The organism is Nonomuraea sp. NPDC003804, from assembly GCF_040610675.1.
Classification (GTDB): Bacteria; Actinomycetota; Actinomycetes; order Streptosporangiales; family Streptosporangiaceae; genus Nonomuraea.
Window position 1 is genome coordinate 56,468 of sequence record NZ_JBEXMT010000036.1, and the last position, 43,480, is coordinate 99,947.

Genomic DNA, 43,480 nt, shown 5'->3' on the forward strand with positions numbered 1-43,480 from the left:
GCGTCGATCTGGCCGTTCTTCAGCGCGTTGACCGCGTCGATCTGGTCGTTGTAGACCTTCGGCTGCTTGGCCGGCTTGATGATGTCCTGGACGGCGCTGAACGCGGTCGTGCCGACCTGCACGCCGATCGCGGCGTCCTTGAGCGCCGCCAGCGACGTGGCGCCCGCGACCTTCGACCCCTTCACCGCGACGACGGCCTGCTTGGCGGTGTAGTAGCCGTTGCTGAAGTCGACCGCCTTGGCCCGCGCGGGCGTGATCGAGACCTGGTTGATGTCGAAGTCGAACTTCTTCGCGCCGGGGGCGAAGGCGGTGTCGAACTTGACCGTCGACCACTGCACCTCGTCGCGGTCGAAGCCCATCTCACCGGCGACCGCGTAGGCGATCGCGCTCTCGAAGCCCTGGCCGTTGCTCGGGTCGTCGTCCTTGAACCACGGCTCGTAGGCCGGCTTGTCGGTGCCGATCGTCAGCTTGCCCGCGTTGACGAGCTTGAGCTGCTCCTTCGTGCAGGCGGTGGAGGCGGCGCCGCTCGGGGCGGCCGTACTGGCGGTGTTGTCGGCTGGGGCGCACGCCACAGTCGCCGTCGCCAGCGCACCGAGAGCGAACAGCATAGAAGGGCGAACCATGGGCGTCTCCACGTCTACTGAATGAACGTGCAAATTGTACGTGGGGCCTAATGGCGGTTCCGTCCGGGCCTATATGTACGTGTTCTTCCGCTGCCGGACACCGGAAACTGTCAGGGCCCCCGGCGATACTCGGTACCACGGAGCCGACCGGGCGCCACGGGAAAGGGAGAGACATGGCCGAGGTGTTGCTGTTCCATCACGCGCACGGGTTGACATCCGGTGTCCGCGTGTTCGCCGAGGAGCTCAGGCGAGCCGGCCACACCGTCCACGTGCCCGACCTGTTCGAGGGGCAGGTCTTCGCCGGCCTCGAGGAGGGCGTCGCCTACGCCCAGAAGACAGGGTTCGACGCGATCGCCGAGCGGGGGCGGGCCGCCGCCGAAGGGCTGCCCGGCGAGCTCGTCTACGCCGGGTTCTCGCTCGGGGTGATGCCGGCACAGTTGCTGGCCCAGACCCGAGCCGGAGCGAAGGGCGCGGTGCTGGTCCACGCCTGCGTCCCGACCGCCGAGTTCGGCGGCGGCTGGCCCGACGGCGTGCCGGTCCAGGTGCACGGCATGGACGCCGACCCGTTCTTCGTCGACGAGGGCGACCTCGCGGCGGCCCGCGCGCTCGCCGAGACGGCCGCGGACGCCGAACTGTTCCTCTACCCCGGCGACAAGCACCTGTTCGCCGACCCCAGCCTGCCCGCCTACGACGAGCCGGCCGCCACGCTGCTCACCGAACGGGTGCTGGGCTTTCTCGACCGGGTCGCGTAGCCGCCCGCACGGCAGGCGCTCGCCGGCTCTCGCACGGTCCCCGGACAGCACTGCGAGAGCGACCGCCTGAGCGCCGGGCGGAGCGGGCAGCAAGCGCGCCCGCCCCGCACGATCCCCCGGACGAGATCGTGGGAAGGAGCGTGCCTCGGTCCAGGTCGGGCTGAGAGGCCGTGGAATGACGAAAACCCCCGCGGGAATCCCCGCGGGGGTTTTCGCTGGTGCGGAAACCGCTAGCCGGCGACGACTTCGACGTCGAGGGAAGCGGAGACCTCGGGGTGCAGCTTGACGCTGACCTTGTGGGAGCCGACGCTCTTGATCGCGTTGACGATCTCGATGCGGCGACGGTCGAGGGCCGGGCCACCGGCCTTCTGGACCGCCTCGGCGATGTCACCGGTGGTGACGGAGCCGAACAGGCGGCCGGACTCGCCGGCGCGGGTCGCCAGCTTGACCTTGAGGGCGCGGAGCTGGCCGGCGACCTCCTTGGCGGTGCCCAGGTCGCGGATCTCGCGGGCGTCGCGCGCCTTCTTGATCGAAGCGATCTGCTTCTCGCCACCACGCGTCCACTGGATCGCGTAGCCGCGGGGCACGAGGTAGTTGCGGCCGTAGCCGTCCTTGACCTCGACGATGTCGCCGGGGGCGCCGAGGCCGGAGACCTCGGTGGTGAGGATGAGCTTCATGTCGCAAGTCCTCCCTTAGCGCGCGGTGCTCGTGTAGGGCAGCAGAGCCACCTCACGGGCGTTCTTGATCGCGGTCGCCACGTCGCGCTGGTGCTGGGTGCAGTTGCCCGTCACCCGGCGCGCACGGATCTTGCCGCGGTCGGAGATGAACTTCCGAAGCAGCGCCGTGTCCTTGTAGTCGACGTAGGAGATCTTGTCGTGGCAGAACAGGCAAACCTTCTTCTTGGGCTTGCGCAGTGCCGGCTTAGCCATCGTGGTGCTCCTTTCAGAGCCCCGCCGTGAAGCGGGAATGGACTCGGGCTTGTTGACAGGTGGTCAGGCCTGGCGGCCCGACCGGGAAGGGCCCGCGAACGGGCCCTTCGGGTTAGAAGGGAGGCTCGTCGCTGAAGTCGCCGCCGCCGAAGCCGCCGCCACCCTGCTGGCCGCCGAAGCCGCCACCCTGGTTGCCGCCGCCGTAGCCGCCGCCACCACCGCCACCGCCGAAGCCGCCGCCCTGGGGCGGGGCGGGCGTGGCCGAGGCCCACGGGTCGTCGGCGGGGGCGCCGCCGAAGCCGCCGCCACCACCCTGACGGGAGGTGCGGTTGACCTTGGCGGTGGCGTTACGCAGGGACGGGCCGATCTCGTCGACCTCGACCTCGTAGACCGTGCGCTTCTCGCCTTCCTTGGTCTCGTAAGACCGCTGCTTGAGCCGCCCCTGAACGATGACCCGCATGCCGCGCTGCAGCGACTCGGCGACGTTCTCGGCCGCCTGCCGCCACACGTTGCAGGTCAGGAAGAGGCTTTCGCCGTCCTTCCACTCGTTGGTCTGGCGGTCCATGAACCGCGGAGTGGACGCGACGCGGAACTGGGCCACGGCTTGCCCCGTAGGGGTGAAGCGCAGCTCAGGATCGTTGACAAGATTGCCGACGATGGTGATGACGGTGTCGCCTGCTGCCATGGCTGGAGCCCTTCCTCAACTCTTGGGTTACGGCTCAGACTACGGCCCGCCCCCGACAGAAAATCGGGAGAACGAGCTGCTTAGTGCACGTCCGGGCGGAGAACCTTGGTCCGCATGATGCCCTCGTCGAGGTTCATCTGGCGGTCGAGCTCCTTGACCGTGGCCGGCTCGGCGGACAGGTCGATGACGGCGTAGATGCCTTCCGACTTCTTGTCGATGTCGTAGGCAAGGCGACGGCGGCCCCACACGTCGACCTTCTCCACGGTGCCACCGTCGTTGCGGACGACGGCGAGGAACTGGTCGAGGGACGGCGCCACAGTGCGCTCATCGAGCGAAGGGTCCAGGATCACCATTACTTCGTAACGACGCATGATGGACTCCAACCTCCTCTGGACTCTTGCGGTCACGACACTCTGTCGTGACAGGAGGACGCTGACGTTTTTCCCGGGATCGCCCCTTTCGGCGACCCGGTGGCGGTTGACCCAGCACAACGCAGCCTGCTCAGGTTACCAGCCGCGCACGGATGGGAACTCCTTTACAGATGAGGGGGTGGTAGCCATGCCACACGTGCTTCGTCCCGGCGAGAACGAGAGGTCCAGGCTGACGCTCAACAGCGACGGCCGTCCGCACCCGATCGAGAACCTGCTGTCGATCGCCACGCTGGTGTGCGGCCTGGTCGCGTTCGGGTCGACCTTCTTCCCCGACGCCCACGTCGTCTCGTCGTGGGTGGGGGCGCTCGGCTTCGGCCTCGGGCTCTACTCGCAGTACATCTCGGCGACCACGCCGGAACGGGCGCTGAACATCGTGGGGATCGTGGCGTCGTTCGTGGGCGTGGCACTGGGCATCGCGCGCGGCGGGTTCCTGCCATAACACCCCGATGCGGGCGGCACCCCTGGCGGTGCCGTCCTTCCGTGTGCCCGTTGAAGACGTGCCCGTGAAGGCGTGCCCGTGAAGGCGTGCCCGTGAAGGCGTGCCCGTGAAGGTGGGCCGTGAAGACGCACCCGTGAAGGTGGGCCCGTGGAACGGGCTCCTCCGCCCCTGGGCGGGCGCGGCGGAGGAGCGCCGGGCGGTCTCACCCCAGGTGGAGGTCGCCGCCGAGGAGGAGGACGAACCACAGGAACGTGGCCAGCAGCGCCTCGGCCACGTCCTTCAGCAAAGCCGGGGTGATGTAGTCGTGGATCCAGGCCACGTAGAGGCCGACCAGGACGTAGATCAGAAAGAGGAAACCACCTAAGCGATAGCGGGTCATCTGGCGCTCCTAGCGTCGGGGGGCTGCGCCTCGACTGCCCTGATCCGTGCCGCCGAAACGGATAGCCTGGGAGGCATGGTGCGCATCGGAGCTCATGTCGACCAGGACGATCCCGCGGCCCACGCGGCCGAACGCGACGCGGAGATCGTGCAGTTCTTCCTCGGCGACCCGCAGGGCTACAAGGCGCCCGTACTGCCCGACAAGCCGGTCGAGGGCGTCGACATCTACATCCACGCGCCCTACCTGATCAACGTGGCGACGACCAACAACCGGATCAGGATTCCCAGCCGCAAGCTGCTGGAGCAGCATCTCAAGGCGGCCGCGGGCCTCGGCGCCAAGGGCCTGGTCGTCCACGGCGGCCATCTCAACAAGGACGAGGACCCGCAGATCGGGTTCGACAACTGGCGCAAGGTGTTCGAGCGGATGGAGTGCCCCATCCCCGTGCTGATCGAGAACACCGCGGGCGGCGGCAACGCCATCGCGCGCAGGCTCGACCGCATCGCCCGGCTGTGGGAGGCGCTCGACGGGTTCGACGTGGGCTTCTGCCTCGACACCTGCCACGCCCACGCGGGCGGCGAGGAGCTGGTCGACGTGGTCGACCGGGTCAAGGCCATCACCGGCCGCATCGACCTGGTCCACTGCAACGACTCGCGTGACGCCTTCGACTCGGGCGCCGACCGCCACGCCAACCTCGGTCAGGGGCAGATCGAGTCCGAGCTGATTCTGGAAGTGTGCCGCAGGGCGGGGGCGCCGATCATCGTGGAGACGCCGTTCGCAGGTCAGGCCGAGGACATCGCCTTCCTCCGCAAGAACCTGTGAGGGAAACACACAGCCTGTGGATAACTTCCATGGATTACTTTCCACCGGAAGCGGGTACGGATGTCAGCCGGCCCACGCGCCGGTGAGGAACCTCAGGGTGTTCAGCACCATCAGCGGGCCGAGGAGCAGGCCGTACCCGATGATCCACCGGGTCGACAGCCGGGAGATCAGCACCCACAGCGGGAACCACAGGATCAGGGCGCGCGGCACCGACAGGTAGTAGGCCGACAGCAGCAGCGCGCCCGCCTGCAGGCCGCAGTAGACGAACTCGCTCCACCGGCGCCGCACGAGCAGCCAGACCAGCACCGCGACGGCCACCACGGCGCCGACGATCTCCATGCGGAAGGCGACGGCGAAGTCGTCGGTGCCCATCGCCGAGTTCCAGGTGGTCCGCCACGCCTCCCACGGCCACACCATCTCCCGGCCCCAGCCGGCCTCCTGCGCGTGCTTCCAGGCCAGCCAGTCACCGGTACGGTCATGCAGGTACCACGAGTAGGCGAGCAACGGGACGAAGGGGATGGTCAGCCACGGCAGTTCCCGCCAGCGCGGCTTGCTGAGCACGAACTCCACGATCAGCGCGACCGCCAGGAACATCCCCGTGATCCGGACGGCGGACGCCCCTGCGGCCAGCAGCGCGGCGGCGGCCCACTGCCTCCTGCGCGCCGCCAGCCAGGCGGGGATCGCGAGCGCGAGGAACAACGCCTCGCTGTAGCCGGCGGTCAGGAAGACCGCCGTGGGGAACAGCACCATGGCCAGCACCGCCGTGGAGCCCGAGCCGCCCTCGAACTCCGCGAGCCGCGCCAGCGCCATCGCCGCCACGCCACCCGCGACCAGCGAGATCAGCAGCCCGCACAGCGCCCAGTCGGGGACGACCAGGTGGACGAGCCTGAGCATGGCGGGCATGCCGGGGAAGAACGCGGGCAGGCCGGGGTCACGCGGGGCGCCGGGGACGCCGCCGTAGCCGTGCTGGGCGATCGTGACGAAGAGGCTGGCGTCCCACTGCTTCCACCTGTCGAGGTAGCCGCCCGCGCCGGCCAGCCATGACGCGCCCATCAGGGTGGCGAGCAGGAGCCCGAGACGGGAGGTGACCCAGATCCCGAGCGCCCTCATCAGGTGAGCGCGAACCTGTCAGGGGCGCGGTCGAAGACGCCGCCCGTCTGGTCGTCGACGCCTGCCTGCCGTACCACGTCCTTGTCGGGACGGAGGATGTCGCGCACCACGAACGCCATCATGATGAGGATCGTGATGACGCGGCCCCAGACGGCGGTGAAGTAGACGTCGTCGCCGATGCCCAGGTGCCTGCTCGCCTCGTCCTGGTAGAGCAGGTAGAGCCAGATCGCGAAGAAGTACCACACCTCGGCGACCTGCCACAGCGCCAGCGGCTTCCAGTTGGGCCTGGCCAGCACGGCGAACGGCACCAGCCACAGCACGAACTGCGGCGACCACACCTTGTTGGTCATCATGAACGCGGCCAGCGCCAGGAAGCAGATCTGCGCCAGGCGGGGCCGCTGCGGCGCCAGCACGGTCAGGACGGCGATGCCGAGACACAGCAGCGCCAGCGAGACCATGCCGAGCAGGCTCGGGTCCATGTCGCCGAGGATCGGCCAGTCCTTGCGCTCGAAGAACAGCCAGGGCGAGCCCCAGTCGACGCCGCGCTCCTGGGAGAAGACGTAGAAGCGCCGCCAGCCCTCCCACGCCAGCACCATGAACGGGACGTTGACGACGAGCCAGGCGGCCACCGCCGAGCCCAGCGAGACGAGGAAGGGCCGCCATTTTCCGGTGCGCACGGTCAGCAGGAACAGCGCGCCGAGGAACATCAGCGGGTAGAACTTGGTCGCGATCGCCAGACCGAGCAGCACGCCGGCCAGCACCTGGCGGCGGCGCGCCCACGCCAGCAGGAAGCCCATCGACAGCGCGCCCGCGATCAGGTCCCAGTTGATGTAGGCGGCGAGGATCACGCCGGGGGCGAGGGCGTACCAGGCGGCGTCCCACCTGCGGGTGGGCCCGGCCACGGCGGCCATCAGCAGCACGCCGACCACGAGGGAGATCCCCAGCAGGATCACCGTGATGTCGTAGAACCGCACCGCCTGGGTCGCCTCGTCCGGCGCCAGCCGGCGCACCAGCCAGGCGATGACCTGCATGACCTCGCCGAGCACGACGGGGTACTCCACCTGCTTGTCGAACGGCACCGCGGCGAAGTACGGGTCCTGCGTGTGCAGCTGCCGGTCGAAGAAGAGCGGGTAGATATCGGTGTAGCAGGCGTTCGCGTACGTCTGGATGGAGTTGTTCCAGCCGCCCGTCCTGCAGGGCAGCTTCCAGACGTAGGCGAGGACCGCCCCCAGGGCCGCCATGAGCCCCAGAGGCAGGTACGGCACGACCGTCCGCGCCGTCGTCCCCAGCCGTGTCATTCGCTGTCCCGCCTGGTGGATCCGGCCATGGGATCGGGCACGATCGCGCCGCCGCCCATCGGGTCGTCGCCGGAGCCGACGTCACCGAGCCTGTCGGCCTCCGTCTGGCCGTCCTCGGGCAGGCCGTCGGTGTCGTCGTCGCTGTCGCAGCCGAGCAGGCCGCAGTCGTTGCCGTTGTCGTCGCCCCACGGGTCGTCCGGCGTGCCGAACGGGTTGTCGGTGGTCGGGGTCGGCTTGGGCTCCGGCTTCTCCACGATGTTCTCGGACTGGCCGATGTTCGCCCTGGCCGGGAACTGCTCGACCGGCAGCTTCAGCGTCTCGTGGGCGCGCAGCATGAAGGCACGCCACACCTCGGTGGGCGGACCGGCGCCCTCGAAGCCCAGCGACACCTCGTAGGGCTTGGTGTAGACCTTGTTGATCCCGTCGTACTTGCTGGGCTTCTTGCCGTCGGTCCCGGGGCAGTTGGAGTGCTTCGGCGGGACGACCTTGCCGGAGGCGGTCCTGCACTCCTCGCGGTAGAAGCCGACCGCGGTGGAGATCTGCGGCGTGTAGCCGACGAACCAGGCCTCCTTCTCGTCGTTGTTGGTGCCGGTCTTGCCGGCGGCCGGACGGATGCCCAGGCCCTTGCCCGCGGCGGTGCCGCCGGCCTTGAGCACCGACTGCATCGCGGCGGTGGCGTCGGCGGCGGCCTCGGCCGAGATCACCTGTCGCGGCAGCTTCTTCTCGGGGTTCCAGCGGACGCTCTTGTCCTGATTGAGGACCTTCTGGACCACGTGGTAGTCGACGTGCTTGCCGCCGTTGGCGAAGATCGAGTAGCCGGCCGCCTGCTCGACGGGGGACACCAGCGCCGAGCCGATCGAGAAGCCGTAGGCGTGGGAGGCGACGTCGTCATCCATCCGCTTCTTGCCGAGACCCGCCTCCACGACGATCCGCTTCACGTCCTCCAGCTGGCCGGGCAGCTTGTAGGCCATGGAGACGTACGCGGTGTTGACCGAGGCGGCGGTGGCCTTGACGACATCGACGGCCTGGCCGACGTTGTGGCTGTTGCGGTAGCCGCCGATCTGCTGGCCCGGGATCTCCTTGGGCACGGTCTCGTTGCCCGGCACGTAGCTGTTGAGGCTGTAGCCGGCGTCGAGCCAGGCGGCCAGCACGTACGGCTTGAAGGCCGAGGCCGCCTGCTTGTAGGACTCGAAGGGCTCGTTCCACGGGTCGGTGATGTAGTCCCTGCCGCCGTAGAAGGCGAGCACCCTGCCGTTTCGGGGGTCGACGGCGGCCAGACCCGCGTGGAACTCCTTGTTCATGCGCGCGGTCACGCCCTCGACCGCCGCCTTGGCGTCCTTCATCAGCTGCTTGTCGAACGTCGAGACGATCCGGTAGCCGCTGCGCTCGATCTCGTCGCTGCTGATGTTGTTGCGCTTGAGCTCGTTGAGGACCTCCCTGACCATGTAGCCGGTGAGCCCGGACATCTCGCTCTTGTCGGTGGGCTTCTTGACCTTCGGCCACTTGGCGGTCGCCGGCAGGTTGCCGTACTTCTGCGGGAACTGGTCGGCCATGTACTTGATCACGGTGCTCCACCGCGACTTCAGCCGGGGGTCCTCACCGTCCCAGTTGGGCTGCTGGATGCGGGCGGCCAGGTAGGCCGCCTGCGCGGGGGTGAGCTTGGCGGCCTTGGTGTTCTTGCCGAAGTAGGCCTCGGCGGCCGCCTGGATGCCGTAGGCACGGCCGTAGTTGATCGTGTTGAGGTAGTCCATGAGGATGTCCTCTTTGGACTTCTCCTTGTTGAGCTTCACCGCGACGAAGATCTCTTTGACCTTCCGCTGGATCGACTGCTCCTGGCTGAGGCCCTCGTAGTAGTTGCGCGCCATCTGCTGGGTGATGGTGGAGGCGCCCTGGACCTGCTGGCGGGTCACGGTCATCCACACCGAGCGGGCGATGCCCGGGATGGAGATGCCGGAGTCCTCCCAGAAGGTCTTGTTCTCGATGGCGATCGTCGCGTCCTTGACCGCGTCGTTGACCTCGTTGAACTTGATGATCTTTCGCGGGATGCCCCAGCGGGCGATCTCGGTCTTGCCGTCCCGGTAGTAGATGATGCTTTCCTGCGCGACCGCGTTCTGCTGGGCGACCTCGGGCAGCGGTGTGTTCGCGTAGGCGACCCAGATCATCCCGAACAGGCCGGCGGCCAGCACGACCATGCTGGCCATGACGATCTTCCAGTTCGGGATGAACCGCTTCCAGCCGCGGCGGCCCTTCCCCGCGTCGCCGCCTTCGCCACCGCCGCCACCGCCGCCACCGCCACCGCGACCCGGGCCCTCGGGGCCGCGCGGGCCCCGGCCGCCGCGGGAGCGGCGCGGCTCGGCCCCGCCCACCATCGTCTCCTCGGCACCGCGCCGGCGCGACGGGTGTCCGTCCACGGGGTACTGCGCGGTCTGCTGTGGCGGCACCTGCTGCGGCCCCGACGGCCGTGAGGGTGCGGGCGGCTGCGCGTCCATCGCGCCCGTCTGCTCGTAGGCGGCCTCGGGACGGCGTTCCATGCCCCAGCCGGTTTGTGTCGGCTGCGAAGCGGGCACGGGACTCGAGCGACGGCGCCTCCCCTGGCGACCCGTCCCTTCAGCGCGCTCTCCGCGTCCGATCGGCTCGGGGCCATAGCTGCTGTTACTCAACACGTCCTCGCATCGTCGTCATCTGGCACGGCGGGCGCCGTCCTCGGTTCACGTGGTGCCGACGCTGTCAGGCGGCCCGGTGCCGAGGACATAAGAGACGGTCAGGTGGTTCCAGGAACAACCCTGACATACCTCGACCACATAGACCCTGAACTCCTCGTAATCATGGGCCATCTCGAGGATCTCTGATGTGGCCTTTGCGCGACCGGCATGTCGGCCCAGCGCATCGCCGTAGACATAGGTCACGTTGGTGACGTTCTCTCTCGCGCATACCGGGCAGGGACGTTCGGTCGGCTCGCCGAAGTGCCGTGCCGCGCGAAGGAGATGGGGCTGTGCGTCGCAGACATCACGAGTGGAGGCATGCCCGGAGCGAAGTGAGCGCACTGCCGCCCGCTTCGCCAGCCCGTAGTCCACCACCCCTCGCTGAGACCACATGGGCGCCAGACTACGGCTTTTTGCCGATTCCACCCAACCTCTTGGGGAATCCGTTGATTGCGGCGATATAGCGACGCGACGTATTGTGTGGATGTATCGACTCGATACATCGGCGCGAGAGGGGGCGGTTTCCTTGGCCAGCGGACAGGGCAGAGTGCTGGAACTCGCCGTGCTCGGGTCGCTGCACGAGACCCCTCTCCATGGCTACGAGCTGCGCAAACGGCTCAACGCGCTGCTGGGGATGTTCAGAGCCTTCTCCTACGGCTCGCTGTACCCGTGCCTGAAGTCGCTGCTGGAGCAGGGGCTCATCATGGAGGAGCGCCCGGCGGAGGCGGTCGTCGGAGGGCGATCGAAGATCGTCTACAAACTCACCGCCGACGGCAAGGAGCGGCTGCAGGACCTGCTCACCCAGGCAGGCCCGTCCGCGTGGGAGGACGAGAGCTTCGGCGTCCACTTCGCCTTCTTCAGGCACACGGAGGCCGAAGTACGGCTGCGCATCCTCGAAGGACGCCGCAGCCGCCTCGAGGAACGGCTCGACAGCGTCCGCACCGCGCTGGCCCGCACCAGGGAGCGCCTCGACAGCTACACGTTGGAGCTGCAGCGTCACGGTCTGGAATCGGTCGAACGCGAGGTGCGTTGGCTGAACGAGCTGATCGCCACGGAACGCAGGGCCTCACAGGAGCCCGCGGAAGATACGTCATCAGATGAGTAAGGGAGCGAGTGCGATGGGTTCGGTACGCGTAGCCGTTGTCGGTGTCGGCAACTGCGCGGCGTCGCTGATTCAGGGCGTTCACTACTACAAGGACGCCGACCCGGACACACGAGTGCCGGGTCTGATGCACGTCAAGTTCGGCGACTACCACGTCGGTGACATCGAGTTCGTCGCCGCTTTCGACGTCGACGCCAAGAAGGTCGGCCGCGACCTGTCCGAGGCGATCGTCGCCAGCGAGAACAACACGATCAAGATCACGGACGTGCCGCCGACCGGTGTCATCGTCCAGCGCGGCCACACCTTCGACGGTCTCGGCGAGTTCTACCGCGAGATCATCGAGGAGTCCGACGAGGCGCCCGTGGACGTCGTGCGGGTGCTGAAGGACGCCCGGGTGGACGTGCTGGTGTCCTACCTGCCGGTGGGCTCGGAGGAGGCCGACCGCTTCTACGCCCAGTGCGCGCTCGACGCCAAGGTGGCGTTCGTGAACGCGCTGCCGGTCTTCATCGCCTCCGACCCCGAGTGGGCGGAGAAGTTCACCGAGGCGGGCGTGCCGATCGTCGGCGACGACATCAAGTCGCAGGTCGGCGCCACCATCACGCACCGCGTGATGGCCAAGCTGTTCGAGGACCGCGGGGTCGAGCTGCTACGCACCTACCAGCTCAACTTCGGCGGCAACATGGACTTCATGAACATGCTGGAGCGCAAGCGGCTCCAGTCGAAGAAGATCTCCAAGACGCAGTCCGTCACCTCGCAGATCCCGCACGAGATGGCCAAGGCCGACGTGCACATCGGCCCGTCCGACCACGTGCCGTGGCTCGACGACCGCAAGTGGGCCTACGTCCGCCTGGAGGGCCGCTCGTTCGGCGACACCCCGCTGAACCTGGAGTACAAGCTCGAGGTGTGGGACTCGCCCAACTCGGCGGGCGTCATCATCGACGCGGTACGCGCCGCGAAGATCGCCCTCGACCGGGGGATCGCCGGGCCGATCCTGTCGGCCAGCTCCTACTTCATGAAGTCGCCGCCCGAGCAGTACTCCGACGAGGAGGCCCACGAGTACGTGGAGAAGTTCATCCGCGGCGAGGTGGAGCGGTAGTCCCCCCGTACGGCAGGCCGGCCTGAGCGCCGACGTCTCGTCGTGGCCGGGCGCTGTCCCCGTGCGCCACTCCAGCGCACGGGGTCCCCGCCCCGACGGCGAGACGTTCCGCGTTTCCGGGGTACGCCGTGACGGCGGCCGGCCACGGGCGCTCGGTGAGCGTTTCCCTGGAGGGACGCCGGCCCCGCGCCTCGGGTGGCGCCGGCGCCGGCGTGCCGTAACCGGAGATCCCCGTTTCCGCGGGCTCAGGAACGCCCGGAGAGCCGGCGGGCGGCCGGGGGCAGCTCGGCGGGCGCGGCGGGGGACCAGGCGAGCGGGTCGGCCCCGAGGGAGTCCAGCTGGGGCACCTGGTCACGGCACCACGGCGAGATCGCCAGCAGCCCCGACATCACGCCCGAGGCGAACTCCTTCCACGGCATCCACACCACCTCCCCCACCTCGTCGGGGTTCGGCCGTACCGGCGCGCTCGTCAGCACCCGGTAGACGGGGCACAGCTCGTGCTCGACGACGCCGTTGGCCATCACCGCCCGGTAGGAGAAGCGGGGCAGCAGGAGATCGACGCGGTCGACGACCATGCCGAGCTCGTAGGAGAGCCGGCGCAGCACCGCGTCCTGGAGGGGCTCGCCCGGCAGCGGGTGGCCGCAGCAGCTGTTGGTCCACACGTCCGGCCAGGTGACCTTGTGAGAGGCCCGCCTGGACAGCAGCACCCGGCCGTCCTCGTCGAAGACGTAGCTGGAGAAGGCCAGGTGCAGCGGCGTGTCAGGACCGTGTATCGACGCCTTGGGTGCGGTGCCGATCGCGTTGCCTTCGCCGTCGACCAACACCACGAGTTCGTCAGGAGTCACAGTCCGTAGCGTACGTGATCATGACGCTGGGCTGGAACACTTTTACCCACCTGTCACGTGACGTATCTCAGGGTCGACCCCGATGTCCGGACGTGGGGCGAAGGCTAGGCTTGCGTCGTGTCTTATGCCGCCGATCTCCAAACGGTCCTGAAGGGGCGCGACTTCAGGCGGTTGTTCTTCACCCGCCTGGTCTCGCAGTTCTCCGACGGGATCTTCCAGTTCGGCGTCGCGGGTTTCGCGTTCTTCAGCCCGGAGAAGCAGACCACCGCGCTCCAGGTGGCGATCGGCCTGGCCGTGCTGCTGCTGCCGTACAGCGTGCTCGGTCCGTTCGTGGGCGTCTTCATCGACCGCTGGTCGCGGCGGCAGATCCTGGTGGTCGCGCCGATCGTGCGCGGCGGGCTGCTGCTGGTCGCCGCGGCGTTCGTCGCCGCCGGCCTGCCCGACGAGTACTTCTACGCGGCGGCGCTCGGCGTGCTGGGCGTCAACCGGTTCTTCCTGGCCGCGCTGGGCGCCTCGCTGCCGCACGTGGTGCCGAGGGAGCAGCTGATGATGGCCAACGCCGTCACGCCCACCTCCGGCACTGTCGTCACCTTCGTCGGCGCGGGCTTCGGCATCGTGCTGCGCTGGGTGTTCGGGTCGGGCCCCGGCGGCACCGCGCTGCTGCTGGTCACCTCCGGCGTGGTGTTCGGGCTGAGCGCGCTCATCGCCCGCACCATGCACCGGTCCCTGCTCGGCCCCTCCTACGACCCGGACCGGCCGCAGGCGCGCGAGGCCCTGCGCAACGTGGTCAGCGGTCTCGTCGACGGCGCCAGGCACCTGATCCACCACCGCGCGGCCGCCGCCGCGATGGGCGCGATGGCCACCCACCGCTTCATGTACGGCATGGCGTCGGCGATGGGCATCATCCTCTACCGCTACTACTTCACCGACGGCGACGCCGACGCCGCCCTGTCGGGCATCAGCATCGTGCTGGTGACCTCGGGCTTCGGCTACTTCCTCGCGGTGGTCATCACGCCGTGGGCCACCGAGCGCATGCCCATCGAGCGCTGGGTGCCGACGATGCTGGTCACCGCGGGCGTGCTGAGCGCGATCCTGATCATCCCGTTCCAGCCGTGGGGCCTGTGGATCGGCGGCTTCGTGCTGGGGGTGACCGGGCAGAGCGTCAAGATCTGCGCCGACACCAGCGTCCAGCGCGACGTCGAGGACGCCTACCTGGGCCGGGCCTTCTCGATCTACGACATGCTGTTCAACGGCATGTACGTGCTGGCGGCGGCGCTGTCGGCGGCGATCCTGCCGGCGAACGGCAAGTCCTTCGCAGCCGTCGCGATCATTGCGGTCGGCTACGTGCTCGGCGCGGTGATCTACCGGATCGTCACGCCGACGCGCTCTCCCCAGACTCTGTAGATCCGCTAGAAGCCGTTCTCCCCCGCCCACTCCAGCAGCGCCTGCGTGGCGGCCTCCTTGCCGATGACGCCCTTGTCGAGGCGCAGCTCCAGCAGGAACTTGTAGGCCTTGCCCACGGCCGGGCCAGGGCCGACGCCGAGGACGCGCTGGATCTCGTTGCCGTCGAGCTCCGGCCTGATCTTCGCCAGCTCCTCTTCCTCCGCCAGCCGTTCGATGCGCTCCTCGAGCTGGTCGTAGGTGCGGGAGAGGACCTGCGCCTTGCGCTTGTTGCGCGTGGTGCAGTCGGCCCTGGTCAGCTTGTGGAGGCGCTCGAGCAGCGGGCCCGCGTCGCGCACGTAGCGGCGCACCGCGCTGTCGGTCCACTCGCCGGTGCCGTAGCCGTGGAAGCGCAGGTGCAGCTCCACCAGGCGGGAGACGTCGGCGACGACGTCCTTGGGGAACTTCAGCTCCGCCATCCGCTTCTTGGTCAGCTGCGCGCCCACCACCTCGTGGTGGTGGAAGGAGACCCGGCCGCCGGGCTCGTGACGGCGCGTCTTGGGCTTGCCCACGTCGTGCATGAGCGCCGACCAGCGCAGGATGCGGTCGGGCTTGCCGTCCTCCTCCTGGGCGATGGCCTGTTCGAGCACGATCAGCGTGTGCTCGTAGACGTCCTTGTGGCGGTGGTGCTCGTCGATCTCCAGGCGGAGCCTGGGCAGCTCGGGCAGCACGTGCGCGGCCAGCCCGGTCTCGACGAGCAGGCGCAGGCCCTCCCGGGGCATCGCGCCGCAGACCAGCTTGTCGAGCTCGTCGCGGATCCGCTCGGCCGAGACGATCTCGATGCGGTCGCTCATCGCGGCCATCGCGGCGACGGTCTCCGCCGCGACCGTGAAGCCGAGCTGGGCGGCGAAGCGGGCGGCGCGCAGCATGCGCAGCGGGTCGTCGCCGAAGGACTGCTCGGGCGTGCTGGGCGTGCGCAGCGTCCTGGCCGCCAGGTCGTCCCGCCCGCCGTAGGGGTCGACGAACTCGTGGCCCGGCAGCCGCACCGCCATCGCGTTGACGGCGAAGTCGCGGCGCTCCAGGTCGGCCTCGAGCGTCTCGCCGTACATGACCTCGGGCTTGCGCGACTTGGGGTCGTAGGACTCGCTGCGGTAGGTGGTGATCTCGAGCAGCCAGCCGCCCTTGCGCACGCCGATCGTGCCGAAGTCGATGCCGATCGTCCAGACCGAGTCGGCCCAGTCTCTGACGATCTCCAGGACCCGTTCGGGACGGGCGTCGGTCGTCAGGTCGAGGTCGTTGCCGATACGGCCCAGCAGGATGTCGCGCACGGAGCCGCCCACCAGGGCAAGCTCGTGCCCGCGAGCGGCGAAGAGCTCGCCGAGTTCGTTGGCGACGGGAGCGATTTTGCGGGAGATCTCTATTGAGTCGGACAAGCTGGGTAGGTCCTTCTATTGCGGAACATATCCCCCGAGCCACACCGGGTCCGGGTTACCGTCGGTCAGAGACCGTCGGGGGCCCATGGAACGAGGCAAGGAGCGTATATATGAAGGACGCCCTCGCGATCCACCGCTGGCTCCTCGCACACCAGGTCCATCATGAGATCGTACGCCTTCCGCGCCCCATGACGTGCGCCGAAGAGCTGCCCTCGGCGACCTCGTCCGCACCCGGGCGGTGCGTGGCGGTGACGGTGTTCGAGCGCCACTCGAGGCTGGGCCGCGAGGCGGTGGCCGTGGTCTCCACGGTCGCCGACCTGCCCACCGCCCACACGGTGGGGCTGCTGCTGGGTTCGACGAACGTCAGCCCGGCGCCGGCGTTCGCGATCAACGCGTCCACCGACTACGCGGCCGGACTGGTATGTCCGCTCCTGCTCCCTATCGAGCTGTTTGTCCTTGTGGACGAGCGGATCCCCGCCGACGGCGGCCTCGTCTTCACGCCGACGGGCGAGCGCCACACCGCACTGCGGTTGCACGCCCTCGACCTCCTGCGACTCGTCCGCGGCAAGACCGTGGACCTCGGCCTGATCCGTCCCAGGGGAACCCGTGAGGCGGTCGCGCTCCGGCACTGAGCCCGTACCATGGCGGCGTGCGTCGAACTCCTCCACGGGCAGAAGCGTGATCCGTAAGACCACGCTGCTCCCGGTCCTCATCGCGGCGTTGCTCTCCGCCTTCGTCGTGACGCCGGCCGGTACGGCTGCCGCCGCCACCGTCACGGCGCAGCAGGTCAGGGTGACGATCGAGTCGATCACGCCGGACGTGCCGCGCAAGCCCGCCGACGAGATCAAGGTCATCGGCAAGCTGACCAACACCGGCACGACACCGCTGGCCGCCCCGATGATGCGGCTGCGCCCTGCCCGGCAGCCGTTCTCGAGCAGAGCCGCCATGGAGGAGTACCTGGCGGGCGGCTTCGTCTCCGACTACGGCGCGGCCCACTCCGTGATCACCCTGCCCGCCATCGCGCCCGGCGGCACGGCCGCGTTCGAGCTGAAGACCACGCCCATGGCGCTGACCCTGTCCAGGTTCGGCGTCTACCCGCTGGGCGTCGAGCTGCTGAACGCCGGGCTGCCCGTCACGACCGTCCGCACGTTCCTGACGTACGCGCCGCCGAACGCCAAGCCGCCGAAGAACAGGATCGCCTTCGCGCTGCCGATCATCGACCAGCCGCGCCGCGGTCCCGACGACGTCTTCATCGACGACAACCTGCGCACCTCGCTGCTCGGCAGCGGCCGTCTCGCCGACCTGCTGCGCATCGCGAAGTCCCAGCCGAAGAACGTCACCTGGTTCGTCGACCCGGCCCTGCTCGACGACGTCCAGGCGATGTCGGCCGGCGAGCAGTACAAGGTGCGCCCCAAGGCGGGCGGCGAGATCAAACGGCCGCGCGACACGGCGGCGGCCCAGTGGCTCGACGAGCTGCGGGCGGCTCTCGCCACGCAGAACGTGGTGGCCACGCCGTACGCGGACCCCGACGTCACGGCGCTGGCGCACCAGGGGCTCGACGAGGAGACCGCGAAGGCCATCACGATCAGCGGCGCGAAGGCCAGGACGCTGCTCAAGCGGGACGTGCCCACCGCGACCGCGTGGCCGCCGGCGGGCAAGATCGACGATGACGCGCTCGACCTGCTGACCGTCGGCGGCGTCACCACGGTCCTGCTGGACGCCGACAACCTGACCACGAGCGCGCGGCCGAACCCGACGGCCGACGCGGCCCTGACCGTGCCCCCCGCGGTCACGCCCGACGCCGCGACGACGATCGACAGCGTCTCGGGCCCCGTCAGGGCGCTGGTCGCCGACCCGGGGCTGAGCCGCACGCTGGAGCTCCAGAAGGGCGTGCCGGGCTCGTCGACCCTGCAGAAGCAGCGGTTCGTGGCGGAGACCGCGATGATCGCCGGCGAGCAGGGCGTCACCGCGCCCCGGTCGCTCGTCGTGGCGCCCCCCCGCCGCTGGAACCCCAACCCGACCCACGTGACCAACCTGCTGAAGACGGCCGCGGGCCTGCCGTGGCTCACCGGCGTGCCGCTCACCTCGATCAAGCAGACCAAGGCGTCCGCCCCGCGCGCGGGGCTGACCTACACCGACGCCGACCGCAAGGCCGAGCTGAGCAGGAAGTACCTCGAGTCGGTGAGGCGGGTCGCGGGCAAGGCCGCGCTCACCTCCGGCATCACCTCCGGGCACGCGCCGTCCGCCTTCGACACGGCGGTGCTGCGGCTGACCTCCTCGGCCTGGCGGGTCAAGTCCGGCATCGGCGCCAGGGAGGCCAGGCAGGTCGAGGCCAAGGTGGGCGAGAGCCTCGCGAAGGTCTACATCACCGGCTCGGCGCAGGGCAGGACGCGCTCACTGGCCGGCCAGGAGGGCCAGATCCCCGTCAGCGTGAAGAACGGGCGCGACGAACCGGTCTCCCTGACCGTGCAGGTCACCTCCGACTCCACCGACCTGCTGGAGATCGTCAGCGACGGCAAGCCTCAGCGGCTCGACATCGGCCCGGGGCAGAGCGGCACGATCCAGGTGAAGATGCGGGTCAAGGTGAGCGGCGACTCGCTCGTCACCATCCAGCTGCGCACTCTGGACGGCAAGGCCTACCAGAAGCCCGCCAAGCTGACGATCAGGACGACGGGCTACACCCAGATCGCGCTGGTCATCGTCGGCGGGGCGCTGTCGGTGATGCTGGCGGCCGTGGTGATGCGAGTGCTCAGGCGCAGGTCGGAGCGGCGCGTGGCGAAGACGGCGAAATCTAGGGAGAGCGAGCGCGTATGAGCCGCATGCTGCGAGCCAGCGCCATCATGGCCGCGGGCACGCTGGTGTCCAGGGTCACCGGTTTCGTCCGCACGATCATCCTGGCCGCGGCGATCGGCACGGGCCTCATGGGCGACGCCTACCAGGCCGCCTACACGATCCCCTACAGCATCCTCGACCTGCTCATCCTCGGTGTGCTGAGCAGTGTGGTCGTGCCGATGATCGTGCGCGCCCAGCGGGAGGACCCAGACGGCGGCAGGGCCTATGAGCAGCGGCTGCTCACGCTGGCGACGCTCGCGCTCACGGTCGTCGCCGTGCTGGCCGTCCTGGCCGCCCCGCTGCTGATCGACCTGTACACCGACTGGCGGGCGGGCTCGCGGGAGTTCGCGGTCGCGGTCTCGCTGGCCAGGTACATCCTGCCGCAGCTGGCCTTCTTCGGCGTCGGGGCCGTCGCCGGCGCCATCCTGAACACCAGGGACAGGTTCGCCGCGCCGATGTGGGCGCCCGTCCTGAACAACGTGGTCGTCATCGGCGTCCTGCTGGCCTACATCGCCGTCAGCACGGCCAGGGGCGACATCTCGAAGGTCACCGAGGGCGATCTGGCGCTGCTCGGGCTCGGCACCACCGCGGGCATCGTGGCCCAGGCCCTCGTGCTGATCGTCTCGCTCAGGCGGGCCGGTTTCTCCTTCCGCCCCCGCTTCGACGTCCGCAACGCCAGGCTCGGCGAGATGGGCAGGGCGGGCGTCTGGACCATCGGCTACGTCGTGGTGACCCAGCTCGGCCTGATCCTCACGACCAACCTGGCCACCGCGGCCAGCACGGTGGTCCCCGGCCACGGCATCGCCGCCTACAACTTCGCCTTCCAGCTCTTCCAGCTGCCCTACGGCATCATCGGCGTCTCCGTCATCACCGCCATGCTGCCGAGGATGAGCAGGTCGGCGGGCGAGGGCAGACTCGACGAGCTGCGCTCCGAGTTCGCCTCCGGAGTACGGCTGGTCGGCTCGGTCATGGTGCCGATCTCGCTGCTGCTCATGGTGCTCGGCCCCGCGATGACGGTGCTGATCTTCGGCCACGGCGACACCTCCTCGGAGAGCGCCGTCTACATCGGCAACGTGTTGCAGGTCTTCGGCCTGGCGCTGGTGCCGTTCTCGATCTTCCAGCTCCTGCTGCGGGTGTTCTACAGCTTCGGCGACACGCGGACGCCGGTTTTCGTGGGCGCGGGCACCACCGCGGTCAACGCGGTGCTCATGCTCGTGGCCTCCTTCACGCTCCCCGCGGAGTACGTCGTCATGGGGCTGGCCTTCGCCTACACCGTGGCGTACACGGTCGGCGCGACGGTGGCGTGGATGATGGCCAGCCGGCGCGTGGGCGGTCTGGGCGGCTGGACCGTCGGCTCGGCGCTGACCAGGATGTACGTCGCCGCCATGCCCACGGCCGTGCTCGCGCTCGCCGCCGTCTGGGGCGTCCAGCAGGCCTTCGGCATCCTGGGTACGGTCAACGCGCTGATCATTCTGGGCGTCGGCGGCGGCCTCGGCGGTGCCCTGTATCTGGTCGTCGCGCACAAGATGCGTATCCCGGAGGTCAACTCGATCGTTGGAATGGTCGCGGGGCGGGTAGGCCGGTACTGATGAGAAACGTGGCTATCAGACTGCCGCGTTCCCATGTCGCAGCTGAGCGCCCGTATCGGCAGTCCAGCGGCCACGTTTCTCATTAGTAAGAAGCGCGGGAGGAACTGGCGCGGCACTACCATGGTGCCCGACACGCGGCAAAACGGAAGCAGGAGGGGCGTGGGCGGATCCACCCGGCATCGCGTGCCTGCGTGGAGGGGCGTCACGCAGGTGATCGAGTCATGAGCGGCGCCTCAACGGTTGAGCCAGGAACGCGCCTCGCGGAGCGCTTCCGTCTGGAGGACCGTGTCAGCGAGTCGGAGGGGGCCACCCTCTGGAAGGCCATCGACGAGATCCTCGCGCGCCCTGTCGCGGTGCACACCTTCGATCCCGACTTCCCGCGCGTCACCGAGGTGGTGACCGCCGCCCGCGCCGCGAGCAGGCTCACCGACCCCCGGCTGACCCAGGTGTTCGACGCCGCCGAGGACGGCGATCTGGCCTACGTGGTGAGCGAGTGGGTCACCGGCGACTCGCTGTCCGACCTGCTGGCCGGCGGCCCGATGGAGCCCGAGCGCGCCGCCGCCCTGGTCGCCGAGGCGGCCGAGGCGCTGGCCCACGCGCACGAGCACGACCTCCACCACCTGTGCCTGCACCCCGGCAAGCTCGTCTGGACCACCGGCAACACGGTCAAGGTGCTCGGTGTCGCCGTCGACGCGGCCCTCGCCGGGCTCACCACCGACGATCCCGCGCGCGACGACGCCGAGGGGCTCGGTCGCCTGCTCTACGCCGGCCTGACCGGGCACTGGCCGGGCGACGAGGAGGAGGGCGGGCTGCCCGCCGCCCCCATGACCGACGGCCACTTCTGCACCCCGCGGCAGGTGACCGCGGGCGTGCCCGGCTACCTCGACACCATCACGTGCCGGGCCGTGCTGCCCGAGTCGCGCAGGGGGCAGAGCGCGCTGGCCACTCCCGCGGAGATGGCCGAGGCGCTGGCCGACGTCGCCAGACCGCTGCCGATCCCCTTCACGCCGGCTCCCCCGCCACCGCCGCCGCCCGCCCCCACCGTGGCCTCCCGCTCCGAGGGGATGGAGATCCGGCAGCAGCTCTACGTGCCCGCGCCGCCGAAGCAGCCGAGCACCCTCAACCGGGCGCTGATGACGTTCCTCGTGCTGCTGGTGATCGCCGCCGTGGGCGTCGGCGCGTGGACGCTCGGCCGCAAGCTCGGCAACCCGGGACAGCAGCCGCCGGTCGCCGAGAGCTCGCCGCCGCCCTCACCGACGGCGGAGCCGCAGATCGTCAAGCCGTCCACCGCCACCGGCTTCGACCCGCTGGGCGACGACCGCGCCGAGCATCCCGAACTCGCCAAGGACGCCATCGACGGCAAGCCCGACACCTTCTGGAACACCACGAAGTACGTCAGCGCCACGCTGGGTAACCTGAAGCCGGGCGTGGGCCTCATGCTCGACATGGGGAAGCCGACGAAGATCGCTGATGTGATCGCGACGCTGTCCGACAGCCCCGGCGCCACCGTCGAGCTGAAGGTCGGCAACTCCGCCGATCTCAGCTCGCTGAAGACGGTGGCCAAGCAGAAGGACGCCTCGGGCAAGGTCACGCTGACGCCGGGGGAAGCCGCAACCGGTCAGTATGTTTTGATCTGGTTTACGCGTCTTCCCGCGGAGGACGGGGCGTTTCGTGGCACCATCTATGACGTAGTGGTGTATTCCCCCGGAACGGCATAAACCTTGTGAATTCCCCACCCGAGCCACCCTCTGACGCCGAGCTGCTCACCCGGCACCTCGACGGGGATCAGCATGCGTTCAGTGAGATCGTCAAAAGGCACCGAGACCGCATGTGGGCGGTCGCCCTGCGCACGCTCGGCGACCCCGACGAGGCGGCTGACGCCGTACAGGACGCGTTCGTCTCCGCCTACCGGAAGGCGCACAGCTTCCGCGGCGAGGCGGCCGTCACCACCTGGCTGCACCGCATCGTGGTCAACGCCTGCCTCGACAGGATGCGCCGCAAATCCGTCCGGCCCGTCGCCGACGACGAGCTGATCGAGGCGGCCGAGCGCGACACCCCGATGCCCGACCAGACCGGCGAGCGCGAGGTCTCCATGGAGGTTTCGGCCGCGCTCAAACTCCTTCCCGCCGACCAGCGGGCCGCGCTCGTCCTCGTCGACATGATGGGCTACTCCGTCGAAGACGCAGCTCAGGTGCTGTCCGTGCCGAGCGGGACGGTGAAGAGCCGATGCGCCCGCGGTCGCGCGAAACTTGCCCCAATTCTTTCGCATCTACGGAACCGAACCGACCTCACTCGCGTCTCATCCGCGAAGGGAGCAGAACTTCGTGACGGGTGATACGCACTACGATCTGGAGATCTTGGCCGAGCTGGCCGAGGGTCTCCTGGACGCTGCCACAGCCGAACAGGTACGCGAACATCTCGCGGTTTGCGACCCCTGCGGGGAGCTCCTGGCCGATCTGGCGGCGGTTCGCGAGGTGCTCGCGGCGACTCCCACCCCGGCCATGCCGATGGGCGTCGCGATGCGAATCGACCAGGCTCTTGCTCGTGAGGCTTCCGGGGGGCGTGTCGGCCTCGTGGAAAGTCCCGACTGGGATGAGCTGACCCGACAGGCACCGCCCGAGCCGGTACGGCTGGGCGTCGTCGCCGACGACGGCAGCATCGTCCCAGCGCGATCCCGACGCTCCGCACGCCGGCGCAGATGGGCCATGCCCGCTGTCGCGGCGGCCGCGGCGGCGGTCGTGGTCGGCACGGCGGCGGTCGGAACGACCATCCTGGCGGGCGGCGGCGACGCCCCTGTGGCGAAGCAGACCATGGCCCAGCCACAGCCGTCCGAGACGAGCCTCGGCTACGTCGTGACGGACACCGACTACAACTGGAGCTCGCAGGACCTGCGCCAGCCGCTGCAGGTCTTCTTCGGCCCCGCGCCCGCCTCCAAGGGCGGCGGCGTCGACGCCAGGGTGACCGCCTGCGTCACCAAGGTGTCCAACCGGAGCAGGCTCAAGCCCTTCATGGTCGACCAGAGCGAGTTCAACGGCCAAGAGGCCCTGATCGTCGCCTCCTGGAAGGACAAGGTCGCCCAGCGCGTCCGAGTCGACGTCGTCGACCCGTTCACGTGCAAGAACATCGTCAAACCCACACTGGGCAGCTGGAACTAGCGCCAAGCAGAAGGGCCCGCCACGGCGGGCCCTTCCTCTTTGTGGGCAGGCGGGAATCAGCGGCGCCTAGGATCTGTTGACGCCACTGGCAAACAGAGAAGGAAGGCGTGGAGCGTTGAGCGACGTCCGGAATGTGATCATCATCGGTTCGGGGCCCGCAGGGTATACCGCGGCCGTCTACTCCGCACGCGCCGAACTCAAGCCTCTGGTCTTCGAAGGCTCCGTGACCGCGGGCGGCGCGCTCATGAACACCACCGACGTGGAGAACTTCCCCGGGTTCCCCGACGGCATCATGGGCCCCGACCTGATGGACAACCTGCGCAAGCAGGCCGAGCGCTTCGGCGCCGAACTGGTCGCCGACGACGTGGTCGAGGTCGACCTGGAGGCCAACCCCAAGGTCGTCAAGACCCACACCGACACCTACTACGCCAAGTCGGTCATCCTGTCGATGGGCTCCGGCTACCGCGAGCTGGGCCTGCAGAACGAGAAGCGGCTGTCCGGCCACGGCGTGTCCTGGTGCGCCACCTGTGACGGGTTCTTCTTCCGCAACAAGGACATCGTGGTCGTCGGAGGCGGCGACACCGCCATGGAGGAGGCCATCTTCCTCACCCGCTTCGCGCGCATGGTGACCGTCGTCCACCGCCGCGACGAGCTGCGCGCCAGCAAGATCATGCAGGAGCGCGCCTTCGCCAACGAGAAGATCCGCTTCGTCTGGGACTCCGAGGTCACCGACGTGCTCGGCGACGACAAGGTGACCGCGGTCACGCTGCGCAACATCAAGACGGGCGAGGAATGCGAGCTGGCCACCGACGGCCTGTTCATCGCGATCGGCCACGACCCGCGCACCGACCTGGTCAAGGGGCAGATCGAGCTCGACGACGAGGGATACGTCAAGGTGGCCTCGCCGTCCACCGAGACCAACATCCCCGGCGTGTTCGCCGCCGGCGACGTGGTCGACCACACCTACCGGCAGGCCATCACGGCGGCGGGCACCGGCTGCTCGGCGTCGCTCGACTCAGAGCGCTGGCTCGCAAGCAACGAGAACTAAACGAAGGAGCCCACTGTGAAGGCAGTCACCGACGCCTCGTTCGAGGCGGACGTCCTCAAGAACGACAAGCCCGTCCTTGTCGACTTCTGGGCGGAGTGGTGCGGCCCGTGCCGCCAGGTCGCGCCGATCCTCGAGGAGATCTCGAAGGAGTACGGGGACAAGCTGGAGATCGTCAAGCTGAACATCGACGAGAACCCGAACGTGCCTCGCGACTACGGTGTGCTCCAGATCCCGACCATGAACGTCTACAAGGGCGGAGAGGTCGTCAAGCAGATCATCGGCGCCAAGCCGAAGGCCATGCTGCTGCGCGAGCTCGACGGCATCATCTAGCCGTACTCGTCACCGAGCCCCGGGAGTCGACCGACCCCCGGGGCTCGGTCGTTGTCGGGGGCGTCGTCCCACACGCCCCGCGCCCGCCCGCGCGCGGGCATTCCGTGCGTGCGGCTTTCGGGAACCCCAGCCACACCGCGATCACGGCCGCACACCACCCCGCGACCCCGGGTCTGGGAACCGTGGTGGCCGTGGCCCAAGCCGTCGGTCGCGCGCGCCCCCGCCGGTTCCGGGCGGTGAAGGGCGCGACCAAGACCATCGCCGTGCGAGCGGCCCCAGAAGCGCGTCAGACGGGACGGAGGGCGCGCTCCGGGGTCATGGAGCCCAGAAGGCGTTCCAGGGCCACCTCGACGTCCTCACGCCACGAGATGGCCGTCTTCAGTTCCAGCCTCAGCCGCGGGAACCGCAGATGCGGGCGAACCGTCTTGAACCCCACCGACAACAGGTACTCGGCGGGCACCACGCAGCTCGGCTCCTCCCACTTCAGGTCGCCGAACGCCTCGATCGCCCGCACCCCGCGCCGCGTCAGGTCCTTCGCCACTCCCTGGATGAGCATGCGCCCCAGCCCGCCGCCCGAGAACTCGGGGATGATGTGGGCGGTCATCAGCAGGACGGCGTCCGCACTGACCGGCGAGGTCGGGAACGCCACCGACCGCGGGCTGTAGAGCGGCGGGCTGTACAGGACGAACCCGGCGGGCACCCCGTCGACATAGACGATCTTTCCGCAGCTGCCCCATTCGAGGAGCGTCGCCGAGATCCAGGCCTCCTTCTCCAGGCCCGGGTCGCCCGTCTTCACCGCCCGCTCCCCGCTGACGGGGTCGAGTTCCCAGAAGACGCACTGCCGGCACCGGCGCGGCAGATCATCCAGGTTGTCCAGGGTGACATTGGCCAGCCGACGCGACAACTCTGCCCCAATCGTTGCTTGGCGGAAAAGCGCGCGATTACCGCGTCCTCAGCTGGCATCGTAGCTCAGAGGCGCATTCGCCCGAGGACTCTCCCGGTCGAGGGCGAGTCACGGCTTTGACGTACTCTGGTCTCTCGGCCCCCATTTGACACCTAGGAGGTGGACCGTGACGGAAGAAGAGACGGATCACGGTCGGACGCCCGTGACCCAAGGGTCGCGCATCGACGCCTATGTCGATCGGTACGCGGCACGAGCTACCGGGATGGTCGCCTCCGAGATTCGAGCTCTCTTCGCCGTCGCGTCGAGGCCCGAGGTGGTCTCGCTCGCCGGCGGCATGCCGTACGTCACGGCCCTTCCCCTCGACGTCGTGGGCGAGCTGGTCTCCGACCTGGTCGCGCGCCGGGGCCCCGTCGCCCTCCAGTACGGCTCCGCGCAGGGCGATCCGCACCTGCGCGAGCAGATCTGCGAGGTCATGCGGCTCGAGGGCATCGAGGCCAGCCCTGACGACGTCGTGGCCACCGTCGGCTCGCAGCAGGCGCTCGACCTGATCACCCGCATCTTCATCGACCCGGGCGACGTCGTGCTCGCCGAGGGTCCCTCGTACGTCGGCGCACTGGGAACATTTGCCGCATATCAGGCGAAAGTTGTCCATATCGCGATGGATGACCAGGGACTCATTCCCGAATCGCTCGCGCAGACGATTTATGCGTTGCGCGCCGCGGGAAGCCGCATCAAATTCCTTTACACGATCCCGACCTTCCACAACCCCGGCGGTGTCACACTCAACACCGCCCGCCGCCAGCAGGTGCTCGACATCTGCCAGCGGGCCGGGATCCTGATCGTCGAGGACAACCCGTACGGCCTGCTCGGGTTCGACGGCGACCCCATGCGCACCCTCCGCGCGGACAACCCTGACGGAGTGGTGTACCTCGGGTCGTTCTCCAAGACGCTCGCCCCCGGCTTCCGCGTCGGCTGGGCCCTCGCCCCGCACGCCATCCGCGACAAGCTCGTCCTCGCGATGGAGTCGGCGGTCCTGTCCCACTCGACGTTCACCCAGCTCGCCGTCGGGCAGTACCTCGCGACCCAGCCGTGGCGCGAGCAGATCAAGTCGTTCCGCGAGCTCTACCGGGACCGCCGCGACGCCATGCTCACGTCGCTGGAATCGCTGATGCCGCCCGGCGTCACCTGGACCCGCCCCGGAGGCGGGTTCTTCGTCTGGGCGACGCTCCCCGAAGGGCTCGACTCCAAGGCGATCCTGCCGCGGGCGGTGGCCGAACGAGTGGCGTTCGTGCCGGGCACCGGGTTCTTCTCCGACGGCAGCGGGGCCAGGCACATGCGCCTGTCGTTCTGCTACCCGAAACCGGACCGGATCAGGGAAGGGGTGCGCAGGCTCGCCGGAGTCATCGAGCAGGAGATCCAGCTCCGCGACACGTTCGGCACCGGGTCCGTTCCCGCCCCGCACGGCGTGGACACGCCCGGGCCTGATCTGGCCTGAGATCCGCTCATCCAGTGGTACGGCCGGCACCCCGTTCGGGGGGGGTGCCGGCTGTTTCATTTTCTTGCAGGAGAGCGATTCTGCAGAGCGGGGGGTCGAGAGGCTCGGCGGTCGGATTCCACCCGTGGCCCCTGGCGAGACGCGCTACCGGCCGGCCCTGCTTCCTTCCCGTTCTCCCGCGGCCATCGAGGCTCCCTGTTCTCTCTCGGACGTCGAGGCGCGGCGTCCGGCTGGGCGGCTTTTCGCTTTCCGGGTGGCCAGGTGTGGAATCCGTTTGTCGGTTCGCCGTTGCGGCGACCGGCCACGTGCGCACGAGGAGCGTCCCTTGGACGGGCGGTCAGTGGTGACTGCGGAGGCGCGTGGGGCGGCGTGCCGTACGGGATGATCCGAGGGCACAGGAGGGCGAACGGGCGGCGCTCGGGACGGGTACGGTGGAACATCGTGCGGCGCCGGCGACATGCGGAGGGGTTTTGATGAGCGACCTGAGTCACGTGCTCGTGCTTGCCGGCGGACTGTCCTACGAGCGGGAGGTCTCGCTGCGTTCGGGGCGGCGGGTGAGCGAGGTCCTGCGCGCGACCGGCATCGACGTCGAGACCAGGGACACCGACGCCTCGCTGGTCCCCGCGGTGCTCGCGGACCGGCCTGACGCCGTGTTCGTCACCCTGCACGGCGGGGCGGGCGAGGACGGCGCGATCCGCTCCGTGCTCGAACTGCTCGGCGTCCCCTACGTCGGCGCGGACCCGGACGCGTGCAGGGTCGCCTTCGACAAGCCGTCAGCGAAGGCGGTCGTCCGGTCGGTCGGTCTGCGCACGCCCGACTCGGTGACGCTGCCCAAGGAGACGTTCCACGACCTCGGAGCCTCGGCCGTGCTGGCGCGCATCGTCGACCGCCTGGGCCTGCCGCTGTTCGTCAAGCCCGCGCGCGGCGGTTCGGCGTTGGGAGCGTCGTTCGTCCGGACGGCCGAGGAGCTCCCGGCGGCGATGGTGGGTTGCTTCGCGTACGGTGACACGGCGCTGATCGAGCGCTACGTGGACGGCGTGGAGGTGTCGGTGTCCGTCGTCGACCTCGGCGAGGGGCCCGTGGCGCTGCCGCCGGTCGAGATCGTCCCCGACGAGGGCGTGTACGACTACGCGGCCCGCTACACCGCCGGGCACACCGAGTTCTTCGCCCCCGCCCGCCTCTCCCCCGACGCCGCGGCCGCGTGCGCCGAGATGGCCGTCACCGCGCACACCGCCCTGGGACTGCGGGACGTCTCCCGTACCGACCTCATCGTGGACGCCGACGGGTTGCCACACTTCCTCGAGGTGAACGTCGCCCCCGGCATGACGGAGACGTCGCTGCTGCCGATGGCGGTGGAGGCCGCCGGACAGGACCTTGGTGTGCTCTGCCGTACCCTCCTCGAGCGTGCCGCCCAGCGCGCCACCACCCCCTGACCTTTCCCTCGCCTCGCCCCCCTAGCCCTCGCCTCGCCCCTGACCCTCCGCCCCGCCCCGCCCGCCCCGCCCCGCCCCTACAGGCATGCCAGAGCGCCGCTTTGTGGGACCCGTTCGCGTTCCGCGAGCACACCGCCATGTGCTGCCTTCAAGCACGCCGGCCATCACCGCGCCGGATGGTTCCGTGCGCTCTCCTCAGGCCGCCCCACTTTCTGCCGCCGTTCGACCTTCCTCAGTACTCCGCGAGCCGCGTTACCCGCTGATCCCGTGTGCGCTCCTCGGGTGCGCCTCACCTCCGCGGATTCCTAGCGCGCCCTCCTGTCGCCGATCGCCAGACACGCAGCAGGCCCCACCGAGCCCCCGCCCGCATCCGGGTCCGTCCTCAGTTCGAGGCCGCCCTCGCCCCCGCGCGCGAGACCCGAGGCGGCTCGGCAGAAATCGGGGGCCCCGGTCAACATCCTGCTGACCAGTGACCGTGCCCTCGACCGCCGGCGCTGAAGGGCTCGGTGCACCGAGATGACACCGGCTCATTAGCCTGGCGATGTGCTCAACGACTCCCTGTATCCCAAGAGCTTCGCCAGCGACAACCACGCCGGTGTACACCAGGCGATCCTCGACGCCATCTCCGCGGCCAACGTCGGCGACGCCCCCGCGTACGGTGGCGACGCGGCGACCGCCGTCTTCGAGAGCCAGATCAGGACCGAGTTCGGTGACGCCGCCGAGGGCTTCGCCGTGCTGAACGGCGCCGGCGCCAACATGGTCGGTCTGGCGCTCATGCTCGGCCGGTACGACGCCATCATCTGCGCCGACACCGCCCACATCGCCACCCACGAAGCGGGCGCCGCGGAACAGCTGCTCGGCGTCAAGCTCGTCACCGTTCCGACCGCCGACGGCAAGCTCACCCCGGAGGACATCACCGCTCGCCTCGGCGGCCTCGGCAACCCGCACGAGTCGCAGCCGAAGGTCGTCTCCATCTCGCAGGTGACCGAACTCGGCACGTGCTACTCCCCCGACGAGATCGCCGCCCTCGCCGAGGCGGCCCACGAGGCGGGACTCTTCCTCCACGTGGACGGCGCCCGCCTGGCCAACGCGGCGGCACATCTCGGTTGCTCCCTGAGGGCGATCACCACCGACGCGGGAGTCGACGTGTTCAGCCTCGGCGGCACCAAGAACGGCGCGCTGGCCGCCGAGGCCGTCGTGGTGCTGGAACCGTCGTTGAGCCGCGGCGTGCCGTTCCTTCGGCGGCAGTCGCTCCAGCTGGCGTCCAAGATGCGCTTCGTCTCGGCGCAGCTGTCGGCGCTCCTCACGGACGAGCTCTGGCGTGCCAACGCCGCCCACGCCAACGCGATGGCCACTCGGCTCGCCGCGGGGGTGACGGGGCTGACCGGCGTCGACCTCGCCTACCCCGTGGAGTCGAACGCCGTGTTCGCCGCCCTCCCAGAGAAGGCGACCAGGGCGCTGCAGGAGCGGTACCTGTTCCACGTGTGGGACGAGCAAGCGGGGGTCGTTCGCTGGATGACCGCTTTCAACACGACGCCCGAGCAGGTCGACGACTTCGTCCGCGACATCAGGAGCGCGTTGACCGCCTGACCGCGCACCGCCTTCATCGAGTGCCACGGTTCCGGTGGAAACCGGTTGGCCGCAGGCGCGCTCCCCCGATCCCCGACCCGCCACCGCCTGAGTTTCACGTGAAACTTGATAGCACCTGGGGTGCCTGTAGGTTGCCCTGCGGCATCGGTTTCACGTGAAACGGGACGGCTGGCCCCGTACAGCGCTACGCGTGCCGCGAGACCCTGCCCGCCCCGACGGGAGGCATCCTCGTCGTCGGGCTACCCTCGGGAGGCATCGCTGTCGCCGCTGAAGCTGTTGGTTTCACGTGAAACGACGGCCTCGCTTGGTTGCGCGCCAAACGCAGCGTGCCGCTGTTCCCCCTACCCTCGTATGCGCGTGCTCGGCTGTTTCACGTGAAACAGCGCCCGTCGCCGCTCCCCGAACGAGACCGTTTCACGTGAAACGACGCGCACGTGAAGCGCGGGACATGACGGTGTGCAATCTCGGCGACCGACCGGAAGGCAGTCGAATACGCGACTACGCCGTGTGCCGCACCATGGCCACCGTCAACGCCCACGCCGACCGCTGCGCACTCCGTCCCTCCTGCCTCCTCGTCCGTACGGCAGGCACGGCTCGGCGCATCCAGTGCCCAGCCTGCCGTGCTGTGCCATCAGCGCGTGCCTGCATGAGATTCCCCTGACTCCAAGCCACCCGCTGAATCCATCCCACCGCTGACTCATCCCGCCACCGACCCCTGCCAACCGAAGCGGCTGCGTACCTACGACACACAGCGGATGTGCACCTGCGGTACGCGTGGCTGGGAGGCCGCCCTTTAGCCGCGTTGCCGTCCTCGAAGGCGTATGGGCACGCCCGCAGGGCGCCGAGCGGGCATCATGCCGCACAGCCACGACACCATCGCCCCCAGGCGAGAGACCCCCGCTGGCAGCACGACACCATCGCCCCCAGGCGAGAGACCCCCGCTGGCAGCACGGCGCCATCCCCGCCAGGCGGAGCCCTCGCAGGACAGCACGGCGCCGTCGCCCCCGGACGGGGTCCCCCGCTAGAGACAGCACAGCGCCATCGCCGCCGGGCAGGAGAGGCCGCTCAGGTCCAACGCCATGACCGCCACGCAAGACGGCGTCCCTGGGTCCGTCGCCATGGCCGCAGGGCAGGGTGTTCCTCTGGCAGCACAGCATCATCACCGCCGGGCGCCATCGCCGCCGGGCCGTCGCCACTTCCGGCCGCCATCACCACCGGGCGCCACCACCGCCGACCGCCATCGCCGCCGGGCGCCACCACCACTGGGAGGCACCACCACCGAGTGCCATCGCCGCCGGATGGCATGGCGGGTGGGGCTGACACCATGCCATGACCTCCACGCAAGATAGCCGCCTGAGGGCCATCGCCATGAGCGCCGGAGAAGATCGCCGCCGGAGCAGACGCCATGGCCGCCGCACAGGGCCGCCGCACAGGGCCGCCGCACAGGGCCGCCGGAGCAGACGCCGTGGTCGTCCGTCTCACGGGATGGCCGCGCAAGGCCCGACCCCATGGTCGTCGGGCAAGATGACCGCTCTGGCATGACGCCATGGTTGCTGGGCAAGGTGGGGCCGCTCTGGCAGCACGCCGTCCATGGTCGTCGGAGGCTGGCCGCTGAGCGGCACGGCCCCATGGCTGCCTGACAGCAGCGCGGCGCGATTGGCCGCTGGGCAGCACGACACGGGGAGCGCAATATGGCGCTCGTGCAGTGAGCAGCCGCCTGGTGCTGCGAGCACGCGGACGATGCGGCTGTGCGGCGAGGAGCCGACTGGCGTGGGTAAGAAGCCGGCAATGGCACGGGCGAGGAGCCGATGATGGTGCGAGCAAGGAGCCGACGTTGGGTGGCGTGCAGGTCGCCGGGGCTGGCGCAGCGGTCGGCGCGACGGGCGTTTCACGTGAAACGGGAGGCCAGCTTCAGCCGACCTCCCGTTGTTTCACGTGAAACGCGAAGCTAGAACTCCCCGTCTCCGTCGCGCATCGCCTGGGCCGCCTCGGGAGCCATCGCGCTGATGATGCGCTCGAGATCGTCGATCGTGGCGAACTCCACGATGATCCGACCCTTCCTGCGCCCCTGGTCCACCTTCACCTTCGTCTCGAAGTGGTCGGACAGGCGGTCGGCCAGGCGGACGAGTCCGGGCATCGACGGGCGCTTCGCCGTACGGGATCGGGGTTCGGTGCCGGCCGCCTTGGCGCCGCCGGTCGCGACGATCTCCTCCACCGTCCGGACAGAGAGCCCTTCGGCGACGATGCGCTTGGCGAGGTACTCCATGGCGCGCGGGTCGTCCAGGGTGAGGAGGGCGCGGGCGTGCCCGGCCGTGATGATCCCGGCGGCGACTCGCACCTGGACGTCGGGCGGGAGGTTGAGGAGGCGGAGCGTGTTGGTGATGTGCGGACGTGACCGGCCGACCCGCTGGGCGAGCTGCTCGTGGGTGGCGCCGAAGTCGTCGAGGAGTTGCTGGTAGGCGGCCGCCTCTTCAAGGGGGTTGAGCTGCTCGCGCTGGAGGTTCTCGATCAGGGCGTCGCGGAGCAGGTCGTCGTCCTGGGTGTTCCTGACGATGGCGGGAACGGGGTCGAGCCCGGCGAGGTGGCAGGCGCGCCACCTGCGCTCCCCCATGATGAGTTCGTAGCTGCCGGCGCCCACGGCTCGCACGACGATCGGCTGGAGGAGGCCGACTTCCTTGATCGAGGCGGCGAGCTCGTCCAGGCGCTCCTGATCGAACACCTCGCGTGGCTGGCGAGGGTTCGGGGTGATGGCGCTGAGGGCGACCTCCCTGAAGTACGCCCCGGCGATGGGCTGCGGGCCCGCTTCCTGAGAGGAAGCGGACGTGGATGGCACCGCGCCTGTGCCGTCAACGATCGGGCCGGTCGGGATGAGCGCCCCGAGTCCCTTGCCCAGTCCCCGCCGCTGCTGACTCACTGCGTCTCCTCATCCACCCGGCCGCTCCTGTCGCTTCTGGAGAGGTTACCGTCGACAGCGTGTCGGAGTGCCCGCTCGCCACACGCAGTTCGGTCGGGTTTGCCACATCCCACCCGAACCGGAACCGGAACGGCACAGAGGTGTGGCGTCGGTGAAGAGTTGACCGGGGAGTGGACGCGATTGGGGCAGTCACCCGCAAGCCGGGAGCCATCGGTCCCCCTTGGCCCCCTGGTCCCCCTTGATTGCCCCACACGCGGCCATCGGGCTGGATGGGGTTCGGGGATGGGCGAGCGAGGGATGCCCTGTGGTCGGGCTTCTCGTGGGTCTGATGTCCATCCGCCGGTAGCCGTGGAAAGGCGGCCGTCAGGCGTCCCAGACGCGGTAGCGGCGCCCAGCGTGGACCCAGGCAGGACCGTAAGCAGCGCTCGGTGCGACCGATGGGCCTGGAAGCGGCGTCTGGGACGGACGGCAGGCAGGCGCGGGAGCCGCGCGCCCGGCGCGGACTCAGGCAGGACGGCAAGCGGTGCCCGGTGCAGCCGGACGGCGTAGAAGCCGCGTCTGGCCCGGACCGCACGGGAGGCGCGGAAGCGGCGTCTGGCGGGGACCCCGGCGCGGCGCGCAAGCGGCGCCCAGCGCGGGCTCAGGCAGGCGCGGAAGCGGCGTCTGGCCCGGACCGCACGGGAGGCGCGGAACCGGGTCTCTAGCGCGGGCGGCGTGGAAACGGGACCGATGCGGGCACCGGCACGCGTGGAAGCGGCGTCTGGCGCGGCCGGACGGGCGCTGGACGGGCGCGGAAGCGGGAACCGGGCGGGCGGGGCCTATGCGTGCCGAGCCTGAGGCCATGGAGGCGGGTCCGGGGCCGGGCGGCGTGGAAACGGGACGGATGCGGGCACCGGCAAGCGTGGAAGCGGTACCTGGCGCGGCCGGACGGCGTAGAAGGGGTGCCCTGGCTCGGCGGAGCGTGGAAGCGGCGTCTGGCGCGGCCGGACGGGCGCTGGACGGGCGCGGAAGTGGGGACCGGGCGGGCGGGGCCTGGGCGTGCCGAGCCTGAGGCCATGGAGGCGGGTCCGGGGGCCGGGCGACGTGGAAATGGGACCGATGCGGGGCACCGGCAAGCGTGGAAGGGCGCCTGACACGGATGCGGGTGCAGGTCCGTCGTAGGCAGGGGCTGTGTACGGCGCGCGCATGGAACGCGCGGGAAGTGCGCTACCCGATGTGAAGCGCGCGAAGTGTACGGCCGCGGCAGCGCCCCAGGTAGGCGCGGAGCGCGGCTGTCGAGCCGTGCAGGCCAGGAGCAGAGCGCGCCAACCAGTACGGCCGGCGGCGAGGAGAGCCCTCATGCTGAAGGACTCCCCTGTCCGCGTGGCCCGTCAGACGCTCACCGCGCGGTAAGCGATCTCCCGAGCCGCGTCCATGTACGCCATCGCCCCGCTGGACCCCGGGTCGTACGTCATCACGGACTGCCCGTAGCTGGGCGCCTCGGACAGTCGCACGCTCCGCGGGATCACCGTGTTCAGCACCGTGTCCCCGAAGTGTGCCCGCACCTCCTCGGCCACCTGGGAGGCCAGGCGCGTCCGCCCGTCGTACATCGTCAGCACGATCGTCGACAGGCTCAGCGTCGGGTTGAGGTGCGCCTTGATCAGGTCGACGTTCCTGAGCAGCTGGCCGAGTCCTTCGAGGGCGTAGTACTCGCACTGGATCGGGATGAGCACCTCGTCGGCCGCCACGAGCGCGTTCACGGTCAGCAGTCCGAGCGACGGCGGGCAGTCGATGATGATGTAGTCGAGTTCCACCGCGTCAAAGGCGGTCAGCGCCCGCCGCAGCCGGGCCTCGCGGGCCACGAGGGAGACCAGCTCGATCTCGGCTCCCGCCAGGTCGATGGTCGCGGGCGCGCAGTACAGACCGGGCATGTCGGGCACGGCCTTGACGATGTCGGCCATCGGGAGGTCATCGACGAGCACCTGGTACACATCGGGGACATCACCGCGGTGCTCGGTGGCAAGGGCGGTCGACGCGTTGCCCTGGGGGTCGAGGTCGACGACCAGGACGCGCTCGCCGTTCATCGACAGGGCGGCAGCGAGGTTCACCGACGTCGTGGTCTTGCCGACACCGCCCTTCTGGTTGGCAACGGCGATGATGCGAGTCTTGGACGGGCGCGGCCAGGAGTCGTCACCCGGCGTTACGGTGTCCGCTGTCTGAGTCGCAGATGTTTCACGTGAAACCACGGAGCTGAGTGCCTCTCGTACCAGCGGCGAATCGCCGGGGTTAAGGGGGGTCTGGGTCACGATGGCCATCCTTTCAACCAGCGGCCGGGTCCTGCCCGTCATCCGGTGCCGCGACACGCCCAAATCCGGCCAGCCGACACCCTCGAGGCTCTCGGGACCGGGTTCACCCGGCCAACCGAGTCCACTGGACGTGCCCGGCACAACCGTCACCTCTTTCGTCGGCGCCGACCTGGCTCTGGCGCGCGACCCGCGACCACGCGGACCAAAGTTGCAGGCGGCTCGACCTTACCGTGCCCGACCGTGATCAGCTCAGCCGTCTGTGCCCCGCTGGCCCGCAATTGGGGTTCGGCCTCGGCGAGTTCCTCCGCGGCCCGCTCCCCCTTCATCGCGATCAGCTCGCCGCCTTCGCGCAGGAGCGGCATCGACCACTTGAGCAGCCGGTCGAGCGGCGCGACAGCACGGGCGCAGGCGACGTCGAACACCCGCTTGCCCGCCAGTTCCTCGGCTCGCCCGCGCAGCACCTCGACGTTGTCGAGCTTGAGCGTGTCGACGCACTCCTCGAGGAAGACGGTACGGCGCAGCAGCGGCTCCAGCAGCGTGACCGACAGGTCCTGCCGTACGATCGCCAGGACCAGGCCGGGCAGCCCGGCGCCCGAGCCGATGTCGACCAGGCGGACGTCCTGGGGGACGGCCTCGGCGACCACCGCGCAGTTGAGCAGGTGCCGGTCCCAGATCCTGGGCACCTCGCGCGGGCCGAGCAGCCCGCGCACGACGCCTGGACCGGCGAGCAGCTCAGCGAACTGCCGCGCTCTGTCCCAGGCGTCGCCGGTGAACACCTCGCGCGCTATCTGCGGGGGAGCCGTCAGCTCGTCGCTCACTGATCCGGTGGCCTTTCCTGAAGGTGCGTGTTCTTGGGGTGGTACGGCGGAGCGCCGGTAAGGACGAAGACTAGCCGTCTCCGCCGTCGCTCCGGTCGAGGCGCGGAAGCCGGGAGCCAGAACGGTGTGATCTCAAACGAAAGGCCGCCAGCCCCGAAGGAGCCGACGGCCTGGCGTTGGTGCCTGCCGTACCCGGTGGAGGGTCAGGCGGGCAGGACCACGACGAAACGGTTGGGCTCCTCGCCCTCGGACTCGCTGCGCAGCCCGGCGGCCGCCACCGCGTCGTGCACGATCTTGCGCTCGAAGGGGGTCATCGGGTGCAGGGACTTCGGTTCGCCGTTGCGCTTGACGGTCTCGGCGACCTCGGTGCCGAGCTTGCTCAGCTCGGCCCTGCGCTTCTCGCGGTAGCCGGCGACGTCGAGCATGAGGCGCGACCGCTCCCCCGTCTGCCGGTGGACGGCCAGCCTGGTCAGCTCCTGGAGCGCCTCGAGGATCTCGCCGCCGGGGCCGACGAGGTCGGTGCCCTTCACGCCGACGACGGAGACCAGCGCGCGGTCGCCCTCGACGTCCATGTCGATGTCGCCGTCGATGTCGGCGATGTCGAGCAGCCCCTCGACGTAGTCGGCCGCGATCTCGCCTTCCTGCTCAAGCGCCGCAAGATCGGGAGCCTTCTCCTGCTCGGCCTCGGTCACGTCAGGCCTCTCTTTCGTGCTGGTGGGTGAGGATCAAGACTTCTTGCTGCCCGTGCGCTTGCTGCGGGTCTGCTTGGCCGGCTGCCGCCGAACGATCTTAGGCTCCGTCGGCGCGGGCGGGGCCTCCTCCTCGGCGACGGCCGGGCTCTTTCGCACCTTGGACAGCAGGCTCGGCTTGGGCTTGACGGGGATCACGTTGCCCTTGGCGTCGTACTCCGGCATGGGGTGCCGGGAGTAGAACCAGTGCTGCTGGCCGAGCGTCCACAGGTTGGTGGTGACCCAGTAGAAGATCAGGCCCAGCGGGAAGTTGAGGCTGAAGAAGGCGAACAGCGGAGAGACGTACATCAGGATCTTCTGCTGCTGCGCCATCGGGTTGTCCGGCATCTGCTGCATGGAGCGGGTGACGGACTGCCTGACGGTGAGGAAGGTCGTGAGAGAGCTGATCGCCACGAAGATCGCCAGCACGATCTTGGTCTGCAGCACGCCGGCGTTGAAGGACTCGATCTGCTCGGCGCTCATCCAGAAGTTGGCCGGCAGGGGCGCGCCGAAGATGTGCGCGGCTCGGGCGCTGTCGACGAACTCCTTGGTCATCCCGAACTTGACCTCGCCGTGCGCCATCGCGTTCAGCACGGTGAACATCGAGATGAAGATGGGGAACTGCGCGACAACGGGGAGGCAGCCGCCGAGGGGGTTGGCGCCGGCGCCCCGGTAGAGGTTCATGACCTCTTCGTTCATGCGCTGCTTGTCGTTCTTGTAGCGCTTGCGGATCTCCTGCACCTTGGGCGCGAGTTCCTGCATCTTGCGCGAAGAACGCATCTGCTTGAGGAAGAGCGGGAAGATCGCCAGCCGCATGAGGACCGTGATCGTGATGAGGGTCAGCGACCAGGTCAGCCCGCTGTCCGGGTCGAGAACGGTGCTGTAGGCCTGGTGGATCCAGGTCAGGATTTGGGCGATGGCTGTGTAGAGCCAGTTAAGCCAGGACAGCTCCACCGAGCTAGCTCCCTTGCGTTTCGTCGGACGGAACCGGGCGTGGGGGCACCGGGTCAAAACCTCCGGGGTGGAATGGGTGGCAACGCCCGATTCGCCGGACAGTCAGCCATATGCCGCGCAAAGCACCATGTACGGCTATCGCCTCAAGCCCATAAGCACTGCATGAGGGGTAGAAACGGCAACGCGGACCCAGCATCGGGCTGATGAACGCCCGATAGAACCGGATGGGGGCGATGAGGATCCGAGCCGGTAGGCTCGGCGCCCCTTGCGTCTGCTCCGTCATCGTTGTTGTTCTCGCCTTGACAAACGATCCAGCGCGGCATCGAGGTCAGCGGCAAGGCGCTCGTGTCGCGCGGACGCGGCAGGTGGATTAGCGCGTACCACAAGCAGGCTACCTCGCGGCAGCCGCACTATACGGTCCCGCACCAGGTGTCGGAGCCGCCGCTTGACCTTGTTGCGCACGACAGCACCGCCCACGGCCTTGCTGACCACGAAGCCGACCATCGGTGGCCGGTCTTCCTCGGTCAGTTTCAGATGCAGGACGAGGGTGGGACGGCCGGCGCGGGCACCGCGCTTGACCGCGGTGGAGAAGTCTTCACCCCGCCGCATGCGGGACTCTCGCGACAACACGTCAGACGCCTATCGCCCGCCGACAAGCAGCGCCGGCGGGCGACCAAGCTGAGACAGGACGACCGTCAGGCCGACAGCTTCTCGCGGCCCTTGCGGCGACGAGCGGCGAGGATCGCGCGGCCGGCCCGGGTGCGCATACGCAGCCGGAAGCCGTGGGTCTTCGCGCGGCGACGGTTGTTCGGCTGGAAAGTACGCTTGCTCACGAGTGGGCTCCAGGCTTGAAAGTGCGCCCCCACCTGCAAGCGAGAGCGCGTGACACACATGGCTGGCCTGCCGAGCTCGCGAGGGCATGCAAAAGAGCCGTCACGTGACAAGCCGACCGTCGTACGTTACGGGTCAGGCGGGGCCGAGGTCAAACCGGCGGGGTTTTCCACGTTTCCACAGGCAAGTTTTCCACCGTGGATAGCACGTCCACAGTCTGTGCACTCAGGTGCCACTAGGCTGTGGACAACGACTTGAACACAGGTGTGCACAACTCCCCGAGCCCGGCCGTAATGGTGGGATCACTCTGTGCACAGCCTGTGGATCTCCTGTGGATCACGTGTGGATCGTCTGCGGAGATCGCTCGAGACACACCTGTGGATAGAACACGCAATCCGCGATCATGGCGGCTGCGATCTGTGGAAAACGACGGAGGGGAAGCCACACCATGAACGAGGACGACCTCGGGACGGTATGGGCCCACGCGCTGGCCAACTTCCTCAACGACAACCTGCCGATCCAGCAGCGCACCTGGCTGGCGATGGTCAGGCCGATCGCCATGGCGGGCGACACGATCGTGCTCGGCGTCCCCAACGAGTTCCTCAAGGACCTGATCGAGGGCAAGCTGCGCACGCCGGTGAGCCACGCGCTGTCCCACGAGCTCGGCAGGCCGGTGCGCGTGGCCGTGATGATCGACACCACCACCCCGGACCAGCCGGTCGCCGAGCCTCATCCCCAGCCCGTGGCGCCGAGTTATCCCCAGGCGCCGGAGCCTGTGCCGGGTTATGCACAGCCCGCCTACCAGGCGCCGGAGCCCTCTCTCTTCTTCGCTCCGCCGTCGGAGCCGTCGCAGATATCCACCGAATATCCACAGGCGCAGCCCGAGCCTCCACAGAACCGGTGGGAGGCCAAGAGCACCAAGCCGAGCGAGCCGGCCAGGCTCAACCAGAAGTACACGTTCGAGACGTTCGTCATCGGCGCCAGCAACCGGTTCGCGCACGCGGCCGCCGTCGCGGTGGCCGAGGCGCCCGCCAAGGCCTACAACCCGCTGTTCATCTACGGCGACTCGGGCCTGGGGAAAACCCACCTGCTGCACGCCATCGGCCACTACGCGCAGTCCCTGTACGACGGCGCCAGGGTGCGGTACGTGAGCTCGGAGGAGTTCACCAACGACTTCATCAACAGCATCCGCGACCACAAGGCCGACGGGTTCCGCAGCCGCTACCGCGCGATCGACATCCTGCTTGTGGACGACATCCAGTTCCTGGAGGGCAAGGAGCAGACGCAGGAGGAGTTCTTCCACACCTTCAACACCCTCCACAACGCCAACAAGCAGATCGTCATCTCCAGCGACCGGGCGCCCAAGCAGCTGATCACCCTGGAGGACCGGCTGCGTAACAGGTTCGAGTGGGGCCTGATCACCGACGTCCAGCCGCCCGAGCTGGAGACCCGCATCGCGATCCTGCGGAAGAAGGCCATCCAGGAGGGCCTGGCCGCGCCGCCCGAGGTGCTGGAGTACATCGCCAGCCGGATCTCCACCAACATCCGCGAGCTCGAGGGCGCGCTGATCAGGGTCACGGCGTTCGCCAGCCTCAACCGGCAGGGTGTGGATCTCCAGCTTGCCGAGGTGGTGCTGAAAGACCTCATCACCACCGATGCGAGCTCCGAGATCACGATCGCCACGATCATGGCCAAGACGGCCGAGTACTTCGGCATCTCGATCGACGACCTGTGTGGAAGCTCGCGCAGCAGGGCGCTGGTGAGCGCCCGCCAGATCGCGATGTACCTGGCCAGAGAGCTGACCGACCTGTCGTTGCCGAAGATCGGGCAGCAGTTCGGCGGCCGTGACCACACCACGGTGATGCACGCCGAACGGAAGATACGCTCCCTCATCGCCGAGCGCAGGTCGATGTACAACCAGGTCAACGAGCTGACAATGCGTATCAAGCAGACATCCAAGGCCTGATTGTGCACAGCCTGTGGATAACTCTGTGGACCAGCTCAGACGGCCTTTCCGGGGCCAGATGAAGATCAAAAAGCGCGAACGCCGCCCATAGAGCCTGGGGATAAGGCTGGGGACATGTTGGGGACAACCTGGGGACAGCTCGTGGACAACCTGTGGACGCCCTGTGAACATCGGAAACGGGAGCTCCAGGTGACCCCTTCTACCCCGTGGATAACCTGTTGAAACCCAGTGGATAACCGGTGGATGAAGACCCCCAGATCTGGGGACGGCCTGTGGGCAACGATCCGTCATCCCCAGGCGGCGAAGTTCTCCCCAGGCTTCGCCCACAGGGGCAGTGGATGAACATCGACGGGATGAGCTGCGGAAACGCTGGTTATCCACAACATCCACAGCCCCTATGAAGATGACTCCACTTATCTCTAACGAAGAAATTCAAAGACCCATAGAGGGGTTCTCCCGAGCTCATGTGCGGGAGAGTGAAGACTTGACAACCAGCGACGACCAACCAGGAGGGTGATCCCCGTGATGTTCCGGATCGAGCGCGACGTGCTCGCTGAGGCGGTCGCATGGACGGCACGCAGCCTGCCTGCGCGCCCGTCCGTGCCCGTCCTGGCAGGCATGCGCATGGAAGTCACCGACGCGGGCCAGCTGAAGCTGTCGGGCTTCGACTACGAGGTCTCGGCCGAGGTGACGCTCGAGCCGCAGACCGGTGAGGCGGGCGTGGTGCTCGTCTCCGGCAAGCTGCTCGCCGAGATCACCCGCGCGCTTCCCGCACAGCCTGTGGATTTCGTGGTGGACGGCGCCAAGGCGGTCGTCACGTGCGGCAGCGCTCGATTCACCCTGCTGACCATGCCTGTGGAGGACTACCCGTCCCTTCCCACGATGCCGCCCGCGGCCGGCCGGGTGGGCAGCGACGTGTTCGCCTCCGCCGTCAGCCAGGTCGCCGTCGCCGCCGGCAGGGACGACACGCTGCCGATGCTCACCGGTGTGCGGATGGAGATCGAGGGCGACACCGTGACCCTCGCGGCCACCGACAGGTACCGCCTGGCCGTACGGGAGCTGAAGTGGCAGCCGGGACAGCCCGACTTCTCGGCGATCGCCATGATCCCCGGCAAGACGCTGGCCGACACCGCCAAGGCACTGGGATCGACCGGCGCCGAGGTCGAGATCGCGCTCAGCTCCGTGGGCGGGACGGGCGAGGGGATGATCGGCTTCTCCAGCGCGGGCCGGCGCACCACCACGCGGCTGCTGGACCCCGAGTTCCCCAAGTACCGCTCGCTGCTGCCGACCGAGTTCTCCGCCAAGGCGGACCTGTCCACAGGCCCGTTCGTCGAGGCCGTCAAGCGTGTGGCGCTGGTCGCCGAGCGCAACACCCCGGTACGGCTGGCCTTCCGCGGCGGCGAGGTCGTCCTGGAGGCGGGCAGCGGCGACGAGGCGCAGGCCGTCGAGGTGCTTCCGGTGGACTACGAGGGCGAGGAGATGAACATCGCCTTCAACCACCAGTTCCTGCTGGAGGGTCTCGGCGCGATCGACTCCGATGTGGCCAGGCTGCAGATGACCACCTCGACCAAGCCCGCTATCCTCACTGGCGGCAAGCCTGTGGACGACGGTGGCACGCCTGACTACCGTTACCTGATCATGCCCATCCGCTTGTCCAGCTGACCAGGCCATCAGAGATGATGGAAGCCTGACAAGGGGGTTATCAACATGCAGATCGGCATGGTCGGGCTCGGGAAGATGGGCGGCAACATGGCCGAGCGGCTGCGCCGCGGCGGCCATGAGGTGGTCGGCTACGATCGCGATCCCGAGGTCAGCGACGTCGCCAGCCTCAAGGAGCTCGTCGAACGCCTCCAGACGCCCCGCGCGGTGTGGGTCATGGTCCCGGCGGGCGGTCCCACCCAGCAGACGATCAACGTGCTCGGCGAGCTGCTCGAGCCGGGCGACCTCGTGGTCGACGGCGGCAACTCGCACTATGTGGACGACCAGCGCCACGCCGAGGAGCTCAAGACCCACGGCATCGGTTTCGTCGACTGCGGCGTCAGCGGCGGCGTGTGGGGCCTGGAGAACGGCTACGCGCTCATGTGCGGCGGCGCCGAGGCCGACGTCCAGCGGCTGATGCCCGTCTTCGAGACGCTCAAGCCCGAGGGCGAGAACGGCTTCGTCCACGCCGGCGAGGTCGGCGCGGGACACTTCGCGAAGATGGTCCACAACGGCATCGAGTACGGCATGATGCAGGCCTACGCCGAGGGCTGGGAGCTGCTCGAGGCCTCCGACATCGTCAAGGACGTCCGCGGCAGCTTCGCCAGCTGGCGCACCGGCACGGTGATCAGGTCGTGGCTGCTCGACCTGTTGGTGCGGGCGCTCGACTCCGACGAGCACCTCGACAAGCTCAAGGGTTATGCACAGGACTCGGGCGAGGGCCGGTGGACCGTCCAGGCGGCGGTCGACCACGCGGTCCCGCTGCCGGTGATCACGGCCGCGCTGTACGCGCGGTTCGCCTCGCGGCAGGACGACTCGCCGGCCATGAAGATGGTCGCGGCGCTGCGCAACCAGTTCGGCGGGCACGCGGTCGTCTCGGAGGCGGG

At 69.0% G+C, this 43,480-nt stretch carries 41 protein-coding genes (1 of these 41 only partly in view); 20 read left to right on the top strand and 21 right to left on the bottom strand.

The window, feature by feature from the left end; genetic code table 11:
* A protein-coding gene (locus ABZX22_RS37370; RefSeq protein WP_354919192.1) for an ABC transporter substrate-binding protein crosses the window boundary here: on the bottom strand, window positions 1-623 show its 5' portion. It extends 244 nt beyond the left edge of the window; only the first 623 of its 867 coding nucleotides appear in the window; the start codon lies at window positions 621-623; its stop codon lies beyond the left edge, outside the window.
* Window positions 624-796: 173 nt separating this feature from the next.
* Here ABZX22_RS37370 and ABZX22_RS37375 point away from each other — a divergent pair, with 173 nt between their 5' ends.
* Entirely contained in the window at window positions 797-1,375 is a 579-nt protein-coding gene (locus ABZX22_RS37375) for a dienelactone hydrolase family protein (RefSeq protein ID WP_354919195.1), read from the top strand.
* Between the two features lie 230 nt (window positions 1,376-1,605).
* Here ABZX22_RS37375 and rplI read toward each other — a convergent pair whose 3' ends face one another.
* From rplI to rpsF, 4 genes are all read right to left on the bottom strand, one after another.
* Window positions 1,606-2,052 (bottom strand): 50S ribosomal protein L9, encoded by a 447-nt coding sequence (gene rplI, locus ABZX22_RS37380; protein ID WP_354919198.1) that lies wholly within the window; start codon window positions 2,050-2,052, stop codon window positions 1,606-1,608.
* 15 nt (window positions 2,053-2,067) lie between these two features.
* On the bottom strand, window positions 2,068-2,304 hold the full coding sequence (rpsR, locus tag ABZX22_RS37385) for a 30S ribosomal protein S18 (protein ID WP_020543048.1): 237 nt from the start codon (window positions 2,302-2,304) through the stop codon (window positions 2,068-2,070).
* Window positions 2,305-2,416: 112 nt separating this feature from the next.
* Complete coding sequence (locus ABZX22_RS37390; RefSeq protein WP_354919201.1) at window positions 2,417-2,989, bottom strand: single-stranded DNA-binding protein; 573 nt, start codon at window positions 2,987-2,989, stop codon at window positions 2,417-2,419.
* Window positions 2,990-3,069: 80 nt separating this feature from the next.
* Entirely contained in the window at window positions 3,070-3,360 is a 291-nt protein-coding gene (rpsF, locus tag ABZX22_RS37395; protein WP_354919204.1) for a 30S ribosomal protein S6, read from the bottom strand.
* Window positions 3,361-3,547: 187 nt separating this feature from the next.
* Here rpsF and ABZX22_RS37400 point away from each other — a divergent pair, with 187 nt between their 5' ends.
* Window positions 3,548-3,859, top strand: coding sequence for a hypothetical protein (locus ABZX22_RS37400; protein ID WP_354919207.1), 312 nt, complete (start codon window positions 3,548-3,550; stop codon window positions 3,857-3,859).
* A gap of 202 nt (window positions 3,860-4,061) precedes the next feature.
* Here the strand turns inward: ABZX22_RS37400 and ABZX22_RS37405 are convergent, their stop codons facing one another.
* Window positions 4,062-4,238, bottom strand: a complete 177-nt coding sequence (locus ABZX22_RS37405; protein ID WP_354919210.1) for a hypothetical protein — start codon at window positions 4,236-4,238, stop codon at window positions 4,062-4,064.
* Between the two features lie 75 nt (window positions 4,239-4,313).
* On the opposite strand from ABZX22_RS37405, the gene ABZX22_RS37410 reads away from it, so the two are divergent.
* Window positions 4,314-5,057 (top strand): deoxyribonuclease IV, encoded by a 744-nt coding sequence (locus ABZX22_RS37410; protein WP_354919213.1) that lies wholly within the window; start codon window positions 4,314-4,316, stop codon window positions 5,055-5,057.
* Window positions 5,058-5,120: 63 nt separating this feature from the next.
* Here ABZX22_RS37410 and ABZX22_RS37415 read toward each other — a convergent pair whose 3' ends face one another.
* The 4 genes from ABZX22_RS37415 to ABZX22_RS37430 form a co-directional block, all read right to left on the bottom strand.
* Complete coding sequence (locus tag ABZX22_RS37415) at window positions 5,121-6,167, bottom strand: hypothetical protein (protein WP_354919216.1); 1,047 nt, start codon at window positions 6,165-6,167, stop codon at window positions 5,121-5,123.
* A complete protein-coding gene (locus tag ABZX22_RS37420) occupies window positions 6,167-7,465 on the bottom strand; it encodes a glycosyltransferase 87 family protein (RefSeq protein WP_354919219.1) in 1,299 nt (432 codons plus the stop codon). The genes ABZX22_RS37415 and ABZX22_RS37420 overlap by 1 nt, the downstream gene beginning before the upstream one ends.
* On the bottom strand, window positions 7,462-9,996 hold the full coding sequence (locus ABZX22_RS37425; protein WP_354919222.1) for a transglycosylase domain-containing protein: 2,535 nt from the start codon (window positions 9,994-9,996) through the stop codon (window positions 7,462-7,464). Before ABZX22_RS37425 ends, ABZX22_RS37420 begins: the two co-directional genes overlap by 4 nt.
* Before the next feature lie 177 nt (window positions 9,997-10,173).
* The gene (locus tag ABZX22_RS37430; protein WP_354919225.1) at window positions 10,174-10,560 is read right to left on the bottom strand and encodes a DUF5318 family protein; all 387 of its coding nucleotides are present in this window, start codon (window positions 10,558-10,560) and stop codon (window positions 10,174-10,176) included.
* Between the two features lie 133 nt (window positions 10,561-10,693).
* Between ABZX22_RS37430 and ABZX22_RS37435 the strand changes: the two genes are divergently transcribed.
* A complete protein-coding gene (locus ABZX22_RS37435; protein WP_354919228.1) occupies window positions 10,694-11,272 on the top strand; it encodes a PadR family transcriptional regulator in 579 nt (192 codons plus the stop codon).
* Between the two features lie 13 nt (window positions 11,273-11,285).
* Window positions 11,286-12,365 carry an inositol-3-phosphate synthase gene (locus ABZX22_RS37440; RefSeq protein ID WP_354919231.1) on the top strand — a complete coding sequence of 360 codons (1,080 nt, stop codon included), beginning with the start codon at window positions 11,286-11,288 and terminating at the stop codon, window positions 12,363-12,365.
* 245 nt (window positions 12,366-12,610) lie between these two features.
* Here the strand turns inward: ABZX22_RS37440 and idi are convergent, their stop codons facing one another.
* Window positions 12,611-13,210, bottom strand: coding sequence for an isopentenyl-diphosphate Delta-isomerase (idi, locus tag ABZX22_RS37445; protein WP_354919234.1), 600 nt, complete (start codon window positions 13,208-13,210; stop codon window positions 12,611-12,613).
* Between the two features lie 117 nt (window positions 13,211-13,327).
* On the opposite strand from idi, the gene ABZX22_RS37450 reads away from it, so the two are divergent.
* Window positions 13,328-14,614 carry an MFS transporter gene (locus tag ABZX22_RS37450; protein WP_354919237.1) on the top strand — a complete coding sequence of 429 codons (1,287 nt, stop codon included), beginning with the start codon at window positions 13,328-13,330 and terminating at the stop codon, window positions 14,612-14,614.
* 5 nt (window positions 14,615-14,619) lie between these two features.
* Here ABZX22_RS37450 and ABZX22_RS37455 read toward each other — a convergent pair whose 3' ends face one another.
* Complete coding sequence (locus tag ABZX22_RS37455) at window positions 14,620-16,023, bottom strand: CCA tRNA nucleotidyltransferase (protein WP_354919240.1); 1,404 nt, start codon at window positions 16,021-16,023, stop codon at window positions 14,620-14,622.
* Between the two features lie 110 nt (window positions 16,024-16,133).
* Between ABZX22_RS37455 and ABZX22_RS37460 the strand changes: the two genes are divergently transcribed.
* From ABZX22_RS37460 to trxA, 8 genes are all read left to right on the top strand, one after another.
* Window positions 16,134-16,655: a hypothetical protein gene (locus tag ABZX22_RS37460; protein ID WP_354919243.1), complete on the top strand. Its 522-nt coding sequence runs from the start codon at window positions 16,134-16,136 to the stop codon at window positions 16,653-16,655.
* 46 nt (window positions 16,656-16,701) lie between these two features.
* A complete protein-coding gene (locus ABZX22_RS37465; RefSeq protein WP_354919246.1) occupies window positions 16,702-18,837 on the top strand; it encodes a DUF6049 family protein in 2,136 nt (711 codons plus the stop codon).
* Entirely contained in the window at window positions 18,834-20,444 is a 1,611-nt protein-coding gene (gene murJ, locus ABZX22_RS37470) for a murein biosynthesis integral membrane protein MurJ (RefSeq protein WP_354919249.1), read from the top strand. Before ABZX22_RS37465 ends, murJ begins: the two co-directional genes overlap by 4 nt.
* A gap of 221 nt (window positions 20,445-20,665) precedes the next feature.
* The gene (locus tag ABZX22_RS37475) at window positions 20,666-22,162 is read left to right on the top strand and encodes a protein kinase family protein (protein WP_354919252.1); all 1,497 of its coding nucleotides are present in this window, start codon (window positions 20,666-20,668) and stop codon (window positions 22,160-22,162) included.
* 5 nt (window positions 22,163-22,167) lie between these two features.
* The gene (gene sigM, locus ABZX22_RS37480; RefSeq protein WP_354919254.1) at window positions 22,168-22,779 is read left to right on the top strand and encodes an RNA polymerase sigma factor SigM; all 612 of its coding nucleotides are present in this window, start codon (window positions 22,168-22,170) and stop codon (window positions 22,777-22,779) included.
* Window positions 22,769-23,599, top strand: a complete 831-nt coding sequence (locus tag ABZX22_RS37485) for a zf-HC2 domain-containing protein (RefSeq protein ID WP_354919257.1) — start codon at window positions 22,769-22,771, stop codon at window positions 23,597-23,599. Before sigM ends, ABZX22_RS37485 begins: the two co-directional genes overlap by 11 nt.
* 115 nt (window positions 23,600-23,714) lie before the next feature.
* Complete coding sequence (gene trxB / locus ABZX22_RS37490; protein ID WP_354919259.1) at window positions 23,715-24,647, top strand: thioredoxin-disulfide reductase; 933 nt, start codon at window positions 23,715-23,717, stop codon at window positions 24,645-24,647.
* 15 nt (window positions 24,648-24,662) lie between these two features.
* Window positions 24,663-24,977: a thioredoxin gene (trxA, locus tag ABZX22_RS37495; protein WP_312895737.1), complete on the top strand. Its 315-nt coding sequence runs from the start codon at window positions 24,663-24,665 to the stop codon at window positions 24,975-24,977.
* Between the two features lie 286 nt (window positions 24,978-25,263).
* Here trxA and ABZX22_RS37500 read toward each other — a convergent pair whose 3' ends face one another.
* Window positions 25,264-25,881: a GNAT family N-acetyltransferase gene (locus ABZX22_RS37500; RefSeq protein ID WP_354919262.1), complete on the bottom strand. Its 618-nt coding sequence runs from the start codon at window positions 25,879-25,881 to the stop codon at window positions 25,264-25,266.
* A gap of 262 nt (window positions 25,882-26,143) precedes the next feature.
* Between ABZX22_RS37500 and ABZX22_RS37505 the strand changes: the two genes are divergently transcribed.
* From ABZX22_RS37505 to ABZX22_RS37515, 3 genes are all read left to right on the top strand, one after another.
* Window positions 26,144-27,376: a PLP-dependent aminotransferase family protein gene (locus tag ABZX22_RS37505; RefSeq protein ID WP_354919306.1), complete on the top strand. Its 1,233-nt coding sequence runs from the start codon at window positions 26,144-26,146 to the stop codon at window positions 27,374-27,376.
* 473 nt (window positions 27,377-27,849) lie between these two features.
* Complete coding sequence (locus ABZX22_RS37510) at window positions 27,850-28,809, top strand: D-alanine--D-alanine ligase (RefSeq protein WP_354919265.1); 960 nt, start codon at window positions 27,850-27,852, stop codon at window positions 28,807-28,809.
* A 543-nt stretch (window positions 28,810-29,352) separates the two neighbouring features.
* A complete protein-coding gene (locus ABZX22_RS37515) occupies window positions 29,353-30,399 on the top strand; it encodes an aminotransferase class V-fold PLP-dependent enzyme (protein ID WP_354919268.1) in 1,047 nt (348 codons plus the stop codon).
* 1,948 nt (window positions 30,400-32,347) lie between these two features.
* Here ABZX22_RS37515 and ABZX22_RS37520 read toward each other — a convergent pair.
* The 8 genes from ABZX22_RS37520 to rpmH form a co-directional block, all read right to left on the bottom strand.
* On the bottom strand, window positions 32,348-33,313 hold the full coding sequence (locus tag ABZX22_RS37520; RefSeq protein ID WP_354919271.1) for a ParB/RepB/Spo0J family partition protein: 966 nt from the start codon (window positions 33,311-33,313) through the stop codon (window positions 32,348-32,350).
* A 1,370-nt stretch (window positions 33,314-34,683) separates the two neighbouring features.
* Window positions 34,684-35,640: a ParA family protein gene (locus ABZX22_RS37525; RefSeq protein ID WP_354919308.1), complete on the bottom strand. Its 957-nt coding sequence runs from the start codon at window positions 35,638-35,640 to the stop codon at window positions 34,684-34,686.
* 104 nt (window positions 35,641-35,744) lie between these two features.
* Complete coding sequence (rsmG, locus tag ABZX22_RS37530; RefSeq protein WP_354919274.1) at window positions 35,745-36,416, bottom strand: 16S rRNA (guanine(527)-N(7))-methyltransferase RsmG; 672 nt, start codon at window positions 36,414-36,416, stop codon at window positions 35,745-35,747.
* 203 nt (window positions 36,417-36,619) lie between these two features.
* Entirely contained in the window at window positions 36,620-37,108 is a 489-nt protein-coding gene (locus ABZX22_RS37535; protein WP_354919277.1) for a R3H domain-containing nucleic acid-binding protein, read from the bottom strand.
* A 33-nt stretch (window positions 37,109-37,141) separates the two neighbouring features.
* The gene (gene yidC / locus ABZX22_RS37540) at window positions 37,142-38,098 is read right to left on the bottom strand and encodes a membrane protein insertase YidC (protein ID WP_354919279.1); all 957 of its coding nucleotides are present in this window, start codon (window positions 38,096-38,098) and stop codon (window positions 37,142-37,144) included.
* A gap of 4 nt (window positions 38,099-38,102) precedes the next feature.
* On the bottom strand, window positions 38,103-38,381 hold the full coding sequence (gene yidD, locus ABZX22_RS37545) for a membrane protein insertion efficiency factor YidD (protein ID WP_354919282.1): 279 nt from the start codon (window positions 38,379-38,381) through the stop codon (window positions 38,103-38,105).
* Complete coding sequence (rnpA, locus tag ABZX22_RS37550; protein WP_354919284.1) at window positions 38,378-38,707, bottom strand: ribonuclease P protein component; 330 nt, start codon at window positions 38,705-38,707, stop codon at window positions 38,378-38,380. The genes yidD and rnpA overlap by 4 nt, the downstream gene beginning before the upstream one ends.
* 86 nt (window positions 38,708-38,793) lie before the next feature.
* Window positions 38,794-38,931 (bottom strand): 50S ribosomal protein L34, encoded by a 138-nt coding sequence (rpmH, locus tag ABZX22_RS37555; protein ID WP_043614899.1) that lies wholly within the window; start codon window positions 38,929-38,931, stop codon window positions 38,794-38,796.
* 446 nt (window positions 38,932-39,377) lie between these two features.
* Here rpmH and dnaA point away from each other — a divergent pair, with 446 nt between their 5' ends.
* The 3 genes from dnaA to gnd form a co-directional block, all read left to right on the top strand.
* Entirely contained in the window at window positions 39,378-40,895 is a 1,518-nt protein-coding gene (dnaA, locus tag ABZX22_RS37560) for a chromosomal replication initiator protein DnaA (RefSeq protein WP_354919289.1), read from the top strand.
* Between the two features lie 522 nt (window positions 40,896-41,417).
* A complete protein-coding gene (gene dnaN, locus ABZX22_RS37565) occupies window positions 41,418-42,557 on the top strand; it encodes a DNA polymerase III subunit beta (protein WP_354919292.1) in 1,140 nt (379 codons plus the stop codon).
* Between the two features lie 45 nt (window positions 42,558-42,602).
* The coding region (gene gnd, locus ABZX22_RS37570) for a phosphogluconate dehydrogenase (NAD(+)-dependent, decarboxylating) (protein WP_354919294.1) at window positions 42,603-43,480 on the top strand (878 nt) is incomplete at its 3' end.

Coding starts and splice junctions, on each gene's coding strand:
- ABZX22_RS37425 (WP_354919222.1), bottom strand. CDS start 9,996: ATGGAACGCCGTCCCGAGGCCGCCTACGAGCAGACGGGCGCGATGGAC.
- ABZX22_RS37475 (WP_354919252.1), top strand. CDS start 20,666: ATGAGCGGCGCCTCAACGGTTGAGCCAGGAACGCGCCTCGCGGAGCGC.
- ABZX22_RS37420 (WP_354919219.1), bottom strand. CDS start 7,465: ATGACACGGCTGGGGACGACGGCGCGGACGGTCGTGCCGTACCTGCCT.
- yidD (WP_354919282.1), bottom strand. CDS start 38,381: ATGACGGAGCAGACGCAAGGGGCGCCGAGCCTACCGGCTCGGATCCTC.
- ABZX22_RS37430 (WP_354919225.1), bottom strand. CDS start 10,560: ATGTGGTCTCAGCGAGGGGTGGTGGACTACGGGCTGGCGAAGCGGGCG.
- ABZX22_RS37460 (WP_354919243.1), top strand. CDS start 16,134: ATGAAGGACGCCCTCGCGATCCACCGCTGGCTCCTCGCACACCAGGTC.
- ABZX22_RS37405 (WP_354919210.1), bottom strand. CDS start 4,238: ATGACCCGCTATCGCTTAGGTGGTTTCCTCTTTCTGATCTACGTCCTG.
- ABZX22_RS37505 (WP_354919306.1), top strand. CDS start 26,144: ATGGTCGCCTCCGAGATTCGAGCTCTCTTCGCCGTCGCGTCGAGGCCC.
- ABZX22_RS37375 (WP_354919195.1), top strand. CDS start 797: ATGGCCGAGGTGTTGCTGTTCCATCACGCGCACGGGTTGACATCCGGT.
- ABZX22_RS37440 (WP_354919231.1), top strand. CDS start 11,286: ATGGGTTCGGTACGCGTAGCCGTTGTCGGTGTCGGCAACTGCGCGGCG.
- ABZX22_RS37390 (WP_354919201.1), bottom strand. CDS start 2,989: ATGGCAGCAGGCGACACCGTCATCACCATCGTCGGCAATCTTGTCAAC.
- ABZX22_RS37510 (WP_354919265.1), top strand. CDS start 27,850: ATGAGCGACCTGAGTCACGTGCTCGTGCTTGCCGGCGGACTGTCCTAC.
- ABZX22_RS37400 (WP_354919207.1), top strand. CDS start 3,548: ATGCCACACGTGCTTCGTCCCGGCGAGAACGAGAGGTCCAGGCTGACG.
- rnpA (WP_354919284.1), bottom strand. CDS start 38,707: ATGCGGCGGGGTGAAGACTTCTCCACCGCGGTCAAGCGCGGTGCCCGC.
- rplI (WP_354919198.1), bottom strand. CDS start 2,052: ATGAAGCTCATCCTCACCACCGAGGTCTCCGGCCTCGGCGCCCCCGGC.
- dnaA (WP_354919289.1), top strand. CDS start 39,378: ATGAACGAGGACGACCTCGGGACGGTATGGGCCCACGCGCTGGCCAAC.
- ABZX22_RS37415 (WP_354919216.1), bottom strand. CDS start 6,167: ATGAGGGCGCTCGGGATCTGGGTCACCTCCCGTCTCGGGCTCCTGCTC.
- ABZX22_RS37525 (WP_354919308.1), bottom strand. CDS start 35,640: ATGACGGGCAGGACCCGGCCGCTGGTTGAAAGGATGGCCATCGTGACC.
- rpsR (WP_020543048.1), bottom strand. CDS start 2,304: ATGGCTAAGCCGGCACTGCGCAAGCCCAAGAAGAAGGTTTGCCTGTTC.
- ABZX22_RS37410 (WP_354919213.1), top strand. CDS start 4,314: ATGGTGCGCATCGGAGCTCATGTCGACCAGGACGATCCCGCGGCCCAC.
- rpsF (WP_354919204.1), bottom strand. CDS start 3,360: ATGCGTCGTTACGAAGTAATGGTGATCCTGGACCCTTCGCTCGATGAG.
- murJ (WP_354919249.1), top strand. CDS start 18,834: ATGAGCCGCATGCTGCGAGCCAGCGCCATCATGGCCGCGGGCACGCTG.